The sequence below is a fragment of the Pseudomonas sp. SDO55104_S430 genome, assembly GCF_054070595.1.
In genome coordinates this window covers 1-49,681 of record NZ_JBSVXG010000020.1, presented here as the reverse complement: position 1 = coordinate 49,681, position 49,681 = coordinate 1, and the positions used below count along the sequence as shown (strand labels likewise).

Sequence of the window (49,681 nt, the reverse complement as noted above, 5' to 3'; positions counted from 1 at the left end):
GCGGCGGGCCAGTTGGCATGGATGGCGCCTGACACAACGCATTCGCGAGCAAGCCCGCTCCCACAGGGGGAGCGGCACTGATCCAAAAGAATGCGGTTATCTCGTCATGATCTTCCAAGAACAAGAGTCCATCATGAACATAGACGCCAAGCCTGTTGCAAACGTATCCCTGCTCGACGACAAGTCCATGGTCGAGAGTCATTCCATCGACTTCATCCCCGAGAGCGAGCGCACCGACAAACTGTCGAGCCAGGGCCCGTTCTGGTTTCTCGGCAACTTCACCTTCTTCACCATGACCATCGGCTTCGTCGGTCCGAGCGTCGGCCTGACCGCGCTCTGGACCACCCTGGCCGGCACGCTGGGCATCATGTTCGGTACGCTGTTCATGGCCTTTCACGGTTCGCAAGGCCCGCACCTGGGCCTGCCGCAGATGATCCAGTCCCGCGCGCAGTTCGGTTATCGCGGGGTGATCCTCGTGCTCTTGGCGACGCTGTTCGTGTTCGCCGGTTTCAACATCGTCAACCTGGTGCTGATGATGCAGGGGTTGCACACGCTGTTCGGCTTCAACCCCTTGGTGATTGCGGTGGCGGTGACCATTCCGGCAGCGGTGCTGGCGATCCTCGGTCACGACTGGATGCACCGCGCCTTCAAATGGGCGCTGTACCTGTCGCTGCCTTTGTACGGCCTGGTGACCCTGGCGGTGCTGATGGGCTGGGTGCCGGATGCGGTGCTGCCGCCGCTGGCCGAAGGCGAAGTGGCCCCGGCGCCGCTGGGCTTCAACTGGACCGGTTTCATCGCCCAGTTCGCGGCCGCCGCCAGCTACAACATCGCCTACGCCCCGTACGTGTCCGATTACTCGCGCTATCTGCCGAAGAACACCTCCAGCGGCAAGCTGATTGCGGTGGTATTCCTCGGCGCATCGCTGTCGGGTGCGTGGATGATTTCCGTGGGTGGCTGGCTGGCCGATCACCTGCATTCCACCGATGTGCTGGTGGCGCTGGGGCAAGTCGGCAATACCGTGTCGCCGCTGATGGGCACGGCGGTGGTAGTGGTCACCATCCTGGCGTTCCTGCCGGTGATCGCGATGAACATCTACAGCGCCAAGCTGACCACCCTGACCTGCGTCGACTCGATCAAGCACATCGAACCGACCCGCAAGGCGCGCATTCTCGCCATCCTGTTCGTGATCCTGCTGCAACTGGGCGTGGCCATGAGCATCCAGAGTTCCGGCAAGGGCCTGTCGGTGCTGGGGATCTACCTGGTGGTGATGCTGTACTTCCTGGTGCCCTGGACCTCGGTCAACCTCACCGACTACTTCTTCGTGCGCAAGGGTCGCTACGCCATCCCGCACTTCTTCATGCCCCACGGCAACATCTACGGCAACTGGGGCCTGCGCGGCATCCTCGCCTACGCCATCGGCTTCATCTCGATGATCCCGTTCTTCTACATCTTCGACGGCGTCGAGCAGCGCGAGGTGTACGTCGGCCCGCTGGCCAAGGCCCTGGGCAGCATCGACATCGCCTGGCTGGTCGGGCTGATCGTCTCGGGTTTGGCGTACTACTGGCTGAGCCGCTCGATCGACCTAAAGCGTGAAGAAACCGTCATTCAGCAGATCGAAAAAACCTGTCCGCAATACACAACCGGCGATTCGCTGGGCAAAGCAAAGATGCCCGTCTTCAACGAATCGGCGGTCCGGAGATAATCATGGCTACGCAAAAATACGACTACATCATCATCGGCGCAGGTTCGGCAGGTTGTGTGTTGGCCAACCGCCTGAGCGAAGACCCGGCGACCAGGGTCCTCGTCCTGGAATTCGGCGGCAGTGACCGCAGCGTGGTGATCCAGATGCCCAGCGCCTTCTCGATTCCGATGAACACCAAGAAGTACAACTGGCGCTACGAAACCGAGCCGGAAACCTACCTCGACGGCCGGCGCATTCACTGCCCCAGGGGCAAAGTGCTGGGTGGTTCGTCGTCGATCAACGGCCTGGTCTACATCCGTGGCCACGCCTGTGACTTCGACGAGTGGGAATCACTCGGTGCAGAGGGCTGGGGCTACAAGAATTGCCTGCCGTACTTCAAGCGCGCCGAGAGTTTCGAGTCGGGTGGCGACAGTTATCGCGGCCAGACCGGACCGTTGAGCACCACCAATGGCAACCACATGAAAAACCCGCTGTACGGGGCCTGGGTCGAAGCCGGCGCGGAAGCGGGCTACATCAAGACCGATGACTGCAACGGCTTCATGCAGGAAGGCTTTGGCGCGATGCACATGACCGTAAAAAACGGCGTGCGCTGCTCGACTGCCAACGCCTATCTACGCCCGGTGATGGACCGTCCGAACCTGACGGTGATCACCCATGCGATGACCCGGCAGATCATTCTCGACGGCAAGCGTGCGGTCGGGGTCATGTACGACCATGATGGCCAGACCCACCAGGTGTACTGCAACCGTGAAGTGCTGATTTCCTCCGGCCCGATCGGCTCGCCACATCTGCTGCAACGCTCCGGCATCGGCCCGGCCGAGGTCCTGCGCAAAGCCGGGGTCGAGGTGCGTCACGACCTGCCGGGCGTGGGGGAGAACCTGCAGGATCACGCCGAGGTGTATATCCAGTTCGGCTGCAAGGAGCCGGTGACGCTCAACAGCAAGATGGACCCGCTGAGCAAGCTGATGATCGGTTTGCGCTGGCTGCTGTTCAAGGACGGCCTGGGAGCCACCAACCACTTCGAGGCCGGCGGTTTCATTCGCTCCGACAAGGGCCTGCGCTGGCCGGACATTCAGTTCCACTTCCTGCCCGCCGCCATGCGCTACGACGGGAACAAGCCGATCAAGGGCCACGGGTTCATGGTGCTCACCGGTCCCAACAAACCGAAGAGCCGCGGTTATGTGCGGGTGCGTTCGGCCGATCCGTACGAGCACCCGGAAATCCGCTTCAACTACCTGGAGCGGGAAGAGGACCGCGAGGGCTTTCGCCGCTGCATTCGCCTGACCCGGGAAATCATCGGCCAGAAAGCGATGGACCGTTTCCGCGACGGTGAAATCGCCCCCGGAGCGCAAGTAACCACCGATGAGGAAATCGACGCTTTCGTCCGCGCCAATCTCGAAAGCACCTACCACCCTTGCGGCTCGTGCCGGATGGGCGAGGATGACATGGCAGTGGTGGATTCGGAGCTGCGTGTGCGTGGTATCGCCGGGCTGCGAGTGATCGATTCCTCGGTATTCCCGACCGAACCGAATGGCAACCTCAACGCGCCGACCATCATGCTTGCCGAGCGGGCCTCGGACCTGGTACGCGGCAAGCCAATGCTGCCGGCGGCGGAGGTGCCGGTGGGGTTGGTGGAGAATTGGGAGAACAGCCAGCGCTCGGCGTTGCCAGGGCGTAATGTGCGGGTTTGATCAAAGCAAAAGATCGTCCGTTGTCGATCGTTCCCACGCACCGCGTGGGAACGATCAAGGCCGTCGTTTTTTGCTACGCTCCAGGATCCCTGAGACCGCAATGGAGCACCCTCATGGCTATCCTGGCCCTGCGCGCCGACGCCTCGCATATCGACATCATCGCCCCCTTGTTCGACGCCTATCGCGGCTTCTACGGCCAGCCGTCGAACCTGGCGCAATCGCGCGCCTTCATCGCCGAACGCATCGCCCGCGACGAGTCGGTGATTTTCCATGCGGTGGACGAGGGCGGCGAGGCGCTGGGTTTCGTGCAGATGTTCCCGACCTTTTCCTCCATCGACGCCCATCGCACCTGGCTGCTGGGCGACCTGTTCACCACCCCGGCCGCACGCGGCAAAGGAGTGGGGACGCTGCTGATGAACACCGCCCGCGACTTTGCCCTGCTGATGGGGGCCAAGGGCATGACCCTGGAAACCGCGACCGACAACCACAGCGCACAGCGGTTATACGAATCGCTGGGGTATGTGCGCGACACCGGCTATTACACCTACTGCCTGGACCTGCGCCAAACCCCATTCCTGTAGGAGCGAGCACGCTCGCGATGGTCGTCAACGATGACGCTGGAAACCTGATGCCCCGCAGTGTTTGTACCTCCATCGCGAGCATGCTCGCTCCTACAGTGTGTCTCACTTGTCGCCGAATACCGGGCGCAGGAAGCTGCGCTCGTAGCTGAGGATGAACTTCTTGTCCTCGGCAAATTTGAAGGCGGCGATGCACTCTGGGTCTTTCATCGACTGTTGGCGGTAGGTTTCGTAGGCGGCCAGGCTCGGAAAGGTGAACATCGCCATGGCGATGTTGTTGGCGCCTTCGGACGGCAGGAAGTAGCCGTGATGCTGGCCACCGAATTTCTCCACCAGTGGAATCCACAGCTTGCCGTAGTGCTCGAAGGCATCGAGCTGGTAGGGGTCGAGCACGTATTTGAGATAGCAGGTGATCATCTTTTCTCTCCTTCAGTTCAAGGCTGGGTTGATTCGTCTGGCAGGTCGCGCATCACCCGCGCGCTCACCGGCGGCGCCTCTGCACCGCTGGCGTCACGCTTGAGCCATTCGGCTGGGGGCAGGCCCACCACATTTAAAAAGGTTCGGGAAAACGAGGCTTGCGAGCTGTAGCCGACGGTCGTGGCGATCACCTTGATCTGCACGCCTTCGCGCAACAGATCCTGTGCCAGTTTCATGCGCCAGGCGGTGACGTAGCCCATCGGCGAGATCTCCATGATCCGGGTGAAGCACGCCGAGAATTTCGAGCGGGACATGTTCGCCAGGCTCGCCAGTTTCTCCACGGTCCAGAGGACTTCGGGCTCCTGGTGAATGCGGTTGAACATCGTGGCCAGGCGCCCGTCCTGCAGGGCGTAGAGCAGGCCGCTGTCGATCCTGCCTTCGGTGACCGAGCGGCGCACCAGCATCACGAAGATGTATTCGAGCAACAGGTTCAGCGCCTTGGTTCGGCCCGGGGCCTGGTCCTGGAATTCACCGATCAGGCTGGCGATCAAGGGCGCGAGGTTTTCCAGTGTGCGGATCGGAAACACCAGGGTTTCCTTGAGTCCCAGGGGGAAGGGTTGCAGCGAGTTGCGCCCGAACCGGAACGATGCGCAGATCAGTTCCGCGCCCTCGGCGGAGCTGGAGCGCAGTTGGTAGCGGCAGCTGCTGGGACAGAACAGCACGCTGGGCTCGTTGATCGAAATCTTCGGCAGGCCCGGCTGCACCATGTCGATATCGCCGCGGCTGACGACATGGATGAACGCCATACCCGGCGGTTTGTCGAGCACCAGCGTGCCGTCCATGGGCCCGGCGAAAAACAGCCGACCTTGCAGGTGCGTGCGTTCGAAGAATTCGGAAAGAATGTCCATGTTGGAGACGCCCGGGTAAAGACTCTGTACGTCCTGGCAAAAGGGCAGCAGGGCAGGGCCGTAGGATGCAGTTCTCGCCGATGGTAATCAACGCCCCTTGTGGGTGCCACGGCCCAGAGCGATTTTTGTGTCCTTCACCGGAGTCCACCGCAATGAGCAACGATTCGATCCGCACCGCCACCCAGTACGCCGACCCGACCGAGCCCGCATTGCCGGACCCGGGCATGAAACTCGACCTGTCCCGCGCCGCGCTGGTGGTCATCGACCCACAGATCGACTTTCTCAGCCCTGAGGGTGTGAGCTGGGGCATCTTCGGCAAGAGCGTCGTCGAGCACGACGTGGTCAATCACCTGGGCCAGTTGTTTGCAGCGGCCAAAGGGGCGGGCATCACCGTTGCCGTGTCGCCGCATTATTACTATCCGTGCGATCACGAGTGGCATTTCGGCGGGCCGCTGGAGAAAGCCATGCACAGCATCTGCATGTTCGACCGCAAGGGGCCGTTGAGCCTTGAGGGCTTCGAGAATTCCGGTGCGGATTTCATGCCCGAGTTCAAACCCTACATCCTCGACGGCAAAACCATCATCGCGTCGCCGCACAAGGTCTACGGCCCGGAAACCAACGACCTGGCGCTGCAACTGCGCAAACACGGCGTGTCGCAGATCATTCTGGCGGGCATGGCGGCGAACCTGTGCGTCGAATCGCACCTGCGTGAACTGCTGGAGCAGGGCTTCGAAGTGGCCGTGGTCCGCGACGCCACCGCAGGTCCTTCGACTCCGGAAGGCGACGGCTACCTGGCGGCGCTGATCAACTACCGCTACATCGCCAATGCGCTGTGGACCACGGAGCAGACTGTCGCTTACCTCAAAGGCTGATGCACCCCCACACTGTAGGAGCCGAGCTTGCTCGCGATGCAAGCCCAGGCACCGCGGGGTATCAGGTGTCCAGCGTCATCGTTGGCGACCATTCGCGGGCAAGCCTCGCTCCCACAGGTTTTTGTGTTCACAGCCGATCAACTGTAGGAGCGAGCACGCTCGCGATGGAGGCCCGGACACCGCGGGGCATCAGGTTTCCAGCGTCATCGTTGACGACCATCGCGAGCAAGCTCGCTCCTACACCCTGTCTCGAACCCTGCAGCGCCCTGCCGCGCGGCTTCAGGTGAGCGGCCACACTGAGGAAGGTCGAGAGATCAGCCGCTGAAGCAGTTTCTCATTGGTGAATTCTTCTCACAAAGCCATGCAAAATTATTGGGATTATCACATCAGTAATGGAGTTTTAAAGTTGCGTCAACTCATCAAGAAGGCCCGGCAATAACGCTCGGGTCGCTGACAGGAGGAGTTGATATGCGTACTTGGCTCATTACTGGCGCTTCCCGTGGTTTTGGCACTCTGATCGCAGAACACGCTCTGCGTGCCGGCGACGCGGTGATTGCAACGGCTCGCAAACCTGAAGAGGTCATCGCCAAACTCGGCGATAATCCAAACCTGCTGGCGGTGCGTCTGGACGTGACCCGCGAGGAGGAAGCCCATAAGGCGGTGGCGGAAGGCATCAAGCGTTTCGGTCGCATCGATGTGCTGATCAACAATGCCGGCTTCGGCGTGCTGGGAGCGGTGGAAGAGACCAGCGCCAGCGAGACCGAGCGACTGTTCGCCACCAACGTCTTCGGCGTGCTCAACGTGACCCGCGCGGTGCTGCCGCACATGCGTCGCCAGCGGTCCGGGCATGTGATCAACATCTCGTCCATCGGCGGCTACCAGGCCTACATGGGGTGGGGTGTGTACGGTTCGACCAAGTTTGCGGTGGAAGGCATCACCGAGGCGCTGCATCAGGAACTGGCGCCACTGGGCATCCACGCCACGGTGGTGGAACCGGGCTTCTTCCGCACCGACTTCCTCGACGAGCAATCGCTGGTGAAGACCGCGCTGGAACTGGCGGACTATGACGAGACGGTGGGCGCGATGCGCAAGCATGCCGAAGCCGCCAACCACGCTCAGCCGGGTGACCCGGTGAAGTTCGCCGAAGCCATGCTGGCGCTGGTCAATGCCCCGAAACCGCCGCAGCGTCTGGCGCTGGGTAGTGACACCATCGCGAGGATTGAGGCGAAAAACCGCTTCGTCGCCGAGGAGTTGGCGCAGTGGAATGAGTTGGCGCTGTCGACTGATTTCAAAGGCTGATCATAGACCCCACAAAAATCCGGAGCCCCGCAAAGGGCTCCGGATTTTTTTCGTTTACTGCGCCCGATCCACTGTAGGAGCGAGCTTGCTCGCGATGGCCGCAAGACCGCCGCGGGGTGTCAGGCTTCCCGCGTCATCGTTGACCACCATCGCTAGCATGCTAGCTCCTACAGTGGATTGTTGTCGTACACAGGTTTTGTGTTCACAACAGACCCACTGTAGGAGCGAGCATGCTCGCGATGCACTCAAGACCACCGCGGGGTATCAGGCTTCCCGTGTCATCGTTGACCACCATTCGCGGGCAAGCCTCGCTCCCACAGGTTTTGCGTCGTAAAGGGTTTTTGTGTTCGCAACAGATCCACTGTAGGAGCCGAGCTTGCTCGCGATGCACTCAAGACCACCGCGGGTCATCAGGCATCCAGCGTCATCGTTGACGACCATCGCGAGCAGGCTCGCTCCCACAAAATCGGCTGATATCAGCGGCATTCCAGGCAGAAGTAGGGCATGACTTCGGAGCTGGCGTCGTAGCCGTTGCTGCCGTCGGCATAATGATATTGCTGCAGACGGTCGGAACCGCCTTCCGCCACGCGGGTGCCGCGCATGGAGTTGTAGCCGGCGGCGACGTTGTTTTGCTTGAGACGGTCGGAACCGTCCGATGCCAGTTGACGTTCGCGCAGACGATCCGCACCGCCTTCGGCCAGTTGACGTTCTTTCAGGCGATCAGCTCCACCTTCAGCCAATTGACGTTCACGCAGACGATCAGCACCGCCTTCAGCCAGCTGACGTTCTTTCAGACGATCAGCCCCACCCTCAGCCAACTGCCTGCCTACAGTGGTATCCGCACCACTTTCAGCCGCGTTGTGCACCGCCGTATCGGCACCGGCGGTTCCGGCGCCCGCTTCAGCGGCATGAGCATTGGCTACAAAAAATCCAAGGGTTGAAACGAGGGCGATTCCTAATGCAAGACGTGGGGTGTTCATCATGTTCACCTAGTGAGTCACGGGAGTGTTCAAGCAACAGTCGGGCAGGCGTGAATGCCGGCTGTCGCCGCCCTGACATTCGAAGCCTGCATCTTGATTGCCTGCACAAAACCCGTCACTCATGCATAGGTTGTCCCGCGCAGCACCCAGGTATTAACCGTCCATACAAAGGTATGGCGCCGGTCAGTTGGCCGGCAGCACGGGTGGTTTGTTCTGGTCCTTGAGCAGAAAGACCACGAACTTGGCCGGCTTGTCCTTGCTGGCGTTGCGGCCGACGGTGTGGATGTCCTCGGGACCTTCGTGGAAGCTTTGTCCCGGCGTCAGGGTGTATTCCTTGCCGCCCTTGACCCCCATGACGATGGTCCCTTCCAGCACATACACGAAGCCGTGGGCATCGTGCCGGTGAACCGGATCGGCGCCGCCCGGTGGGTACTCGACGGTGAGGATCATCACTTCCTTGCCGGGATAGTCGGGCAGCGCCGTGACCGACACCTCCTTGACATCCGGGTGCGGTGCTTCGGCAGCCAGGGCTGGCGTGGTGGTGAATGACAGCGCAAACAGGGCGAGAAAAACGCGAGTTTTCATGGGACGCTCCTGATCAGAGAGGAGGGGGCCGTGAAGGGCGAGGCCCTAGGCGCCGGTACTCTTGAGCCATTGTTCGAAATGAGTCTTGCCGAGGATCGGGTCATCCCCCGGCGTCAGCGACTGGTCGTTGATGATCGCGCCGTAGTAACCGGCGCTGTCGTCGGTGACCACCTGGCGTTGATCCCCGGTGTGTTGCAGATACGTCCGGGCAAATGCCACCAGTGGCTTTTTGTCGGGGCCGGCCAGTTCGACGATGTTGTCGGTGGGGGGCGACACGGCAATTTTCGCCAGCGCCGCAGCAACATCCGCCGAGGCAATCGGTTGCAGCGCTGCCGAGGTCAGGCGCGCGGTGTCGCCTTGCATGCTGTATTGGACAATCGCGCCGATGAACTCGAAAAACTGCGTGGCGCGCACAATGGTGAAGGGCACCGTGGAGCTTTCGATCAACTCTTCCTGAATCATCTTCGCGCGGAAATATCCGCTTTCCAGCATGCGGTCGGTGCCCACCACCGACAGCGCGACGTGATGGCTGACGCCGGCAGCCTTCTCGGCGGCGGCGAGATTGCGTCCGGATTTCTGGAAAAACTCAAGCACCGCGGCGTCTTCGAAGGAAGGGGAGTTGGCGACGTCCACCACCACCTCGGCTCCTTCCAAGGCGGCCTGCAAACCTTCGCCGGTGACGGCGTTTACTCCGGATCTGGGCGAGGCCGACACGACGTCGTGACCGCCTTCACGCAACAGCTTGCACAACTGGGTTCCGATCAGGCCTGTGCCGCCGATGACGACAATTTTCATGAGTGTCCCTCTTTACGCAGGTGTGCGGTGGCTGGCTTTTGCCACGCACTGGATGAGTCGGCGCGCCTTGCGCAAACGGCGCTCTGATAGGCCAGTCTAGGCCGGTGCCGGTTGGGCGTGCGCTGGCGGGATGGACGGTCGGATATTGCATGACGCGTCGGAAAAGCTTCGGCAGGGCGGTCAGGTCATGATCAAATGGCGGCCATTTTTTTGCCGCAGGCCCTGCCTGATCTGGAGTAGTCGATGAACAAAGCGGCCATGATGACCTTCGTCCTGTGTTTGGGCGCGGGCCTGTTCGCGGCGAACGCGAATGCCGAGGGCGATGTCGAGGCGGGCGGGAAACTGTTCAAGCGGTTCTGCAGCGGCTGCCATCAGATCGGCGATTCGGCGCGGGCCTTTTTCGGTCCGCAGCTCAACGGCATCGTCGGGCGTCCTGCGGCGAACACCACGGACTATCAGTATTCCGATGCGATGAAGTCATCGGGCATCGTCTGGACCCGGGAGAAATTGGCGGCGTACATCGAAGCGCCGAAGACGCTGGTGCCGGGGACGCGGATGATTTTCTGGGGGATGAGCGATCCGGAAAAGATCGAGGATCTGCTGGCGTATTTGCAGACCTTCCCGGCGCCGTAAACCTGTGGGAGCGAGGCTTGCCCGCGAAAGCGGTGGGTCAGACAAGAAGATGTTGGCGGGCCTGACGCCTTCGCGGGCAAGCCTCGCTCCTACAGTTCGGCAGATGATTTTGGGTGTCGGTGAGGCCGTCTTCGCGAGCAAGCCCGCTCCCACAGTTGATCGGTGTCGGGCGCATCATTTGAGTACACCTGGGACCCAATGTGGGAGCGGGCTTGCCCGCGATGGCGATAGCAGCCTCACCACCTTTGCGACCTTAGCGCCGCAACCCCGCACAATGATCCTTCTCCGGCTGCGCCGCCGTAAACCACACATAATCCGCACTTTGCGCCGTCACCGTCCTGCCCACCTCGGCCAGGATCAGCACCGCATTCCCCTGACCAGCCCCAAGATCCTCAAGGTGCAGCGGCACCCCCAGATCCTTGCGCACATGGAACGCCCCGGCCAGCAACACCGCCGGCGTCGGCGCCGCCAACAGGCGCTCGGCCATGCGTCGGTCGCGCTGCTGTTGCACGGCAAGCATCGCCGGCATCTGCTTCTCCGGAAGCAAGCCGCAATGAGACTCGCGAATGTCATCGAGCAGGGTCGCCTGAACCTTCTCGGTGGTGGAGGCCTTGCCCGTCAGCGTAGGACGCTGCTTGTAGATCTGCATGATCTGCGCACGATCCAGGTTGGCCGACAGCAGCGGGTAAGGCTGACGCAGGGCATAGGTGACCAACGCGCCATAGACGCCCCAGTCCCAATTGGCTTGCCAGGACAGCGCCTGATACGGATCGGCCGGCGGATCACCGGCGCGGGTCGCCGTCTGCACCGCATCCACTTTGGCCTGTTGATCGGGGTTGAGCATTTCCATCAGCAGGCTGCCTTGCGGGCGTTGGTTCGCCAGCTCGCGCAGCAGCCACAGTTGCAGGGCATGGTGATCAGGATTGTCGTGTTGCTCGCCCACCAGCACCCGTGGTGCAGCGGCCAGGCGTTCGACCAGTTCCTGTGGCGTCAGGGTACGCCCGGTGGCCAGTTCGCGGATCACGCCAAGGTCACTGTGGGCGCGGCCCTCCGGTGCGATGGCCGCAGGTGGTGGTGCGACGAAATGGGATTGGCAGGCAGCCAAAAGGCTCAACAGACATAACAGCAGAATGCGCATCGGTTTTCCTTGTCAGAGGGTGGCCCCCTGCCGCGTCACGGCGGGAGAGGGCGAGTTTCAGCGCGCGATAATCAGCGGGTGGCCGCGTTCCGGATGGCGATGGATCAGCACTTGCAGTCCGTACACCGCTTCCAGCGCCTGGGCGGTCAGTACCTCGTCCGGCGGGCCGTAAGCGTGGGGGCGACCGTCCTGCAACAGTAGCAACTGATCGCAGTAGCGCGCGGCCAGATTGAGATCGTGCAGGATCACCAGGACCGCCGCGCCGCGTCCGGCGAAATCGCGCACCGCTTGCAAAATGGTGTGCTGATGCAACGGGTCGAGCATCGAGGTCGGCTCATCGAGCAGCAGGGTCTGCCCCTCGGCGCCCGGCCACAGCTGCGCCAGTACCCGCGCCAGGTGTACGCGCTGACGTTCGCCTCCGGACAGCGCCAGATAACTGCGCCCGGCCAGGTGCAGGGCATCGGCGGCACGCAGCGCCTCGGCGACGATTTCGGCATCGCGCACACGACCGCTGGCATGGGGCAAGCGTCCCATGCCGACCACTTCATTGACCGAGAACGCGAAGTTCAGACTCGAACTCTGGGGCAGCACCGCCAGACGTTTGGCTCGCTCCTGACCGGGCCAGTCGGCGAGGTTGCGCTGGTCGAGGCTGACGCTGCCGGCGCTGGCGGGCAACTCGTCGCTCAAGGCGGCGAGCAGGGTACTTTTCCCGGCGCCGTTGGGACCCAGGACCCCGAGCACTTGCCCCGCATGCAACTGGATATCGATGTCCGCCAGTACCGTGCGGTTACCGCGCCGGACCAGCAAGTTGTTGGCTTGCAGCATCAGGTGCGCCCCCGTACCAGCAAATAGAGGAAGAAGGGTGCGCCAATCAGCGCGGTGACGATGCCGATCGGCAATTCGGCGGGCGCCAGCAGCAGGCGGGCGATCAGGTCGGCCAGCAGCAACAGACTGGCACCGGCAAGCAGGGACGCCGGCAGCAGCACTCGGTGATCAGGCCCCACCAGCAGTCGCATCAGATGCGGCACGATCAGACCGATGAAACCGATCAGCCCCGCCGCGGCCACCGCCGCACCGACGCCAAGCGCCGTGCACAGCACCAACTCCAACTTGATCCGCTCGACATTGAAGCCCAAGTGCCGGGCTTCGGATTCACCCAGCAGCATCGCATTGAGCGCCGCCGCGCGACGCGGCAACCACAACGCCACACCGATCGCCACGATCAGCAACGGCCACAACCGCGGGTAACTGGCGCCATTGAGGCTGCCCAGGTTCCAGAAGGTCAGGGTACGCAGGGTGGCGTCGTCTGCCAGGTAAGTGAACAGACCAACCCCGGCGCCGGCCATGGCGGTCATCGCTACACCTGCAAGGAGCATGGTGGCGACGTTGGTCTGGCCGTTGCTGCGGCCGAAGCGATACACCACCGCGGTGACGATCAGGCCGCCGGCGAAGGCGCACAAAGACAGCAGATAAGGTTCGAAGACCGGCGACAAACCGCCGAGCAGACTGCCGCCGACAATGGCGATGGCCGCGCCCAGCGCCGCGCCACCGGCAACCCCGACCAGCCCGGGATCGGCCAGCGGATTGCGAAACAACCCCTGCATGGCCACGCCGGACAACGCCAGCACCGAACCGACCGCGATGCCGAGCAGGCTACGCGGCAGGCGGATCTGACCAAGGATCAGTTCCGCCTGTTGCGTGTCGCCGCCGTTGACCGGCAATCCGAGCAGACGCAGGCCGGCGAGCAAGGTGTCACTCAGTGGCAGACTGACAGGGCCCAGAGCCAGGGACAGCCAGAACACCAGCAGCAGTAACAGCCCGAGAGTAATCAGCATCGGCCGCGGCCGGACGATGGCCGTCATGAGACAAGCGCCGAACCGGCGAGGGCCGGCAGAGAGTTCATTCGCATCAGGGGATTTTCCGTGGTCGGTCAGACGGCTACCAAACCGTCACAGCCGCAGATAATGCCACCTGGCCACGGTGGGGGCGAGTCTTGTTGAGAGATGTTCGCGTCTGCAAGGCCGCCATCGCGGGCAAGCCCGCTCCCACAAGGACTTGCGCCCTATACAAAATCAGCGAACACCGCAAAGCAACTGTGGGAGCGGGCTTGCTCGCGAAAGCGGTGGATCAGACACATACATAGTGACTGACACACTGCCTTCGCGAGCAAGCCCGCTCCCACATTGGATCTGTGTTTGCTCAGGGATTTGTGTTTATTGGCCGATCAGCGCCAACGCCCGGGAAACGCCCGCGCCGTAGAACGGATCGGCCAGGGTGCAATGGTTGATGTGCCGCTGCTGCACTTCCTGAGACACCCCACTCAACGAGCGCGCAGTGTTATCGAACAGGGCCTGTTTCTCCGCGTCCGTCATCAGGCGGAACAGGTTACCCGGTTGTTCGAAGTGATCTTCGTCCACACGATGGTCCCAATGGCCGGCGGCGCCAGCGATATTCAGTGGCGGCTCGCGGAAGTCCGGCTGATCTGCCCAGTCACCCTGGCTGTTGGGCACGTAGGCCAGTTGACCGCCGTGGTTGCCGTCTACGCGCATGGCGCCGTCGCGGTGGAAGCTGTGCACCGGGCAACGCGGGGCGTTGACCGGGATCTGGTGATGGTTGACCCCCAGGCGATAACGCGCCGCGTCACCGTAGGAAAACAGCCGCGCCTGCAGCATCCGGTCCGGCGAGAAACCGATGCCGGGCACCACGTGGGACGGCGAAAATGCCGCCTGCTCGACTTCGGCGAACACGTTCTGCGGATTGCGGTTGAGTTCGAAGTAACCCACTTCGATCAACGGGTAATCGTGGTGCGACCAGACCTTGGTCAGGTCGAACGGATTGACCTCGTGCTCGTGGGCCTGCTCTTCGGTCATGACTTGAATGAAGAAGGTCCAACGCGGGAAGTTGCCGTTTTCGATGCTGTCGAACAGATCCCGCTGATGACTTTCCCGGTCCTGGCCGATCAGCTGCGCCGACTGCGCGTCGCTCAGGTTCTCGATGCCCTGTTGCGACTTGAAAGTGAACTTGACCCAGTGCCGCTCGTTGTTGGCGTTGATCAGGCTGAAGGTGTGGCTGCCGAAACCGTGCATGTGCCGATAGGTGCGCGGAATGCCGCGTTCGCTCATGACGATGGTCACCTGGTGCAGGGCTTCGGGCAGCGAGGTCCAGAAATCCCAGTTGCTCTGCGCGCTGCGCATGCCGGTGCGCGGGTCGCGCTTGACCGCATGGTTGAGGTCCGGGAAACGCAGCGGATCGCGGAAGAAGAATACCGGGGTGTTGTTGCCCACCAGGTCCCAGTTGCCTTGCTCGGTATAGAACTTCAGGGCAAAACCACGGATATCGCGCTCGGCATCTGCGGCACCGCGCTCGCCGGCCACGGTAGAGAAACGGGTGAAGATCGGCGTCTGCTTGCCCACTTCCGAGAACAGGCGGGCCTTGGTGTAGCGCGTCACGTCATGGGTCACGGTGAAGGTGCCATAGGCTCCGGATCCCTTGGCGTGCATGCGGCGCTCTGGAATCACTTCGCGATCGAAGTGCGCAAGTTTTTCCAGCAGCCAGACATCTTGCAGCAGGGCAGGGCCGCGAGGGCCGGCGGTCTGGATATTGAAGTTATCGGCGACCGGTGCGCCGTTGATTGAAGTCAGTTTGTCTTTTGCCATGGCACGGTTGTTCCAGGTTGAGGTTTTAGTTGTATTAAAAGAGGGAATTGATGCAACTAACAAAGCGCGATTTGTTTGTTAAACAGCGATCAAGTCCTGCGCTCGAGAATCGTTTCGATGCAGTCCAGCAGCGCCCGTGCATCGAAGGGTTTGGCGAAGTAGCCTTCGGGTGTTCGTACACTGGCGCTGAACTTCGGCGGCAAGCCTGACTTTCCGGTTATGAACAGTGTTGGAATATGGGTGTTCCTCGCGGCCAGCGCCTCGTACATCTCCACACCGCCCATTCCGGGCATCTGGATATCCGAAATCAGACAGTCGGTCTGTGCAGGATCACTGGATTGAAGGAAGGCATAGGCACTGTTGTAGGTATTTACTGTGTAACCGTAAGAGCGCAATAAACTGTCCAGTGAGACAAGAATTAGTTCGTCATCATCAACAACAGAAATAACAGGTGCGTTGAACATGTAAAGACCTTGCGTCATTGCGTGTGGCACTAAGTGGCGCCCGCCATACTTGCAAGATACGCGCTCAAAAAAAGCGGAAAAGTATACGTGCGTATGTTTGGTTGTTTTTTTAGCGGGCGCTGCGATGGGATATCGATATCAACAAGCGAAATGAAATGCTTCAGGAGTGCTCGTGGGTCAGGTGGTCTTCGATCAGGGTGAGAAAGTGGCCGTTGTGCCGGATGCAGTCTTCGAACAGGCGCCGACTGGCCGGGTCCTTGCGATCGATGGCGCATTCGCAGTAATCACGCAGCAGGGCGTCGACCGCCCGCAGCCGCCGGGCACTGCGGGCGATGCCTGTCAGGCAGTCGGCAAAGCACGCCGGCTCAAGAATGTCATTGATCTGGTAGAGCGCCTCGGTCTCGGCGTGACCACCAAGGTCGCCGATTGCCGAGGCGAGAAAGTCGACGTAAAGGGTATTGGCGCGCACCAGGCGATTGAACAATTGCTGCACCGGCAGGAAGCTCAGGTTTTTCAGCTTCTGCTGGCTGCGTTTGAGTTGCGCCAGCAGCGTCAGTGCGGTGCCCAGGGTGTCGGTCAGCGCCTCGATGATTTCCACGCGTTCGGCGGTCGACAAGGAGGTGTGCGCACCATAACGGCTGATGCGTAACGGATGACTGACGATGTACAGCCCTTTCAATGCGTTCATGAAAACCGTCCCCAGACCGGCGCCGCGGCGCGATGAGTTGATTCATTCCAGGCCTCCAGCGTAAGTCTGTACGCGCGCGAGAACACTCCTACTTCGGGACGGCAGGCTAGTACATGGGTTAAGGCTCCTCATACCGGGGTATGAGTGGCTAGCACTGAGGTAGAAGTGCCCCGCGCAAAATGGCGTCATACAGTGCAGGGACAATCGGCGCTTGCGGAGAAATCACTCATGTTCACCTTCCTGCAGGCTCATCCGTTGATCTGCGGGGTCATCCTGATCCTGATCGATCTCGCACTCTGGCAAATGGTCGGCCCCTCGCGGCACAACCTGCGCCTGTGCGTGCGCATCGTGGTTTTCGTGGCCTTCAGCGCGGTCATGAGCGCCGCCGGCATCAGTCCCCTGCAACCGCCGTTGTGGCCGGACGACCCCGTGCTCAACCTGATGGGCACCGTGCTGGGGATCGGCTGGTGGATCTTCGCCGCCCGGACCCTGACCATCATCCTCGGCTATGGGCTGATGTCCCGCGCCGGGCACAGCGCGCGTTTGCTCCATGACCTGATGGGCGCGGTGATCTTCCTGATCGCCATCGTGGCCGCCGCGGCGTATGTGCTGCAGTTGCCGGTCAAGGGCTTGCTGGCGACCTCCGGGGCGATGGCGATCATTGTCGGTCTGGCGCTGCAGAGCACCTTGAGTGATGTCTTTTCCGGGATCGTGCTCAACACCACCAAGCCCTACCAGCTCAATGACCGGATCTCCATCGACGGCACCCAGGGCAAGGTCGTGGAGATCGACTGGCGTACCACGCACCTGATGACGGACATGGGCGGCATCGCGGTGGTGCCCAATTCGGTGGCGGCGAAAGCGCGGATCATCAATTTCAGCCGGCCGGGGGATGTCAACGGCATCAGCGTGATCATCGCCGTACCCGCCAGCGTGCGCCCGCGTCGGGCGATCGATGCCCTGGAGAAAACCCTGCGCGGCACCCGGGCCTTGTTGCAAACGCATTCGGCCAAAGTCTCGGTGAAAAGCTCGCATCTGGAGTACACCGAATACGAGCTCAAGGGGTTTATCGCCTCGGCCAAGCACAAGAATGAGGTGTGCAATCTGATGTTCGACCTCGCCCACAGGCACCTCGAAGCTGCCGGTGTCAGCTGGGGTTTCGGCCAGGAAGAACAGCTGTGGAACCGTCAGCGCCGGTTGCTGGAGGACGTGCGGATCTTCCGCTCGCTGAGCAACGACGAACGCGATCACCTGGCCAGGGAAATGACGCCGGTGGACTACCAGGCCGACGAGGTCATCCTGGCCTTCGGCGAGGTTGCCGAGTGCCTGATGATCATCAGTACCGGGGTGGTGTCGGTGGCGATCCACGACGATGAAAAACTGGTGGAAGCCGGGCGCATGGGGCCGGGCGAGGTGCTGGGCGAGGAGGGGATTCTTGCCGACAAACCGTCGCGAGGCGAGTTTCGCAGCATCACCAGCGGCCGCTTGTTCCGCATCGAAAAGCACGTGTTCGGCAACCAGCTCGAACACCTGGGCGACCTGAAAAGCGCCCTGAGCCACCTGCAGGATCAACGCCAGGAAATCCGAGAAAACCTGGTGATGCAAAAGCCGGCAGAGATCAAGCGCAGCAGCTTGTTTCAGTGGCTCCTGCAACGCCGGTAAACACAATTCCTGTAGGAGCGAGCACGCTCGCGATGGTCGTTAACGATGACGCGGGCTGTCTGGTTTCCCGTGGTGTCTGGTCGTCCATCGCGAGCAAGCTCGGCTCCTACAGGTCAGGTGTACTGCGATTGCAGCAACGTCCCCCACTTGTCCTGGTTATCCGGCCGGCGGTAGTACACCACCATGCGCCGGGCCACTTGCATCGATATATCTCGCCCCGCATCGGCCTCGACCAGCGCCAAGGCCAGGTCGATACCGGCACTCACGCCGGCCGAAGTCCAGATCGATCCCTGTCGGACGAATATGGCTTCGCGATCAAGTTCCACCTGGGGATACTGCCGCTCGAACAGATCCGCCACCAGCCAGTGGGTCGCCACGCGCAGGCCGTCGAGCAGGCCGGCGGCCGCCAGCAGGAAGGTGCCGCTGCACACCGACACCGTGCGGCGGGATCTGGAAGAAGCGCAGCGCAATGCCTGCACCAGCGCGTTGTGATTGCCCAGGGTCTGGCGAATGGTCGGCGTGCCGGGCACCAGCAGGGTATCGATCGCAACACCGGCCAACTGATCCAGGCGTTCGGTATCCACCACCAGACCCTCGGCGGTCTGTACCGGCCCGCCATCCAGGCTCGCGGTGCGCAAGGTATAACCCGGCAAACCGCTTTCGGTCAGGATATGGTTGGCCGCATAGAACACCGTCTGCGCCCCGGTCAGATCCAGCAGACCCATTTTCGGGTAGGCAAAAAACACGACGCTGCGCGATAGCTGCGGATCGCTGCCGGTGCTTGCAGGGTTTTCGGTCCTTTCATGGATAGACACTCTTTGCTTTCCTCGTGTGATTTCACATAGCGAAACAGCATTGGAGAAGGATCATTTGTGATCGCCGGGGACCGTCAGCGGAATTGCAAACATGAATTGCGTACCGCCGCCCACGGTGCTGGCGACCCAGATTCGGCCGCCATGGAATTCGATGATCGAACGGCAGATCGCCAATCCCATGCCCAGACCGTTCTGTTTGGTGGTGAAGAACGGATCGAACAGGGTGGCGAGGATGTCCTGCGCGATGCCGGTGCCGCAGTCGGCGACTTCCAGCACCGCTTCGTTGTCCTGCACCGAGGTGCTGATGCGCAGGGAGCGCGGTCGGTCGTGGATCTCGGCCATGGCCTGGCAGGCGTTGACGATCAGATTGATGATCACCTGCTGCAACTGAACCCGGTCGGCGTTCACACAGGCGCTCTGCGCCCGGGCCTCTACGGACAGGCGCACCTGATGGCTGGAAATCTCATGCTGCATCAGGTTCAGCGAGTCGCTGACGATGTCATCGAACACTTCAATGTTGCGCTGCACATCGCTCTGTCTCGAGAGCGCGCGGATGCAGGCGATGACTTCCGAAGCCCGGCAGGAGTTCTGAATGATCCGGTCCAGCGAGCGGCGTGCTTCATCCAGGTTCGGCTCGGGGCGGTTGATCCAGCGTTTGCAGGACTCGCCGCTGGTGATCACCGCCGCCAGCGGCTGATTGATTTCGTGGGCAATGGAGGCGGCCAGTTCGCCCATGGAAGTGACGCGGGTGACGTGGGCCAGTTTCGCCTGGGAATGAAACAGCGCTTCCTCGGCCTGGCGGGACGCGGTGACGTCCCTCACGGCACCGACGTACTCGACACGCCCGTCATGGTTGAACAGCGGATTGGCGATCATGTGCACGTACTTGATGCGGCCGTCGGGCATCCGCAGGCGATGCTCCGCTTCCAGGTGTTTTTCCTGACGCGCCGCGCGCTGCAACACGCCGTCGACCACGGCCAGATCGTCGGGGTGGGTGCGGTCCTTGATCAGGGCAACGGTCGGCGTGACCTCTGGTGGATACTCGAAAATGCGCGCCGACTCGGCTGACCAGGAGATGGTTTCATCCTTGTCGATCATGAAACCGATGCTGCCGGTGTGACTGAGTTTCTGGGCGCCCATGAAGAACGCTTCCTTGCGCCGCAGGTTTTCCGAGGAGCGTTTGCTGCGCAGCGCCAGCAGGGTGATGGTGGTCAGCGCGACGAGACAGCGCACATACGCGGAGATCTGCTTTTCGTCGCGATAACCGCCATCGGCGATAAAACTGAAGGTCAGGAACGCGATGGAGGTGATGGCGACGGTGACGAAGACGGGGATGGAAAAAATATTGGCCGACATGAACACCAGGGTGATGTAGAGCAGCGTCGGCACGACGTCGGCGTCCAGGGTGGTGTTGATAATGAAGATCATGCTGCCGACCGCGATGGCGGCTAACCAGGCCATGGCATCCGATAAAAAAAGTCGCTTGCAGCGTTTGATGATAGACATTTGTTCTTCCGGGTTTTTGCTATCTAACGGCAACTCGCGCGGCACTCGTGATGCCGGGCAAACTCTTCATGAGGTTTTTTCTGCTGGTGTTCAGTGGTTCCAGGGGTGGGGTTGGTTGACGCTAAAGAAAAAACGCCCGCCAGAAAAACGAGTGGCGGGCGCTTGGGAAATGTCCCGACCAGCAAGGAGTAGGCTGAGCGGGATTGGGTGTTCAAACCCGATGCATCAATCGGGTGAAACAACAATCGGGTGAAGCTTCAATCATCGGGCGAAGCCGTGCAGATGAGCGGCTGCCTCTCTTCGCAGACGATTGAATGACTGCAAACGCATGACATAGCCGATCTTGATGGCGGTCGGACCAAGGATTGTCATGGCATGGGCGGCGATCAGGCCGGGCAACGACAGATACCGGTCCAGGCCGTACGCCAGGATGGCCCCGACGATCAGCGCAACCAGCCCGCCGATCAACAGGACGTTGGACAACTTCAAGACCCGAAAGGGACGTTCAAAAAATTCATACATGTCGATCTCCTTTCCAGCGTCGTGCGTTGAATCGCGGTGGACGGGGTTGCCCGTAAATCATCCGGACAACCCCGGGCCCATCAGGCCACCGGAATCAGCGGATCGGCCGCGGCCAGTGCAGCGGCGCGATCGGCTGCCGGCGGGTAGATCCACACGGAGTTGATCTGCTGCTTGAGTTCCTTGGCTTCCTGTTTGACCAGCTTGACCTGGCGATCCCAGCCTTCGGTGAACACCGCGCCCCAGGCGCCGAGGTCCAGGCAGGTCACGTACTTGGGTTGGCTGTAGGCCATCGGGTCTACGCCCAGGAGATCGGCGGCGACGTTGTTGCCGGCGTAGCGGCCCAGGGCGATGGCGTGCTGGCACGACATGGCGGCGAAGTTGCCCAGATCGTCGGTGGCGGCGTAGGCGGTGTCACCGGTGGCGTAGATATCGGCGTGGCCACGTACTTTCAGGTTCGGATCGACATGCAGGCGGCCCTGATGGTCACGGGTGCCTTGCACTTGCTCGGTCAGCGGGCTGGCGCGGAAACCCACGGTCCAGATCACGGTGGCGGCTTCGATGCGCTGGCCGTCGGCGAGGGTGACGCCACCGGCATCCACCGAGGCGACAGTGGCGCCGACGATCCATTCGATGCCCAGGTGCTCCGAGGCTTCGACGATGGAAGGACGAATGCCATCGCCCAGGGAGCCGGCGATTTGTGTGCCACGGTCGACGATGATTACCCGCACATCGGCGTTCTCACCCAGCACGGCACGCAGGCGCGCCGGCATTTCGGTCGCGGTTTCGATACCGGTGAAGCCGCCGCCGGCGACTACCACGGTGTTGCGCGCGGCACTGGCTGGCTGGTCTTTCAGGGCGTTGATGTGGGTTTCCAGTTCGGCGGCCGATTCGATGGTGTCGACGTCGAACGCGTACTCGAGCATGCCTTCGACCGGAGGGCGCATCAGGTGGCTACCGGCGGCCAGGACCAGGCGGTCATAGCTCAGCTGACCCTGCTCGCCGGAGGCTTTGACATAGCCGACCTGCTTGTTTTTCTCGTCGATCCGCTCGGCCGAGCCCTGGACGAATTTGATGCCCACGGCGTCGAACAGATCGTTGAGCGGCGCCATCATGGTGTGCACGTTCGGCTCGTAGAAGCGCGGACGAATGCGCAATTCTGCCTGAGGAGCCAGAACGGTGATTTCGACGTCGTTGCGATCGTGCTGGTCCAGCAGACGGGCAGCGCTCAATGCGCTCCAGACACCACCGAAACCTGCACCAATAATCAAAATCTGCTGTTTCATTGTTTTAGCTCCTGAAGAACGATCGAGGGCGAAAAAGGGTGTTGCGATAAAAGCTCGACACGGTTGGCTTGTCGTCGCGTGGTACTTGAAACAGGCGAGACAGACAGTGTCGGGCTTCGATGTGGAGTAGATGTTATTCCACGGATTGGCCTATGACACTTCTACGTAGGGACATCCGGGGTATGAGTAGGTATTAGCGGGTTATACCAAGGTGTTAGTTGCCGGCAGTGGCTGGGGTTAGTTGCCTCAATCAAGTGCAGTCTCGATGCACGCGAGCAACTTTTCGGTGGAAAAGGGTTTGGGGAAAAACGCCAGCGGCGCCCTGGCGTTCGCGCCAGGCGCGCGCTGTGCATCGGGGTTCCCGGTGATGAAAATGACGGGAATATGAATGCCCTTGGCTGCCAGATCCTCGTACATCTGAATGCCGTCCATGTCCGGCATTTGTATGTCCGAGATCAAACAGGCGCTATGGGTCGGGCCGTCGGAGAAGATGAACTCGTGAGCACCGCAATAGGTGCGCACTTTATATCCGCTGGAGCGCAAAAGACTGTCCAGAGCCATTCTTACGGATTCATCGTTATCGACGACGGAAATGATCGCTTCATTGCGCATAGTTGTGTCCTGCCTTGTAGCGGAGAGCACTTAAAGGCTGTCCGCCATCGCTGCAAGATACGCTGTCCTGAAAAGGCGCAAAGTATACGTGGGTATAGTCACCGGACAGTTGGCGGGGCCCCGATCACCTCGGCCATGCGCACCAGGTCGGCAAACGAGCGTGCGCCCATTTTGCGCATGGCCTGGCCGCGATGGATTTTCACGGTGATTTCGCTGAGGCCGATTTCGCCGGCGATCTGCTTGTTCATCAGCCCCGAAGCCGCCAGGGCCATGACGGTCTGTTCCCGTGCGGTGAGGGACTGGTGGCGACCACGCAAGTCTTCGGCATGGCGCTCGGATTCGCGGCGCTGCTTGTCGCGATTATGCGCGGCGCACACGGCATCGATCAGGTCCTGCTCGCGAAAGGGCTTGGTGAGGAAATCCACCGCCCCGGCTTTCATCGCCCGCACGGTCATGGCGATGTCGCCATAGCCGGTTATGAACACGATGGGCACGTTGATCCCGGCGGCGGCCAGTTCGTTCTGAAAGTCCAGGCCGCTGCTGCCTTGCAGTCTCACGTCCAGCACCAGGCAACTGACCGTGTCGGTGCGTGTGTACTTCATGAACTCGGCGACCGAGCCGAACAACTCCACCCGCAAACCGATGGAGCGCAACAGACTGCCGAGGGATTCACGCAGGGGCGCATCGTCATCCACGACGAAAACCATGGATTCACCCGGCGTGATTTTGTTGAAAGGGTGTTGTTCGTTCATTACTGGTTCCCAAGGGGTTGGACGTGCAACCGCCCTGCGCTGTGGTCCTTGTGCAGGGCGCTACATTAAGTGCATGCGGGGGCTCGAGGCATTCATACCTGCGGATGGCGGTACAACGCGTTGGTATGGCTGCGTCATACCAAGGTATTAGATGGCTGCGGCAAAGCCCGAATCGTTGACGACGCGGATCGGCAGGGCGAACAGAAATGCGCTGCCTTGACCTGGGGCGCTGGTGGCCCAGATCCGCCCTTCGTGGAAGTCGATGATCGAGCGACAGATCGACAATCCCATGCCCAGGCCGTTTTCCTTGGTGGTGAAAAACGGCATGAACAGATGCGGTAAAACATCGGCGGGGATGCCCGGGCCGCGATCGGCGACTTCCAGCACGATCTCGTTGTCCTTGACCCAACTGCGGATTTTCAGGGCGCGCGCGTCAGGCTCTACCGCGTCCATGGCCTGGCAGGCATTGATGATCAGGTTGATGATCACCTGCTGCAGTTGCACGCGATCGGCATTGACCTGATTACCGAACGCGCTCAACTCGATGAGCGGATTGATCTTGTGGTGGGCCAGTTCGTAGCGCACCAGGCTGACGGTTTCGTGGACGATCTCGTTGAGCGATTCGTTCTGGCGCAGCGGGTCGGATTTGCGCGACAGCGCCCTGACGCGCCGGGTGATCTCGCTGGCGCGGTTGGAGCTGCTGATGATCCGCTCCAGCGACTGGCGAGCTTCCACCAGATCCGGCTGCGCACGGCTGAGCCAGTTGCGGCAGGCTTCGCCACTGCTGGTGATGGCCGCCAGCGGCTGATTGACTTCATGGGCGATGGACGCCGCCAGTTCTCCCAGGGAGGTGACGCGGGACACGTGGGCCAGTTGGGTCTGGGCGCGGCACAGCGCTTCTTCGGCCTGCTTGCTGGCGGTGACGTCGCGCAGCGCGCCGAGGTAGTCGATGTAGCCCAGGTGGGTATGGAGCGGGGTGGCGGTCATGTGCACATGCTTGATGCGGCCATCGGGCATCAACAGACGATGCTTGACCTCGATCAGGGGCTCGCGGCGCGCGGCCTTCTCGAACGCCATTTGCACCAACGCCACATCCGCAGGATGGGTTCGCGCCAGGATCATCGACAGCGTCGGCATGACGCCCACCGGGTATTCATAGATCCGCGCCGACTGATCCGACCAGGACAGCTGCTCGCGACCGCTGCGAAAGCCCATGCAGCCGGTCTGGCTCAGTTGCTGTGAACCGGAATAGTAGGTCACTCGATGCTGCAGGCCATCGCTGGTTTTCTTGCAGCGCAGCGCCAGCAGGGTGACCACCGCCAGCAGGCTCAGGTCGCGGAAAAAGTCCGCGGTGGAATCCCAGCTTTGGAAACCGTCGTGGTAGATGAACAGCGACGTCAGCATCGACATGCCGAACAACGCGGCCACGATCACCACGCCGAGGGAGAACAGGTTGATCGCCATCAACAGCACCGCGATGCACAGGATTGCAGTGGGGAAATCGGCGCGGGTTTCGGTATTGATGAAGATCGCGCAGACCACGATCAGTCCCATCAGCCAGGTCAGTAGGTTCTCGACGGGTTTGAGGCCTGTCGCAATCTGGGTGCGGGTCGTCCTTGGGCCTGGGTTGGACAGCATCTTGCTGAAGATCTCTTTCAAGGAGGAAGGCGTGCGGCGCTCTCGCGCGGGTTTTTTCGCTTTCGAATCGATCATGCGCGCCTCGTCTTTTGTTCGGGCTGGGCGGAAATCGCATCGCCATGCTAGGAGCAACGGTTCTCATTTGGTTAGGACAAAAAACCCGAAATTCCTGCCACCCGGTGTACGTAACCCCTTGATTTCACAACACGGTCCTTTAGCAGCTGCCGAGCCCGCGAGGCTGCGTCCGAGGACGCAGTCGTCGCATTACTTGCGCACGCGGTCTTCCTGAAATGACAGCAGCGCGCGGTTTTGCGACTGCTGCGCAGTCGGACGCAGCCTCGCAGGCTCGGCAGCTGCTACAAGGGTTGATGTATACGCGGGTATTAGCGTGCACACCCATCGCATGATCCCGTTGTCCCCATGTACGACAGACGTTTGGTGCCCGTGGCCATAACCTGTACAGGACCCTTCCCGAACTCCATGGCCGCGTGCCGGGTAGCGAATCTCATGAACAGAAATGACCTGCGTCGTGCCGACATCAACCTGCTGGTGGTTTTCGAAACGATGATGCATGAGCGAAACGTCAGCCGCGTCGGCGAAAAACTATTCCTCGGGCAACCCACAATCAGTGGTGCCCTGGGCCGTCTGCGGGTGCTGTTCGATGACCCGTTGTTCATCCGTTGCGGGCGGGCCATGGAGCCGACCCTTCGGGCCGAGGAAATCTTCGCCAACCTTTCGCCGGCGCTGGACGGCATCGCTGCCGCGTTGAGCCGCTGCCAGTCGTTCGATCCGCTGACCAGCGAGGCGACCTTTCATGTCGGGCTTTCCGATGACGTCGAATACGCGCTGTTGCCGCGGCTGTTGCGGCAATTGCGCCTCGAAGCGCCGAACATCAGCCTGATCGTGCGGCGTGTCGACCAGCAGCAAATGACCCAGAGGCTGGTCAATGGCGACATCTCCATGGGCATCAGCCACACCCTCGACCTGCCGGCCAATGCACGGCGCAAGACCCTGCGGGCGATCAGGCCGATGCTGCTGCGGGCCGACAGTCGACCAGGAACACTGGGGCTGGAGGAGTTTTGCCGACGCCCCCATGCGGTGGTGTCGTCCATGGGCAGCGCCACCGACGATACCGATCAGGCCCTGAGCCTGTTGGGCCGGCAGCGCAAGGTGGTGTTGACGGTGCCGCAGTTCAGCGCCTTGCCGATGTTGCTGGCGCAAAGCGATCTGCTGGTGATCGTGCCGGATTACGTGGCCAAGGCGATGGCGGCGGTGGGAGGCGTGCGGGCTGAAGCGGCACCGCTGTCATTGCCGGTGCAGGAGCTGTCGATGGTCTGGCGCGCGGCGGCGCACAACGATCCGGGCGAACGCTGGTTGCGGTCACGGTGCAGTGCCTTTCTCAGTGAGCCGGTCGAGTTGCAGGTGGTGCCGAAAACCCGACCGGTTCTGCACAACGATCAGGCCTTGCTGGCGGCCAGGTAAGCACCGAGGCGCTTGCCCATTTCCTCGCCGAGGGCCTGCAAACCGCTCATGGGGCGGACCATCACTTCGAAATCGACGATCTTGCCCTGTTCATTGAAACGGATCATGTCGATGCCTTTGAGCTGCTTTCCGCTGACTGTGGCGCTGAATTCGAGGATCACATTCAGGCCATCGGCGGTCGCCAGTTCTCTGTGGTAGGTGAAGTCTTCGAACACCTTGCACACAGTGTTGAGAATCATCGAAACCACCGGAGCGCCCGGATAGGGGGTGTGTGCCATCGGTGAGCGGAACACCGCTTTTTCATCCAGCAGACCGGGCAGGTCCTTGAGATCGCCGCTGCGGATCATCGCGTGCCAGAGGCTCAAGGTCTCGGCGGCCTTGGGATGCAGTTGCAGTTCAGACATGGTCAACTCCTGTTTTTTGTTGTTGTTCAAAGCTTGCCTGATGCGGTCTCGGCCAGGTGCTGCGAGATCACCTGTGCGGCGTCCTCGGCCCAGACACTGTAGATCGCCGGTCCCGGATGAAAACCGTCCGACGCCATCGACCCCGCCACGGGAGCCAGATGGGTGTCCAGCATCCTACAGCGATGAACGTGACTGGTCAGTTCTGCCAGGCGCGCATTGAACCGGGCGGCGCGATGGCCCAGATACCAGCGCAGCGGCTGCGGCAAGGCCGGGAACAGGTGCATGGGCGGAAGAGGGGAGAAGACGATCAACTGCACGGCGAATTTGTCGGTCAGCACCTCGATCAGTTGTTGTTGGCGGGCGATCCACTGATCCACCGTGAGCATGCCGGTGACATCGTTGACGCCAATCGACAGCAGCGCCACATCGAAAGGCTGAGCCGCGTGCTGCTCCAGCCGCTCCAGCAAACCCTGGGAATCCAGCCCCGTCTGGGCCCACAGCGACCAACAAACCCGATGACTCCTGGCCAGCCGACCGACCAACTGCCCGCACAACGCCTCCCCCTGATGCACCGCCCCGACCCCCGCTGCAGCGCTGTCGCCAAGAATCAACAACCGCAAAACCTCACCATCACCCGCCACCCCATCCCGCTCACCCTCGGCCTCCGGCAATTTCGGAGTGACCCGACGGGTATAGGCCCCCTGCATCAACAGCACGGGGCCGAGCATGATTTTGGCCAGGGTTTCGGTTTTGCTCATGTGGAGGTCCTGAAAGGGGTGTCGTAGATTCACCCAAAACCGGGCGGTGAGTCCATTGTGGGAGCGAGCCTGCTCGCGATGCGGTGTGCCAGTCGGTATCGATGTCGGATGCTGGCTCGTCATCGCGAGCAGGCTCGCTCCCACAGGGTTGTCGATTTACTTCAAGAACGTACAAACAACAAAAAGCCCGGCTGATCAGGCCGGGCTTTTTGGGTGTTGCGGTGACGCGAAGATTTTAGGCGACGGTGTTGCCGTGCAGACGGTCAGAGCCATCTGCTGCGACGGTGTTGCCGTGCAAGCGGTCCGAGCCATCGGCTGCGACGGTGTTGCCGTGCAGGCGGTCGGAGCCATCAGCGGCGACGGTGTTGCCTTTCAGACGATCAGAGCCATCGGCTGCGACGGTGTTGCCGTGCAGGCGGTCGGAGCCATCTGCTGCGACGGTGTTGCCTTTCAGACGATCGGAGCCATCAGCAGCGACGGTGTTGCCGTGCAGACGGTCAGAGCCATCAGCGGCAACTTCGTTGCCTTTCAAACGATCCGAGCCATCAGCAGCTACTGCATTACGTTTTTCCAACAGACGATCAGCGCCACCTTCGGCAACACGATTCTGTTGCAGGCGGTCAGAACCACCTTCAGCCACACGGCTTTCGATCAGACGATCCGAGCCGCCTTCAGCGACTACAGATTGAACGGAGGTAGCGGCGAAAGCGTTAACTGCGAAAACCGAGAAAGCGATGCTGAGAAGGGTCTGGCGTTTCATGATCTTGTGCTCCGGGGGTGTTCTTGGTTGGTATGGAGCAGATGTTACGCCGCGCAGTTTTTAAGAGAACTTCATTGAGTTAATGGTGACTATTGACGCAGTCAATGGTCGATGCACGCCCCCCACTGTAGGAGCGAGCTTGCTCGCGATGGACGCCCGGACACCGCGGGGCATCAGGCCTCCAGCTTCATCATTGACGACCATCGCGAGCAGGCTCGCTCCCACAGGTACCGAGGTGTTTATTGGTCGGTGACGCACAACTCGCCGGTAGCGCGGATCAGCGCCTGGCCATGCAGGGCGTCCTTGATCAGGCCGGAGCGTTGTTCGGCCAGCCAGACCGGGCATTCGGGGTCGACGCGGTAGGGGACGAAGGCGGCGTATTGACGCAACATCAACACTTGCAGCTTGTCCAGCTTCGGCCGCAGCTTGTTGAGGTCCGGGCGTGGCATATCGGGTGCGCGGTGCGCAGCTTGCCACTGCGCGATCAGGCCGTATTGCACCAGCTTGTTCGCCTCGATCTGGGCGGCGACCAGATCGGCGGCTTCATCCGGATTGAGCTTGTGCTCGATGGCCTGCTGCCTGGCGTTGGAAATCACCAGCGCCTCGCGTGCGGTGTCCTGGATCGGTTTGCCACTGTCCCACTTGGTCAGCGCCACCAGATCGGCGATGTTCAGGCGCTCATTGATCGTGGCCAGCAACGGTTTCAAGGTTTCAGGTGCCGGAGAGGGCGCGGCGGCGTGGACGGTACCGGCGAGCAGGCAGGTCAGGGCGCAGGTCAGGAATTGCGGCAGACGTAGGGCGTGAAACATAAGCAAACCTCTTGGACACGTGAGCACTCAGGCCGTTATGTAACACAGCCGAGCCAGATGAACGATAGTTCAAGAGTGTCGTTGTCGATACACAAATGAACCGGCGGGTCAGCCGGCGGCGAGCAGACGCTCGATCTGCGCCAGCTCCCAGGTGCTGAGCAGACTCACCGGATCGGTGCCGAAACGCCGCCCGCCATCGAACACCCGCCCCTCCGGGCTCTGACAATGCAGGCAGTGCCGCAAGTGCCTGCCGTCCACATCCAGAGTCAATTGCCAGCCTTCGATATCGACCCGTACCGGGCCGGATCCGCAGCCTTCATCCAGTCTTTTCAGAAGGCGGACTTCCAGGGCTACGTCGCGCAATTGCTGATAAATCTCGCGGGCAGTAAGGGGCGGCACGGGTTGCTCCAGCTGGAAACAGTCGGCACAGGATAAACGATCAAGGACGTCGCAGGCGCTGCGTCACGGATCTCAGGGGCTCATCCGATCGTCCACAAATCCGCAACCATGCGTACAAACGCAGCGTCTTCTCCGTCCGGTGGAAGGCTCATATGCTCTGGTCACACCCAAGGCAGTCAGCAAGAGCAACAAAACTCAGACGCCATAAACGGGAAACGCTGAGACTCCATTCTAATAATAAGGAGACAGAAAATGCCGAGTGGCCTGTTCATTGATGATCTGATTCGCGAACGCAGTGCGAAACGTGGTTTTCTGGATCGATCAGTACCGATGGAGATGGTGAGGGACATTTTGTCGGCGGCAAAACACGCGCCGAGCTCCAGCAACAGCCAGCCGTGGCGTTGCTACGTCATCACCGGGCAGTCGCGTGAACGCATTACCAAGGCTGCAGTGGAGGCCTATCGCGCTTCACCGGAAGGCCAGACGCCGGAATATCCGTTCTTCCCCACGCAACTGCACGACCCCTACAAGACCCGCTTTCACACCTTCCGCGGCCAACTGGGTGATGCCCAGGGATGCTGTCGCAGCGACAAGGAAGGACGGCGCAGGGACGTCGAGCGTCAGTTCCGGTTTTTCGATGCCCCGGTGGGCATCATCTTCACCATGGATCGCCGCCTGGAGTGGGCCAGCTTTCTTTGTTACGGCTGCTTCCTGCAGAACGTGATGCTGGCCGCCAAGGGGCGCGGACTGGATACCTGTCCGCAGCAAATCTGGTCGCTGCAGCATCCGCTGTTGCGCGCCGAACTCAATCTCCCCGATGACCAGATGGTCGTCGCCGGCATGTCACTTGGATGGGCCGACAACAGCCTGGCGGAAAACCGAATGACCATCGCCAAGCTTGAAGTGGACGATTTCACGACATTCATCGACGACTGACGTCGGCGACAAAACCGCTAACCGGCACACGGCGCCCGATGGCGTTGCGGCCCCTGCTTGTCCAAAAGAAAACTGGAGAACCACATGACAGCGATCAAAGGCTTCCACCACCTGACTGCCGGCGTTGCCGGTGCGCAAGAGGACGTTGATTTCTACGTGAAGCTGCTGGGTCAGAGCCTGATCAAGAAGACGGTCCTGCTTGATGGTGACGAACCCATATACCACCTGTATTACGGCAACCCGCAAGGGGATGCCGGCACGTTGGTGACGTCGTTCCCGTTCCGTCAGCGCGGCGTGAAAGCCCGCCCGGGATCGGGGCAGATCCGGGTCATCAACTACTCGGTTCCCAAAGACTCCCTTGATTTCTGGCGTGCGCGTTTCGCCGAGTTTGGCGTGCCATATGACCAGGAAACGGTCACGCGCTTCGGCGAAATCCGCCAGCGTTTTTACCATCCGTGCGGCATCGAATTCGATCTGGTCGCCTCCGACCAGGACAGCCGTCCACCCTGCATTGCCAGCGATATTCCCGAAGCGTTCGCCATCCGCGGCGTGCACAGCATCACCCTGTCACTGCGCGAAGTCGCCGAGTCGATCATCTTCATGAAAGACGCCTTGGAGTTCCGCTACGCCGGCGAGCATGGCCAGTATCACCGCTTTGAAACCGCCAGCGGCGCGCCGGGCACCGTGGTCGAATTCCAGCATGAGCCTGATCGTCTGCAAGGCTCGTCGATCTACGGCGAAGGCACGATCCACCACGTTGCGTTTGCGGTGGACAGTGTCGATCAGCAGATGGCGCTCAAGGACAAGTTGATGTCCATGGGGCATATCGATACCTCCGAATCGGTCAATCGCAATTACTTCCGCTCGATGTATTTCAAGATGCCCGGCGGCGTTATGTTCGAAGCAGCGACTACCGACATCGGTTTCACCATCGATGAGGCGGCGGACGAATTGGGCGCTGAATTCCAGACGCCTTCGTGGTTGAGCGAACGCAAGGAAGAACTGCTCAGCCGGCTGGAACCGATCTCCGTCTGACCAGTTGGTATTCACCTTTTATCCAGCGGCGCCGTCGAGGCGTCGCTGTTCAATATCACTCCCGTACAGGTTCCATCATGTCAAAACCAAAAGTGCTGATCGTGTTCTATTCGCGCACCCGTTCCACTGAAATCCTTGCCGATGCCATTGCCTCGGGCGCCGTCGCGGAGGGGGCCGAAGTGCGCCTGCGTCGGGCCCGCGAAGTTGTGGGGTCTGAAGTGATGCAGCAGGTTCCAGGCTGGTTCGAGAGTGCCGAAGCGATGAACGCCAAGTACGAGAAGCCGACTGAAGCCGACGCCGAATGGGCCGATGCAATCATCTTCGGCACGCCGACGCGGTTCGGTTCGATTTCTTCGGAACTCAAGGCCTACATCGATGGCCTTGGAGGCCTGTGGTTTGCCGGCAAGCTCAACGGCAAGGCGGGCTCGGTGTTTGGGTCTACGTCCTCCAAACACGGCGGCAACGAGTCGACCCTGCTGTCGATCTATGCGCCGATGGCTCACCTGGGGTTGATTATCGTGCCGTTGGGGTATGCCGATCCGTCGATGTTCAAGGCTGGTACGCCCTATGGCGCAACCCATGTGTCGGTGCTTGATACGCTGACGCCGGATGAGGATCATCTGGCCGTCGCCCGATATCAGGGGCGCCGTGTGGCCTCTGTTGCCCGGTCGCTGCGTTGCGCGGCACCGGTTGCCGAGGCGGCCCTGGCCTGAGGTGCAAGGTGCGGTGGAGTAAACGGCTTGCCGCTTACTCCACCGGCAGCAAGTCGATCCATCCCGGTTGGTTTTTTACCCGCGCGATCCATTGTTCAATGGCCGTGAACGGGCGCATGTCGAAACCACCTGCGGTGGCCAGGGAGACATAAGCGAATACACCGAGGTCCGCCACGGTGTAGTCGTCGCCAACCAGCCAGTCATGCCCGCTCAGCCATTGATCGAGTTTCGCCAGCGCGGGATAGCCCTCGTTGTGCATTTGCTCGATCTGCGGGGCCATCTGTTCTGCGAGACCTTTCAAATGGTAGACGCGACACAGCGCCAACGGCTTTTGCAGATCACCCTGTTCGAACGACAACCACCCGGTTACCTGCGCGCGCAACCAGGGATCGTCCGGGAGGTAACGGCTGCCCTGGGCAAGATACAGAAGGATGGCGCCGGATTCGACAATGGTCCGGCCATCGTCCAGTTGCAGCACCGGCACTCTGGAAAAACGGTTGAGTCGCTGGAACTCGGGGGTATGCGTTTCTCCCTTGGCCAGATCCAGAGTGATGCGATCGTACGGTTGCCCCAGCTGATTGAGCAGAATGCGTACCTTCCAGGAGTTGCCCGACATTCGGCTGTCATAGAGTCGCAAGATGGTCGCTCCAACAAGAAAAAAGATCGCCCTGTGACCCTGCTCAAACCGCGGTCCAGAGGCTGAAACATTTCCTATCGTACCGGATTTGTCTGTGGCTGGAAGCTGCCTGTAAAGGCGGCTGCCGGTGAGGCAAATGACACCCGCTTTCAACTCACTCGATCCTCTACTGAACCCAAAACCTCAAGCGCAGGAGTGACTGTTGTGAATCTCGAAAAAGCAGATATGGCTACAACGATCGACCAACTCAGGCACATGGCCGCCAGCGTCCGTGCGGGCATGCTCGACCCCGGTCGCAGTACCCTCGTGGGTGATGAGCGCAATCCGCGGTTCGAACTGTTCCATGCCGCCAGTTCATTGTGTTCGCAGAAGGTTCGTACGGTGTTGCACGAGAAGCGTCTGTCCTGGCGTTCCAATGACATGGTCATCCTGTGTGCGATGGGGGCCGACGGCGTGATTGCGGCGGAGCACTACAATCCCGCCTACGTGCGTTTGCGCCTGATCGCCGGCAGAGAAATGGGGCAGGCGCTGGTCAGCGGCTACAGCGGGCGCACTTCCGTGGAGACCGAAGGTTTCGATCCCTGTGCAGTGCCGCTGCTGATCGATTATGAGGCCGGACGGGTCATCGCGGACTCCAAGCGCATCTGCTGTTATCTCGATGAAATATCCCGCGAGCCGGTGCAACTCTTGCCGGTGGTTGCCCAAGCCCGCGCCGAGGTGATGCGCCAGGTCAGCATCGTCGATCAATTGCCGAACGCCGCATTGCTCTATGGTTTTCATCCGGATGCCGATCGGCGGCCGGAAAGTCTCAAGTCGGTGATGGAAACGGTGTACGACTACAAGGTCACGGCCCTGCAGGCACTGGCTGCCAACAATGCCGGGGACGCCGAGTTGGTGGCCGCGTATCAGGCGAAGATCGCCAAGGAAAATGGAGGCAAAAGGGTATGCCATAACGCCGAATTCCAACGCGCTGCACGGCAGACGGCGAGCGATCTATTGAGGGAACTGGATCGGTCTCTGAGTGGGCAATCGTTCCCATACCTGAATGGTCATGAGTTCTCGCTCGCTGACGTCGCCTGGGGCGTCAATCTGATCCGAATGGCTTATCTGGGGCTGGCTTCACTCTGGAACGACTTGCCGAACGTCGAGCGGTATTTCGAGGCACTGACCGAGCGCCCTTCGTTGTGCCGTGAAGCCATCGGTGCGTCTATCGAATCACTGCCACCGTCCGACTATTTCGTCGGTCTGAAGGACTGTTCAATGAACTAGTCCCGTAGGAGCAAGGCTTGCCCGCGAAGGCGGTGTGTCAGTATGGGGCCGCATGTGCCGCCCCCTTCGCGGGCAAGCCTCGCTCCTACGTCAGGGTGGTGCGCGGATCACCCTGTAGAAGCGCGCTCTCAGTTCTTGTGCCTGGCCATGTGTGGGCACCCTGTCGGTGGGTTGCCGATGAAAGTCCTGGCCGACCAGAGTTCCGGGAACGGAATTTCGTCCAGGGTCGGCGCCAGCCAGGCGAGTCCCTCGGTGCCGAAGTACGCGGGGCGGGCACCGAAAGTCCGGCGCGTGGCCATCAAATGGCGGTATTTCCACTGACTGAACCCCTCGGCAATATCGGCAAGGGTTTCGCCGATCTGCTGGAGCTGGATGTTGATGTCAGGGCCGGCATAAATGTCCCGCCAGATTTTTTCGATCGCTTCGCTTGGCACATAGAGCGCGGTGAAATCGCGCTCGAGAGTCGCCTTGGGCACTTCCATGCCGATGCGGCTGAAATAGGCGAGCAGATCGTCGTAGAGGCTTGGCTCGGCCAGCGCCTGCTGGAGTTGTGCCAGGCGCTGCGGTTGCGGGGTGAAGTGCTGAAGGTGTTCGGCCTGCTTGATCCCCAGCAGATAAACCATGTGTCGATAGGTCCAGCCTTGCAGTGCAGTGTCCTGGCCATAGGTCGCCGCGGCCTTCGAGAGAATCGCCATCAGGTCGTTCGGCGTCATCCAGTCGATCGAGCGCCAATTGGCATCGAGCACCTCCTGGTGGGCCACCACCCGCAACAGCGTGCGGTAAGTCAGCGTCAGGTCATTTGCGCGCAATTGGCGTTGCGCCGTCTGCAACTCCTTGACGATGAGCATCCAGTAAAGTTCGGACACTTGCACGTGGGCGATCCAGGCGTGTTCACCCGGATGCTCGCTGACCGGCGTCTGCAACGAATGCAGCACATCGGTCTGCATCCAGGCGCTGTAGGGCGTCTGGCCGGCGGGAGTGACGGTGGATTCGAGGCTCGCGGTATCGAGGATCTTGTTCATTATTATTTTCCTGGTCGTGTTCGCAAATGCCAGTCAACTGGCGAGGATCAGGAAAATTCTAGGGTTGCGCACAGGGGCTGAGAAGTTGGTCAGGCTGCACGTTAAGTCCCGGAATGGCGAACGATACTGGCAAAAAGTACCCCTGAAAAACTGCCAGAATAACTGTCATTGTCGTCAGGTGGTCACAAACCTATGATCGGGCAGTGACGATTGCCGGGGCGCTATTTTTACGACAGACAGCGGCAAATATCGGGGATCGAATCTTCAGGCGACCGTCCTCGGTTTTTCTTCATCTTGATGCGGTGCAGGTAAGTCCGGATGCTGGATTTGAAAGATGTCTTTTACTTCGTTCAGGTGGTCGATCGCGGTGGATTCACCGCAGCCGGCAATAGCCTGCGACTGCCCAAGTCGACGCTGAGCCATCGGGTTCACGAACTGGAAGCGTACCTTGGCGTGCGCCTGATCAACCGCACTTCGCGCCAGTTCGGCATGACCGATATCGGCTCCGAGTTCTATCAGTACGCTATCGCCATGCTCAACAGCGCGGACGTCGCCGAAGAGGCGGTGCGCCAGCGGCTGGCCGAACCCAGCGGAGTAGTGCGTATCACCACTGCGGTGGAAATCGCCCAGTTCGCCCTGCGCGACTTGCTGCCGACCTTTCTTACCCGTTACCCCAAAGTGCAGATCGTGGAAATTTCCACCGACCGCCTGGTGGATATCGTCGGCGAAGGGTTTGACCTGGCGATTCGCGGGCATATTTCGCCATTGCAGGATTCTTCCCTGGTACAACGCGCAATTGCCAGCGTGCCATGGTTCCTGTTTGCCGGGCCTGAGTACCTGGAGAAAGCGGGCGTACCGGCCGATCCGGAAGATCTGGCGCAGCACGCGACGATTTCGATCGTGCGGGGAGGGCCGTCGCAATGGCAGTTGCGGGGGCCCTCGGGTCAGGACACCAGCGTGCCGATCGCACCGCGCTTCCAGAGCAATGACATGATTTCCACCAAGGAAGCTGCCTGCGCGAACCTGGGGATCGCGGCGTTGCCGGGCTATATCTGCAAGGAAGAACTGAAGAACGGTACCCTGCGTCGGGTGCTACCGGGATGGATGGTCGCCGACGCACGCATGACGGCGCTGATGCCCTATCGGACCGGGCTGCTTCCGGCGGTGCGGGCACTGATCGATTTTCTCGCCGTGGAGATCCCGAAAGTCACTACATTCGAGGACGAGTAAGTCTTCTGACGATGCACACCCCGCGGGAGCGAGCTTGTTTGCGATGGCGAAGAGTCAGGCGACTTGGGCATTGAATGTGCCGGCCTCTTCCCGGGCAAGTCCGCTCCCGCATGGATTTTCAGCCGAAGCCAGCCAGCAAACGCTCCAACTTCATCGCCACCTGCAGCAGCCCACCATCATTTCCGGGCCGCGCGACGATCTGTAATGCGGCAGGCAGGCGCTGGTCCGCGGAACGCAAGGGCAACGGAATCGAGATCGCCGGGAAACCGGCGAGGTTGAAGGGCGCGGTGTAGGTCATCAGCGCTTCACGAACGGTCCCTTGCCAATGACCGATGGTCAGGGTGGACTGTCCCACCAATGGCGCAGTACAGGGACAGGTTGCCAGCAGCAGATAGTCGACATCGGCCATGGCATGGGCGAGTTTTGCGGTGAACAGTCGGCGCACCTGCTGCGCGTTCAGGTAGTCGCTCAATACCACATGCCTTGCCCGTTCCAGCCGCTCCACGGTCTCTGCGCCATAGTGTTGGCTGATGAAGCCCCAGTCATGGCGTGAAAAGTGCGTCACACCACCCTCGGTCAGAACGATCGTGGCGAATGCCTGAAACGTGCCTTGGAACAGCCCGGCGCTATCGACGTCGTCGCAGCTGTAGACCTCGCTCACTTGGCTCACGGCCTGCTCGAACGCCTGAGCCACTGCCGTGCTCAAGGGCACCGGATCGACCTGACGAATCAGGCCGAAACGCGGCGACACGCTTGCGCCGGCATCCGGCAACGCGATGCCCAGCGCTTGCGCCAGCAACACGACGTCGGACACCCCGGCGCCGAGCAGACCCGGATGATCCAGACTCGGCGCCAGGGCAAAAATGCCCTGGGTGGGGAACGCGCCCCAGGTCGGTTTGAAGCCGGTCACACCGCACATCGCCGCGGGAATTCGTACGGAGCCACCGGTGTCGGTGCCAAGGCCCGCGGCGATGGCACCGCAGGCAATCGCCGCAGCGGCACCGCCGCTCGAACCCCCGGGAATGCAGCGTGGATCGAGAGGGTTGAGCGTGTCGCCAAACGCGCGACTGGCGGTTGTGACTCCCCAGGCGAATTCATGGGTAGTGGTCTTGCCGATGATGATCGCGCCTTGCTCGACCAGTCTCTGCACGATCTGAGCGTTCTCTGAAGGCACATGGCCGAGGTAGGCGGCTGACCCGTAACGGGTTTCCAGGTCCCGGGTATCGATCAGGTCCTTGACCCCGATCGGCAGGCCTTCCAGTGGCCTTTGGGTGCCGAGTGCAAAACACTGATCACTTCGCGCCGCGGCTTCCAGCGCCGAGTTTCGGGCGATGCTGGCGAACGCATTCACTGTCGGCTGGGTGGCCTGCGCGATGGCGATTGACTGCTCGATCAACGAGCTCGCCGTAATGTGCCGATCCTCCAGTGCGTCCGCGGCCTCGCGCAACCCGACAATACGAGCACTCACCACAGGCGCTCCAGTAGCAGTTCAAGTTTCATCGACGCATTCGCGCCCAGATCATCGACTTCGTTCGGATAATTGGCTTTGAGCAACTGAGCGATCTTGCCCAGTTGTGATTTATCGATGTCGAAACTGCCGATGCGATTTGGCAGGCCAAGGCTGACCACCAGATTGTCGATTCGCTCGGCCAGTTGCTCGGCGGCTGAGCCGTTGGTTGCCGGTGAAAGAATGTCGAGCTTGTTGCCGTAGAACTCGGCACACGCACGAATGACCGGCGCCAGGGTGATGCAGGAAGTCATGCTGTGGGGCAGACCAAAGGTGCCGCCCAAAATATGTCCGATTCGATGGCTGAGCCCGTAAATCACTGACGCTGGTGAGAAGTAGCACTGCCACGCGGCCAGTTGCAGTTGCAGCAAGTCGTGGGAAGTGACCAGGCCATGGTCGATGGCGCGGCGGGTTTCGAGCGCTTGCGGCCAGCGCTCCAGAACAGTGAAGAAACGCTGCAAGCCACTGGCCGACATGATCGCGTGTGGATGGTCAACGCGGACCTTGCGCATGCCTTCCACCGCGTGGTCCATGCCTTTGATCGCGGATGAAAGCAATAATGAACGGGGTGTATCCAGCAACAGGATCGGATCGATCACTACCACTTTCGGCGTTGTTTCGCGAATGGCATAGCTGCGTTTGAATTTCACCTTGCCGCCGGTTTCGGTGATGCCGAAGTAATGCGAAAACTCCGAACCGGACAGGGTGGTCGGTAATGCCGCAATTGGCAGAAAACGGCCGGTTTGCTGAAAGTGCAGATAAGACACGGCCTTGGCTGCGTCGAGTACCGAGCCGCCACCCAAGGCAATGATCGACTTGGCGCCCAGACGCAGGCACGCCTCAAGGCCCAGTTGCACCGCCACATCCGGAACATGCGCCGGCAACTCGGTGAAAACGCCCACACCTTGGCGAATGTGAGGTTGCAGGCTGGTCTCGTTCAAATGATTGAGCGGCGCGACGGTGAAAGTGATCGGACGCTCGATGCCATAGTCGCCAAAGCGGGAAACGGCGTCCGCCAGGATGTTCGAGCCCCAAAGCACCGCATCCTGAGGCAGGCAAGTCAGTTGATTCATTGTTATTGACCTTGGTGGTTGCTGAATACGCATCGAGGCTGACGTGTTGAGTCATCGGTCACAAGATTGAGGTACGGAACATAGCGTTCAGAGTTTTGGACGATCAGGTGTTTGATTGGTTTAATTCTGGCGGCCTGCCTTATGGGTTTTGCAAGTTTTAAAGAAATGCCTGTTTGGAAGTGAATGAATGCACGGTTATTTCGCTAGTGAAGGTTTTACTTGTACGCAAAGTTCAGGGATTACGAACGCCTGGTTTTTTGTGTGTCGGATGTTCAAGGTTTTGCGTCAGGCTTGAATGGCTATCATGGTTCAAAAGCTATTGATTTTTCTGGTTTTATTTGAGTGTTTTCAGGCGTGGCATGTCTTTCTCTCAGCGTTTTCATGTCGATCTGCACGGTGTTGCACTTCGCTGGAAGAGATCTTTTTGGGTAGTGACATTCTTGTAGTTCAGTCTTATAAAAACTCTGGAAGTTTTCCTGGGGCTTTGTGCAAGTCTCTGTTCGTAAACGTTATCCAAATCGCCTTGATGTTGTCGCGGTACTTTGCCGTGCGCCCGAACAAAAATAATAAGAAGGCTTAAACATGAATCGAAACTCGTTGTTCAAACTCACCGGTTTTACCTGCGTGGCCATGAGTTGCGCTCTGGCGAATGCCAGCGAAGGTGGCGGTTCTTCATACCCTCTGGGCGCAGAAACCTACATGGCGGGTGCGATGCCACCGCCGGGTTTGTACGGTCAGGTATTTCTCAGCCATTACGAGGCCGATACCTTTCGCGGCAACGACGGTCGAGCGTTACCGATGGACTTCAACCTGCGGGCAGACTGTATCGCCGGTCGTCTGATCTGGGTGTCCGAGCAGAAGATTCTCGGCGGCCAATTGGGTTTTCACGTCATTGCGCCGCTGGTGGATGTCAAAGTCAGCATCGATGATCAGTCGCAAAGCAAACGCGGATTGGGCGACATGATTTTCGCGCCGGCACTGGGTTACCACTACAGCGAGAAAATGCACGCGATCTTTGCTGTCGATACCATCGCGCCCACCGGCAGATACGATCGCAATGATCTGGCCAACACCGGTCGCAACTACTGGGTGCTGCAACCTGTGGCGGCGCTGGCGTACATAGACCCCGATGGCCTGAACGTCGACGTCAAGACCATGTACGACTTCAACTTTGAAAACCCCGCCACGAACTATCGCTCTGGCCAGGCCCTGCACATGGATTACTCCGTGGGTTGGGGGATGGGCAACGGCTGGGTGCTCGGTGTGGGTGGTTATACCCTGTGGCAAACCACCGACGATCGCCAGGACGGCGAGCGGATAGAGGACAACAAGAGTCGCAGCCTTGCCATTGGTCCTTCGATTAAATACACCAGCAACCAGGGCTGGTTCCTTACAGCCAAATGGCAAAACGAAACCCAGGTACGCAACCGTCCAGACGGAAACGCCTACTGGATCAAGCTGAGTATTCCTCTTTAAGGATGGTTGATCAGGTGCTGCGGGGTGTCAGGCTGCCAACGTTATCCCGACGACCGTAGGAGCAAGGCTTGCCCGCGAAGGCGTTATGTCGGCCGACGTTGATGTTGGGTGTGCCGGCCTCTTCGCGGGCAAGCCTCGCTCCTACAGGGATCGGGGTCACTCCGGCAGCCCCGCCAGGCGCAGGCCTTCGGTGAACCGTTCGAGGTCTTCCGGGCGCTTGATTGGCAGCCAATCCTTGAGCCTGGAGAGCCTCAATCCGGGATCCAGTTCATGCAGGCGCTCCATTGCCTGTGCCGCCTGGTCCATGTGTCCGCTCAGGGCATGGCAGGCGGTCACCAGGGCTGCGGCGGGCAACAGGGTCGGGAGGTTTCTCAGGGCTTTTTCCGCCCATTCCGTGGCGCATTCATAACGCCCGGCGAAGAAGTGCGAGAGGGCCATGCCCACCTGCATTCTGAACATCTCCGGGTCCACGGGGCTCAGGCGTGCGGCGTGGGTCAGGTCCTTGATGGCCGATTCGCTGTCGCCGCGCAGCGTGCGCAGAATGCCGCCGAGAAACCATGCCGACGCCAGATTGGGCGTGAGCAGCCGGGCGCGGTCGAGCAGGGCGATGCCGCCATCCAGATCGCCGGTCAGATGGGCCAGCGCATGCCCGGCACGGGTCAGCGCAACCGGATCGTCGCGACCCATTTCCACCGCCAGCCGTGCCAGTCGCACGCCCTCGGTGACCTCGCGGTCGCGGTCAGTCATCCAGCCATTCAACTTGCGCCAGAAATGGCACCAGGCGGCCATGCCGTAAGCCGAGGCGAACTCCGGATCCAGCTCGATGGCCTTGTAGAACATCGGCAGCGCCTGCTCCAGCGCCTCCCGGCTGCCGACATGCAATCTGGCCATACCGCGCAGGTAGTAATCGTAAGCGTCCAGGCTCTCGGTCGGCTTATGCTTGGCGCGCTCCATTTCCGCCCGTTCGAGCTGGGGCGCGATGGCGCCGACCACGCTTTCGGCGATCTGGTCCTGCAACTCGAAAATGTCATCGAGCAGTCCCTCGAAGCGTTCGGCCCAAATGTGCGTGCCGCTCCTGGCATCGATCAGTTGCCCGGTGATGCGCACCTTGTTGCCGCTCTTGCGCACGCTGCCTTCCAGCACATAGCGCACGCCGAGTTCCTGGCCGACGCCTTTGACATCAATCGAACGATCCTTGTAGGTGAAGCTGGAATTGCGCGCGATGACGAACAGCCAGCGGATGCGCGAGAGGGCGGCGATGATGTCTTCCACCATGCCGTCGGCGAAATACTCCTGCTCCGGATCGCCACTCAAATTGTGGAACGGCAGGACGGTGATTGAGGGTTTGTCTGGAAGGACCAGCGCAGGTGCCGCTGGGTCGAACGGCGCGGGCTCTTCAACGTCCGGCACCTCGCTCAAGGGCTCCGATTCATCCGCCTTGAGCTGGCCAACGAAGCGATAGCCCTTGCGCGCCACCGTGCGCACCAGGCGCTGTTCCTCACCCGTATCGCCGATGGCCTTGCGCACCGCGTTGATGTGGCTGGTGATGGTCGATTCCGAAACGATGCGCCCGGCCCACACCGCCTTGAGCAGGTCGTCCTTGCTGACCACACGCTCGTGGTTGCTGACCAGCAGCGACAACAGATCGAAGACCTGGGGCCCGACGGTCACGACCTGGCCGCGCTGGGTCAGCTCCCGGCGCTCCTGATCGAGTACGAAATCTTCAAACACGAATGGCAAAGTCAGAATCCCCTGTGCGGATGCCCTCGACTCCGTGTCCGAGCTGGCGTAAGTGCATGCTGTCGATCATACGGCAGGCAGGCGTTGGACGAAAATCCAAGACTCTTCAAAGGGAAACTCAAGGCCCCCGCAAGGACTTGCCCAAGGCGCTGGAGCAATCTGCACCTGTCCCGACGGCAAATGATGACCGTCGCCCCCCTGGAGAGCAGCCATGAAGATCGTCGTCATCGGAGGCACCGGCCTCATCGGATCCAAACTCGTGAAAAACCTGCGTGAGCGCGGTCACGAAGCGCTCGCCGCGTCGCCCAGAACCGGTGTCAACAGCGTTACCGGCGAAGGTCTGGCCGAGGCACTGGTGGGCGCGGAGGTCGTGGTCGACGTATCCAATGCCCCAGTCTGGGAAGATCAGGCGGTGCTCGAATTCTTCCAGGACTCGACACGCAATCTGCTGGCTGCGGAAGCGGTCGCAGGCGTTCGCCATCACGTCGCGCTGTCGGTGGTCGGCACCGAGCGCCTGCCCGAGAGCGGCTACTTCCGGGCCAAGGTCGCCCAGGAACAGATGATCGAAGCCTCGGCCGTGCCCTACACGGTGCTTCGGGCCACGCAGTTCTTCGAATTTGTCGGCGGCATCGCGCAGTCGTCCACGGTCGGCGAGCAGATCTTCCTGTCGCCGGCACTGATCCAGCCGATGGCCTCGGACGATGTGGCGCAGGCGCTGACGGATATCACCTTGAAACCGCCGGTCAACGGCACCGTGGAAATCGCCGGCCCCGAGGCGATGCCGCTCGATGAGCTGATCCGCCGCTTCCTGCGCATCACCCGGGACGAACGCAAAGTGGTGCCGGACGTTCATGCGCGCTACTTCGGTGCGTTGCTTGACGATCAATCGCTGACACCGGGCCGGGACCCGCTTTTGGGATCCATTCATTTCGAGGATTGGCTCGGTCGGTCGATGGCTCAGGCCGGGAATTGAGAGGGCGACTAAACATGAACAGCCTCCAGGATAAGACCGCCATGGCCCCCGGTGCCGGCAGCGAGACCGCCACGGTCAGCGCGCGGCCCGGCAAAAGCAAAAAAATCGGCGTGTTGCTGTGCATCGGTGCCGTGGTGGCCGCGGCGGCGTGGGGCAGCATGGCGTTCTACAGCGGCGTGACATCCACCGACAACGCCTACGTCCGGGGTGACGTCACCTCGCTCGCCGCCAAGGTTGCGGGCTATGTCACGGCGCTTGAGGTCGAGGACAACCAGACCGTGCGCGCCGGCGACGTCCTGTTCCGCATCGACGACCGCGACTATCGCGCGCGGCTCGCCCAGGCCGCCGCCAATGTCAGTGCCGCCCAGGCGCGGCTGACCCACGTCGATGCGCAGATCCAGTTGCAGCGTGCGCTGATCCGTCAGGCCGAAGCCCAGCGCCGCTCGGCCAACGCCGACATGAACATGGCGAACAAGACCCACGAGCGCAGCCGTAAGCTGATCGTCAGCAACGCGGTCAGCCAGGCCCTGGTGGATGAAACCGGCACCGCGCGTTCCCGGGCCGAAGCCTCGGTGTCGGCGGCCTCGGCTACGGTCGAGGCGCAGCAACAACAGATCGGCGTGCTGGTGGCCGAGCGCGAGGCCGCGGTGGCGGCGGTGACCCAGGCCGAAGCCGCCCGTGATCTGGCCCGGATCGATCTTGATCACACCGTAGTGCGCGCGCCGGTGGATGGCGTGATCGGCAACCGGCAGATCCGGCTTGGGCGGTACGTGACGCCCGGGGGTTCCCTGCTCGATATCGTGCCGGTCGACAACGTGTGGATCGTCGCCAACTTCAAGGAAACCCAGCTCGAAGGTATCCGCCCCGGCCTGCGAGTGAAGGTCAGGGTCGACGGTTATCCCGACACGGCCCTTGAGGGTGTGGTCGACAGCTTCGCGCCGGGCAGCGGCTCTGCTTTCAGCCTGTTGCCGGCCGATAACGCCACCGGCAACTTCGTGCGGGTGGTGCAGCGCGTGCCGGTGAAGATTCGCCTGGCCAACAACCCGCTGCCCGGGCGCATCGTGCCGGGGCTGTCGGCTCGGGTCGATGTGGCGCATGGGGACGAGTCATGAACACCGCAGCCGCCAGTCTGCAAAGCCGTACGACGGGCTTGTTGCTCATGACCGGAATTATCCTGGCTGCGCTGACGGAAGCCATCGCCAGCACGGTGCTGACCATCGGCCGCAGCGACATCCTCGGCGACACCTACGCCACACCGGATGAGTTCGCCTGGCTGGATGTCGGCTACACCGCGTGCAAGTTGATCGGCTTCATGACTGCCGCGTGGCTGCTGCAGCGTTTCGATCCGCGCCGGGTGGTGATCGGCGCGGTGCTGGTGATGGGACTGGCCTGCGGGATCGCCGCGGTCAGCGCGCGGCTGGACCTGTTGATTCTGCTGCGCAGTCTCCAGGGCCTGGCCGGCGGCACCGTGCTGGTGGCGGGCCAGACGCTGGTCTTTTTCGCCTTTTCCAGCGCCCGCCAGCCGATCCTCCAGGCGCTGTTCGCCATGGGCGCGGTGGTCGCCCCCGCGACCTTTGCCCCGGCGCTGCAAGGCTGGCTGATCGACAGCCAGGACTGGACGTGGATCTTCTTCAGTGTGGTGCCGCTGAGTCTGGCGGCGAGCGGGCTGTTGCTGATGGTGGACAGCCCGGCGCCTGCCGGCACCGGACAGCGGCGGTTCGACGGGATCGGCTTGTTGTTGATGTCGACCAGTCTGTTCTGCTTCACCTACGTGCTCAGCCAGGGCGAACGCTGGGACTGGTTCGAGGAGCCGCGCATTGTCTGGCTGAGCCTGATCGGCGGCGTCACGCTGTTGGCTTTCCTCGTCCAGCAGAGACGGGGCCGGGGCTGGCTCGACTATGGTCTGTTCCAGTCCAGCGATTTCTTCTTCGCTTTCATCGTCAGTTTTGTCGCCGGTGCCGCGTTGTTCGGCAGTGCATTCCTGATTCCGGCATTCGCCCTGTCGGTGCTGGGGTTCACGCCCACCGAAGCCGGTTTGTTGCTGCTGCCCAGTGGCGGGTTGTTCGTCGTGGCGCTGCTGATCGCGGCGTTTCTGTTCCAGGGGCGCGGTGTTGCGCCTTTCGCCACCGTGCCCTTTGGCATCCTGATGATCATGGTTGCGATGTGGATGCTGTCGGGCTCGACCAGCGAAAGCGGTGCGGACGACATGATGGCTGCGGTGCTCCTGCGTGGGCTGGGGCTGGGTTTCCTGTTTCTGTCGATCACCCTGATTGCCTTTGGCGGACTCGGGATCCGTGAGCTGGCGGGCGGGATCGGCCTGTTCAGCACCGGGCGTCAGGTGGGGGGATTGCTCGGGGTGGCGGGTTTGCAGACGCTGATCGAGCACAAGGTGGCTGACAGTGTTTCAGTCCTCGGCGCCAGTGTTACACCCGGCGCTGCGGCGGTGATCGAGCGGTTGACCTCCACGGCGGGCATGTTGATGAGCAAAGGGATGGACGCGGTGGCTGCAGGGCGGGCAGCAACGAATCTGCTTGGGCGGGCGGTGTCGGGGCAGGCGACGGTGATCGCCTTTGACAGCGCCTTCCTCGCCGTGACCCTGTTGTTCGCGGTGGCCGCGCCGATGTTGGTGGCCATCAAGATCGGCTTTGCGCGACGCGCGAAAGTGTAGGCGCCGTCCCCAGGAAAAACTGTGGTTCCGGTGTTCATCGCGAGCAAGCCGGGGCATGTATTACTTCTGCGCAAACCGCGCCGCACTGCCGCTGGCGCGGAATTCCTCGACGATGTAATCCACGAACACCCGCACCTTGGCCGGCAGCAGTTTGCGGCTGGTGTAGTAGATCGACAGTGGCGAGGCCTCGGCGTACCACTGGGGCAGCACGCGTACCAGTTCGCCGCGTTCCAGGAACGGCAAGGCGTGGGGCATCGGCAGCAGGGCGATGCCCATGCCGGTGGACGCCGCGCGGGCTATGGCTTCCGGGTCGTTCAAGACCATCACCGGACGCACGCTGGCCACCACTTCTTCACCGGCGTCGTTCTTCAACTTCCAGGGCGCCAGCCGACCGTTGCTCAGCATTCGGCGCAGCAATCCGCGATGTCGGGTCAGATCCAATGGATGCGTGGGCGCTGGATGCTCTTTCAGATAGGCAGCAGAGGCCACCAGCACGATTCTCAGGTGCGCCAGTTCGCGAGCTATCAGTGCATCCGTCAGTTCCAGGCCGCCGCCGATGGCAACGTCGAAACCATCGTTGATCAGGTCTACCTGACGGTTATCGAAATGCAGGTCCGGCACCACGTCCGGATAGCGCCGCACGAACTCGTCCATTAACGGCACGAAGTATTCGCGGCCCACGGTGTAGGCCATCGAGACCTTCAGGGTGCCCGCAGGCTTGCCCGCACCTTGGCGCAGATCGGTCAGGGCATCGCCGATCTCGGTCCAGGGCAGCCGCACCTGGCCATACAAGCGCTCGCCTTCGGACGTCAGCGCCAGGCTGCGGGTACTGCGCTGAAACAACCGCACCCCCAACCGCGCCTCCAGCTGCCCCACGCTCTTGCTGACCGCTGCCGGCGTGAGCCCCATGCGACGGGCCGCCGCGGAGAAGCTACCCTCATCGGCGGCGCAGATGAAGGCATCGAGATAGCTGCTCAGTTCGGTTGTCATGGTTGCGTCTTATACCGTTGGTTGAAACTGATTGTGCATTTTAACGACTACCGAGAACAAGTCACCAAGGCCATGATGTGTTCACCAACCCGCTACAACCCAACCCAAACAGACCCAGAGGACAACATCATGACTGCTCAACTCAACGGTAAAGTCGCTTTCATCAATGGTGGTTCCCGCGGTATCGGCGCCGCCACCGCACGCCGCCTGGCTCGTGACGGCGCAACGGTCGCCATCGGTTACCTGTCCTCGGCCATCGCCGCCGAAGCTCTGGTCGAAGAAATCAAGGCCAGCGGTGGCGAGGCCTTCGCCATCAAAGCCGACGCCTCCGACCCCGCCGGCCTGACCAAAGCCATCGACAGCGTCGCCGAACGTTTCGGCCGCCTGGACATCCTGGTCAATAACGCAGGCGTGCTGCTGACCGGCCTGCTGGAAGACTTCTCCCTGGAAGACTTCGACCGCACCATCGCCGTGAACGTCCGCGCCGTGTTCGTCGCCTCCAAGGCTGCGGCCAAACACATGAAAGAGGGCGGCCGGATCATCAACATCGGCAGCACCAACGGTCAACGCATGCCGTTCGCCGGCGGCGCGGTCTACGCAATGAGCAAATCGGCGCTGATCGGCCTGGTCAAAGGCCTGGCCCGCGACCTGGGACCACGGGGCATCACGATCAACAACGTGGCACCCGGCCCGGTCGACACCGACATGAACCCGGAAAACAGTGAATTCGGCGCCGGCATGCATGACCTGATGGCGATCCGTCGCCACGGCAAGGCTGATGAAATCGCCGGGATGGTGTCTTACCTGGCGAGTCCTGAGGCGGCGTTCGTCACCGGTGCGGATCTGCTGATCGATGGTGGCTTCGCAGCCTGATGTGAAAAACCTCCAACTGTAGGAGCGAGCATGCTCGCGATGGTGGCTCAGACACCGCTGGCTTCCAGACAGCCCGCGTTATCGTTGACCTCCATCGCGAGCATGCTCGCTCCTACAGTTTCTGTGTTTATTCTTCTTCGTAAATCACATTCACCTTTCCCGCACGCGCCGCCTTCAGCAACGTTGCATGATCACGCTCCGTCTGGTCGGCATAGAGCAGCGAAAAATCCCCAATCGCTTCATCGAACACTTCGTTTTTCCCCAGATACCCCGAGATGGTCGCCGAGTCGCCGGATTTGGCGTGGGCGCGGGCCAGAGTCAGGCTGCAGAACTCCGCGTAGCGCTCCAGTTGGGTCGCGTTGATGTTCTCCAGCGGCACCGACATCTTCATGTCCCGCAGCTGGCGCACGAAGAAGTCATAACCTTCGGGGCCACGTACCCAGCCGAGGAAAATGTCGCTGGAGGACTGCATCAGCCGTTGCCCGATCACCACCCGCTGACCTTGATTGTCGTACTGGCTCTTGCCCGCGTAGGGCTCCAGCACCGAGCGGCACGACTCCTTGAACTGCAGGATCAGCGGATGGTTTTCCTCCGAGAACAGCAGGGCGATGTAGCAGCGCGTACCGACGCTGCCGATGCCGACCACCTTGAGCGCGGCGTCCACCAGGCGATAGCGGTCGAGCAACACCCGGCGCTCGTCGGACAGGCTCTCGCGGTAGGCCGCAAGACCGCTGTGAACGCGCTCGATGAATTGTGGATCCGCGACATGCTGAATCACCGGCGGCTGATCGACGATGCGTGGATGCCCCGCGACCTGTCCGGCAATCTTCGGAAAGACGCTTTCCATCACCCGCTCACGGGCGCGGGCGAACAGTTGCTGGCGAAACTTGAGGGCCTTGGCGTCAGGTGCCAGTTCCAGCAGTTCATCGGCGTCCAGGCGCGAGTACCAGACTTCCAGCGGTTTCATCTTGGAAAAGCGCCGCAGATGCTCACGGTAGGACCGGGCACAGGCCACCGCGATTTTGCGCGCCCGGGCGTCATTCGCACCGCCGTCGCGCGCCGCCACGGCAAAGCTCGCGACCAGTCGCTTGATGTCCCATTCCCAGGGCGCCGGCAGGGTTTCGTCGAAGTCGTTGAGATCGAACACCAGGTTGCGTTCGGGGGTGGCGAACAGGCCGAAGTTGAGCAGGTGACAGTCACCGCAGGCCTGTACGTTCACACCGATGTTCGCCCCCATTGCCAGGTCGTGGGCCATCAAGGCGGCGGATCCGCGCAAAAAGGTGAAGGGCGTTCGCAACATGCGCCCGTAGCGGATCGGCACCAACTCTTTAAGGCGGTCGCGGTTGGATTTTTCCAGAATCGCGATCACATCCCGCTGTCGCCCCGGCGACTTCCACTTTGCGTGCTCCTCGCGTGGGAACTGCTCACGCAATCGCTTGCCGTCGGCCATGCGTTCCTCGCGGGAACGGAAGATCGGGTTCGATTTGTTCTTGCTCGCGGACTCGCGGGAAGTTTTCCTTTTTGATGCCATGGTGCACTCGTCTCCGATGCGCGGCTTGAGGACAGGGGCATGCGACCCCGTCCATTCACGCTAGCTCAAGTCCATCTTTTCACCATGGCTACCGTTTTCGTGGGCATATCCGGCATCTTTGTTGACTGACGCATCGCCTTCGCGAGCAAGCCCGCTCCCACAGTTTTGATCTGTGGTGAACACAAATTCGGTATTTAGCA

At 61.2% G+C, this 49,681-nt stretch carries 49 protein-coding genes; 19 read left to right on the top strand and 30 right to left on the bottom strand.

All coding sequences use genetic code 11. From position 1 onward, the window contains the following. The first annotated feature begins 133 nt into the window (after positions 1–133). The 3 genes from ACW9JE_RS06595 (at position 134) to ACW9JE_RS06585 (ending at position 3,974) form a co-directional block, all read left to right on the top strand. The gene (locus ACW9JE_RS06595) at positions 134–1,702 is read left to right on the top strand and encodes a purine-cytosine permease family protein (RefSeq protein WP_457432281.1); all 1,569 of its coding nucleotides are present in this window, start codon (positions 134–136) and stop codon (positions 1,700–1,702) included. Between the two features lie 2 nt (positions 1,703–1,704). Beyond that, the gene (betA, locus tag ACW9JE_RS06590) at positions 1,705–3,393 is read left to right on the top strand and encodes a choline dehydrogenase (protein ID WP_457432280.1); all 1,689 of its coding nucleotides are present in this window, start codon (positions 1,705–1,707) and stop codon (positions 3,391–3,393) included. 113 nt (positions 3,394–3,506) lie between these two features. Continuing rightward, positions 3,507–3,974, top strand: coding sequence for a GNAT family N-acetyltransferase (locus ACW9JE_RS06585; protein WP_457432279.1), 468 nt, complete (start codon positions 3,507–3,509; stop codon positions 3,972–3,974). A gap of 102 nt (positions 3,975–4,076) precedes the next feature. Here the strand turns inward: ACW9JE_RS06585 and ACW9JE_RS06580 are convergent, their stop codons facing one another. Next, complete coding sequence (locus ACW9JE_RS06580; RefSeq protein ID WP_457432278.1) at positions 4,077–4,388, bottom strand: NIPSNAP family protein; 312 nt, start codon at positions 4,386–4,388, stop codon at positions 4,077–4,079. Between the two features lie 17 nt (positions 4,389–4,405). Next, the gene (locus ACW9JE_RS06575; protein WP_457432277.1) at positions 4,406–5,296 is read right to left on the bottom strand and encodes an AraC family transcriptional regulator; all 891 of its coding nucleotides are present in this window, start codon (positions 5,294–5,296) and stop codon (positions 4,406–4,408) included. Positions 5,297–5,448: 152 nt separating this feature from the next. On the opposite strand from ACW9JE_RS06575, the gene ACW9JE_RS06570 reads away from it, so the two are divergent. Continuing rightward, positions 5,449–6,168, top strand: coding sequence for a cysteine hydrolase family protein (locus ACW9JE_RS06570; RefSeq protein ID WP_457432276.1), 720 nt, complete (start codon positions 5,449–5,451; stop codon positions 6,166–6,168). Between the two features lie 468 nt (positions 6,169–6,636). Then, a complete protein-coding gene (locus ACW9JE_RS06565) occupies positions 6,637–7,467 on the top strand; it encodes an oxidoreductase (RefSeq protein WP_457432275.1) in 831 nt (276 codons plus the stop codon). Positions 7,468–7,943: 476 nt separating this feature from the next. Here the strand turns inward: ACW9JE_RS06565 and ACW9JE_RS06560 are convergent, their stop codons facing one another. From ACW9JE_RS06560 to ACW9JE_RS06550, 3 genes are all read right to left on the bottom strand, one after another. Then, positions 7,944–8,447 (bottom strand): phage infection protein, encoded by a 504-nt coding sequence (locus ACW9JE_RS06560; RefSeq protein WP_457432274.1) that lies wholly within the window; start codon positions 8,445–8,447, stop codon positions 7,944–7,946. A 183-nt stretch (positions 8,448–8,630) separates the two neighbouring features. After that, positions 8,631–9,032, bottom strand: coding sequence for a cupin domain-containing protein (locus ACW9JE_RS06555; RefSeq protein ID WP_175380152.1), 402 nt, complete (start codon positions 9,030–9,032; stop codon positions 8,631–8,633). A gap of 45 nt (positions 9,033–9,077) precedes the next feature. Next, positions 9,078–9,827: an SDR family oxidoreductase gene (locus tag ACW9JE_RS06550; protein WP_457432273.1), complete on the bottom strand. Its 750-nt coding sequence runs from the start codon at positions 9,825–9,827 to the stop codon at positions 9,078–9,080. Between the two features lie 243 nt (positions 9,828–10,070). Between ACW9JE_RS06550 and ACW9JE_RS06545 the strand changes: the two genes are divergently transcribed. Beyond that, positions 10,071–10,460 (top strand): c-type cytochrome, encoded by a 390-nt coding sequence (locus tag ACW9JE_RS06545; protein ID WP_224533219.1) that lies wholly within the window; start codon positions 10,071–10,073, stop codon positions 10,458–10,460. Between the two features lie 253 nt (positions 10,461–10,713). Here the strand turns inward: ACW9JE_RS06545 and ACW9JE_RS06540 are convergent, their stop codons facing one another. The 6 genes from ACW9JE_RS06540 to ACW9JE_RS06515 form a co-directional block, all read right to left on the bottom strand. After that, on the bottom strand, positions 10,714–11,598 hold the full coding sequence (locus ACW9JE_RS06540) for a ChaN family lipoprotein (protein WP_457432272.1): 885 nt from the start codon (positions 11,596–11,598) through the stop codon (positions 10,714–10,716). A 57-nt stretch (positions 11,599–11,655) separates the two neighbouring features. Further along, positions 11,656–12,423: a heme ABC transporter ATP-binding protein gene (locus ACW9JE_RS06535; protein ID WP_224533221.1), complete on the bottom strand. Its 768-nt coding sequence runs from the start codon at positions 12,421–12,423 to the stop codon at positions 11,656–11,658. Continuing rightward, positions 12,423–13,406, bottom strand: a complete 984-nt coding sequence (locus ACW9JE_RS06530) for a FecCD family ABC transporter permease (RefSeq protein WP_457432283.1) — start codon at positions 13,404–13,406, stop codon at positions 12,423–12,425. Before ACW9JE_RS06530 ends, ACW9JE_RS06535 begins: the two co-directional genes overlap by 1 nt. 405 nt (positions 13,407–13,811) lie before the next feature. After that, positions 13,812–15,254, bottom strand: coding sequence for a catalase (locus ACW9JE_RS06525; RefSeq protein WP_457432271.1), 1,443 nt, complete (start codon positions 15,252–15,254; stop codon positions 13,812–13,814). An 89-nt stretch (positions 15,255–15,343) separates the two neighbouring features. Next, entirely contained in the window at positions 15,344–15,718 is a 375-nt protein-coding gene (locus ACW9JE_RS06520; RefSeq protein ID WP_457432270.1) for a response regulator transcription factor, read from the bottom strand. 160 nt (positions 15,719–15,878) lie between these two features. Next, a complete protein-coding gene (locus ACW9JE_RS06515) occupies positions 15,879–16,406 on the bottom strand; it encodes a ferritin-like domain-containing protein (RefSeq protein WP_224533224.1) in 528 nt (175 codons plus the stop codon). A gap of 228 nt (positions 16,407–16,634) precedes the next feature. Here ACW9JE_RS06515 and ACW9JE_RS06510 point away from each other — a divergent pair, with 228 nt between their 5' ends. Then, entirely contained in the window at positions 16,635–18,068 is a 1,434-nt protein-coding gene (locus ACW9JE_RS06510; RefSeq protein ID WP_224533225.1) for a mechanosensitive ion channel family protein, read from the top strand. Between the two features lie 113 nt (positions 18,069–18,181). On the opposite strand, the gene ACW9JE_RS06505 is transcribed toward ACW9JE_RS06510, so the two are convergent. Both ACW9JE_RS06505 and ACW9JE_RS06500 read right to left on the bottom strand, forming a co-directional pair. Next, positions 18,182–18,883 (bottom strand): AraC family transcriptional regulator, encoded by a 702-nt coding sequence (locus ACW9JE_RS06505; protein WP_457432269.1) that lies wholly within the window; start codon positions 18,881–18,883, stop codon positions 18,182–18,184. A gap of 51 nt (positions 18,884–18,934) precedes the next feature. Next, the gene (locus ACW9JE_RS06500; RefSeq protein ID WP_457432268.1) at positions 18,935–20,311 is read right to left on the bottom strand and encodes a sensor histidine kinase; all 1,377 of its coding nucleotides are present in this window, start codon (positions 20,309–20,311) and stop codon (positions 18,935–18,937) included. Here ACW9JE_RS06500 and ACW9JE_RS06495 point away from each other — a divergent pair. Beyond that, entirely contained in the window at positions 20,301–20,642 is a 342-nt protein-coding gene (locus ACW9JE_RS06495; RefSeq protein WP_224533228.1) for a hypothetical protein, read from the top strand. The genes ACW9JE_RS06500 and ACW9JE_RS06495 overlap by 11 nt on opposite strands. An 8-nt stretch (positions 20,643–20,650) precedes the next feature. On the opposite strand, the gene ACW9JE_RS06490 is transcribed toward ACW9JE_RS06495, so the two are convergent. From ACW9JE_RS06490 to ACW9JE_RS06470, 5 genes are all read right to left on the bottom strand, one after another. Continuing rightward, positions 20,651–20,911, bottom strand: coding sequence for a transmembrane sensor/regulator PpyR (locus ACW9JE_RS06490; RefSeq protein ID WP_224533229.1), 261 nt, complete (start codon positions 20,909–20,911; stop codon positions 20,651–20,653). Between the two features lie 80 nt (positions 20,912–20,991). Next, positions 20,992–22,194, bottom strand: coding sequence for an NAD(P)/FAD-dependent oxidoreductase (locus ACW9JE_RS06485; protein WP_457432267.1), 1,203 nt, complete (start codon positions 22,192–22,194; stop codon positions 20,992–20,994). A 246-nt stretch (positions 22,195–22,440) separates the two neighbouring features. Further along, positions 22,441–22,806 carry a response regulator transcription factor gene (locus tag ACW9JE_RS06480; RefSeq protein WP_224533231.1) on the bottom strand — a complete coding sequence of 122 codons (366 nt, stop codon included), beginning with the start codon at positions 22,804–22,806 and terminating at the stop codon, positions 22,441–22,443. 98 nt (positions 22,807–22,904) lie between these two features. Beyond that, complete coding sequence (locus tag ACW9JE_RS06475) at positions 22,905–23,558, bottom strand: response regulator transcription factor (protein WP_457432266.1); 654 nt, start codon at positions 23,556–23,558, stop codon at positions 22,905–22,907. Between the two features lie 147 nt (positions 23,559–23,705). After that, positions 23,706–25,271, bottom strand: a complete 1,566-nt coding sequence (locus ACW9JE_RS06470; RefSeq protein ID WP_224533233.1) for a sensor histidine kinase — start codon at positions 25,269–25,271, stop codon at positions 23,706–23,708. A 432-nt stretch (positions 25,272–25,703) separates the two neighbouring features. Here ACW9JE_RS06470 and ACW9JE_RS06465 point away from each other — a divergent pair, with 432 nt between their 5' ends. Next, on the top strand, positions 25,704–26,678 hold the full coding sequence (locus tag ACW9JE_RS06465; protein ID WP_224533234.1) for a LysR family transcriptional regulator: 975 nt from the start codon (positions 25,704–25,706) through the stop codon (positions 26,676–26,678). Here ACW9JE_RS06465 and ACW9JE_RS06460 read toward each other — a convergent pair. The 5 genes from ACW9JE_RS06460 to ACW9JE_RS06440 all read right to left on the bottom strand — a co-directional run bounded on the left by ACW9JE_RS06460 (position 26,654) and on the right by ACW9JE_RS06440 (position 29,808). After that, entirely contained in the window at positions 26,654–27,082 is a 429-nt protein-coding gene (locus ACW9JE_RS06460) for a nuclear transport factor 2 family protein (RefSeq protein WP_224533235.1), read from the bottom strand. The genes ACW9JE_RS06465 and ACW9JE_RS06460 overlap by 25 nt on opposite strands. Before the next feature lie 26 nt (positions 27,083–27,108). Further along, positions 27,109–27,840: an SGNH/GDSL hydrolase family protein gene (locus ACW9JE_RS06455; RefSeq protein WP_457432265.1), complete on the bottom strand. Its 732-nt coding sequence runs from the start codon at positions 27,838–27,840 to the stop codon at positions 27,109–27,111. Positions 27,841–28,075: 235 nt separating this feature from the next. After that, positions 28,076–28,600, bottom strand: coding sequence for a hypothetical protein (locus tag ACW9JE_RS06450; RefSeq protein WP_457432264.1), 525 nt, complete (start codon positions 28,598–28,600; stop codon positions 28,076–28,078). Between the two features lie 239 nt (positions 28,601–28,839). After that, on the bottom strand, positions 28,840–29,409 hold the full coding sequence (locus ACW9JE_RS06445; protein WP_457432263.1) for a chorismate mutase: 570 nt from the start codon (positions 29,407–29,409) through the stop codon (positions 28,840–28,842). Positions 29,410–29,517: 108 nt separating this feature from the next. Then, positions 29,518–29,808, bottom strand: a complete 291-nt coding sequence (locus ACW9JE_RS06440; RefSeq protein WP_457432262.1) for a DUF7693 family protein — start codon at positions 29,806–29,808, stop codon at positions 29,518–29,520. 252 nt (positions 29,809–30,060) lie between these two features. Between ACW9JE_RS06440 and ACW9JE_RS06435 the strand changes: the two genes are divergently transcribed. From ACW9JE_RS06435 to wrbA, 3 genes are all read left to right on the top strand, one after another. Continuing rightward, positions 30,061–30,744, top strand: coding sequence for a nitroreductase (locus tag ACW9JE_RS06435; RefSeq protein ID WP_224533240.1), 684 nt, complete (start codon positions 30,061–30,063; stop codon positions 30,742–30,744). Between the two features lie 156 nt (positions 30,745–30,900). After that, the gene (locus tag ACW9JE_RS06430; RefSeq protein ID WP_457432282.1) at positions 30,901–31,779 is read left to right on the top strand and encodes a ring-cleaving dioxygenase; all 879 of its coding nucleotides are present in this window, start codon (positions 30,901–30,903) and stop codon (positions 31,777–31,779) included. A 77-nt stretch (positions 31,780–31,856) separates the two neighbouring features. Next, on the top strand, positions 31,857–32,492 hold the full coding sequence (gene wrbA / locus ACW9JE_RS06425; protein WP_224533242.1) for an NAD(P)H:quinone oxidoreductase: 636 nt from the start codon (positions 31,857–31,859) through the stop codon (positions 32,490–32,492). A gap of 34 nt (positions 32,493–32,526) precedes the next feature. On the opposite strand, the gene ACW9JE_RS06420 is transcribed toward wrbA, so the two are convergent. Then, positions 32,527–33,129, bottom strand: a complete 603-nt coding sequence (locus ACW9JE_RS06420) for a glutathione S-transferase family protein (RefSeq protein WP_224533243.1) — start codon at positions 33,127–33,129, stop codon at positions 32,527–32,529. Positions 33,130–33,354: 225 nt separating this feature from the next. Here ACW9JE_RS06420 and ACW9JE_RS06415 point away from each other — a divergent pair, with 225 nt between their 5' ends. Next, positions 33,355–34,398 (top strand): glutathione S-transferase family protein, encoded by a 1,044-nt coding sequence (locus ACW9JE_RS06415; RefSeq protein WP_224533244.1) that lies wholly within the window; start codon positions 33,355–33,357, stop codon positions 34,396–34,398. Positions 34,399–34,526: 128 nt separating this feature from the next. Here ACW9JE_RS06415 and ACW9JE_RS06410 read toward each other — a convergent pair whose 3' ends face one another. Next, positions 34,527–35,420, bottom strand: a complete 894-nt coding sequence (locus ACW9JE_RS06410) for a tryptophan 2,3-dioxygenase (protein WP_224533245.1) — start codon at positions 35,418–35,420, stop codon at positions 34,527–34,529. A 318-nt stretch (positions 35,421–35,738) separates the two neighbouring features. Here ACW9JE_RS06410 and ACW9JE_RS06405 point away from each other — a divergent pair, with 318 nt between their 5' ends. Then, positions 35,739–36,650, top strand: a complete 912-nt coding sequence (locus ACW9JE_RS06405) for a LysR substrate-binding domain-containing protein (protein ID WP_224533246.1) — start codon at positions 35,739–35,741, stop codon at positions 36,648–36,650. Between the two features lie 118 nt (positions 36,651–36,768). Here ACW9JE_RS06405 and ACW9JE_RS06400 read toward each other — a convergent pair whose 3' ends face one another. Then, complete coding sequence (locus ACW9JE_RS06400) at positions 36,769–38,118, bottom strand: amidase (protein WP_224533247.1); 1,350 nt, start codon at positions 38,116–38,118, stop codon at positions 36,769–36,771. Next, a complete protein-coding gene (locus tag ACW9JE_RS06395; protein ID WP_224533248.1) occupies positions 38,115–39,230 on the bottom strand; it encodes an iron-containing alcohol dehydrogenase in 1,116 nt (371 codons plus the stop codon). The genes ACW9JE_RS06400 and ACW9JE_RS06395 overlap by 4 nt, the downstream gene beginning before the upstream one ends. A gap of 582 nt (positions 39,231–39,812) precedes the next feature. Here ACW9JE_RS06395 and ACW9JE_RS06390 point away from each other — a divergent pair. Then, positions 39,813–40,706, top strand: a complete 894-nt coding sequence (locus ACW9JE_RS06390) for a SphA family protein (RefSeq protein ID WP_224533249.1) — start codon at positions 39,813–39,815, stop codon at positions 40,704–40,706. Positions 40,707–40,862: 156 nt separating this feature from the next. Here the strand turns inward: ACW9JE_RS06390 and ACW9JE_RS06385 are convergent, their stop codons facing one another. Continuing rightward, positions 40,863–42,446 carry a winged helix-turn-helix domain-containing protein gene (locus tag ACW9JE_RS06385; RefSeq protein WP_224533250.1) on the bottom strand — a complete coding sequence of 528 codons (1,584 nt, stop codon included), beginning with the start codon at positions 42,444–42,446 and terminating at the stop codon, positions 40,863–40,865. 211 nt (positions 42,447–42,657) lie between these two features. Here ACW9JE_RS06385 and ACW9JE_RS06380 point away from each other — a divergent pair, with 211 nt between their 5' ends. Genes ACW9JE_RS06380 through ACW9JE_RS06370 form a run of 3 tightly spaced genes read left to right on the top strand, consistent with a single transcriptional unit; the run spans position 42,658 to position 46,087 of the window. Beyond that, positions 42,658–43,419 (top strand): SDR family oxidoreductase, encoded by a 762-nt coding sequence (locus tag ACW9JE_RS06380; protein WP_457432261.1) that lies wholly within the window; start codon positions 42,658–42,660, stop codon positions 43,417–43,419. A gap of 14 nt (positions 43,420–43,433) precedes the next feature. Further along, positions 43,434–44,531 (top strand): HlyD family secretion protein, encoded by a 1,098-nt coding sequence (locus tag ACW9JE_RS06375; protein ID WP_457432260.1) that lies wholly within the window; start codon positions 43,434–43,436, stop codon positions 44,529–44,531. Next, on the top strand, positions 44,528–46,087 hold the full coding sequence (locus ACW9JE_RS06370; protein ID WP_457432259.1) for a DHA2 family efflux MFS transporter permease subunit: 1,560 nt from the start codon (positions 44,528–44,530) through the stop codon (positions 46,085–46,087). Before ACW9JE_RS06375 ends, ACW9JE_RS06370 begins: the two co-directional genes overlap by 4 nt. A 60-nt stretch (positions 46,088–46,147) precedes the next feature. Here ACW9JE_RS06370 and ACW9JE_RS06365 read toward each other — a convergent pair whose 3' ends face one another. Beyond that, on the bottom strand, positions 46,148–47,077 hold the full coding sequence (locus ACW9JE_RS06365) for a LysR family transcriptional regulator (RefSeq protein WP_224533254.1): 930 nt from the start codon (positions 47,075–47,077) through the stop codon (positions 46,148–46,150). A gap of 129 nt (positions 47,078–47,206) precedes the next feature. On the opposite strand from ACW9JE_RS06365, the gene ACW9JE_RS06360 reads away from it, so the two are divergent. After that, a complete protein-coding gene (locus ACW9JE_RS06360; protein WP_457432258.1) occupies positions 47,207–47,950 on the top strand; it encodes an SDR family oxidoreductase in 744 nt (247 codons plus the stop codon). A 127-nt stretch (positions 47,951–48,077) separates the two neighbouring features. Here the strand turns inward: ACW9JE_RS06360 and ACW9JE_RS06355 are convergent, their stop codons facing one another. Continuing rightward, positions 48,078–49,481, bottom strand: a complete 1,404-nt coding sequence (locus ACW9JE_RS06355; RefSeq protein WP_457432257.1) for a DUF2252 domain-containing protein — start codon at positions 49,479–49,481, stop codon at positions 48,078–48,080. Positions 49,482–49,681 lie beyond the last annotated feature (200 nt).

Coding starts and splice junctions, on each gene's coding strand:
- ACW9JE_RS06595 (WP_457432281.1), top strand. CDS start 134: ATGAACATAGACGCCAAGCCTGTTGCAAACGTATCCCTGCTCGACGAC.
- betA (WP_457432280.1), top strand. CDS start 1,705: ATGGCTACGCAAAAATACGACTACATCATCATCGGCGCAGGTTCGGCA.
- ACW9JE_RS06585 (WP_457432279.1), top strand. CDS start 3,507: ATGGCTATCCTGGCCCTGCGCGCCGACGCCTCGCATATCGACATCATC.
- ACW9JE_RS06580 (WP_457432278.1), bottom strand. CDS start 4,388: ATGATCACCTGCTATCTCAAATACGTGCTCGACCCCTACCAGCTCGAT.
- ACW9JE_RS06575 (WP_457432277.1), bottom strand. CDS start 5,296: ATGGACATTCTTTCCGAATTCTTCGAACGCACGCACCTGCAAGGTCGG.
- ACW9JE_RS06570 (WP_457432276.1), top strand. CDS start 5,449: ATGAGCAACGATTCGATCCGCACCGCCACCCAGTACGCCGACCCGACC.
- ACW9JE_RS06565 (WP_457432275.1), top strand. CDS start 6,637: ATGCGTACTTGGCTCATTACTGGCGCTTCCCGTGGTTTTGGCACTCTG.
- ACW9JE_RS06560 (WP_457432274.1), bottom strand. CDS start 8,447: ATGAACACCCCACGTCTTGCATTAGGAATCGCCCTCGTTTCAACCCTT.
- ACW9JE_RS06555 (WP_175380152.1), bottom strand. CDS start 9,032: ATGAAAACTCGCGTTTTTCTCGCCCTGTTTGCGCTGTCATTCACCACC.
- ACW9JE_RS06550 (WP_457432273.1), bottom strand. CDS start 9,827: ATGAAAATTGTCGTCATCGGCGGCACAGGCCTGATCGGAACCCAGTTG.
- ACW9JE_RS06545 (WP_224533219.1), top strand. CDS start 10,071: ATGAACAAAGCGGCCATGATGACCTTCGTCCTGTGTTTGGGCGCGGGC.
- ACW9JE_RS06540 (WP_457432272.1), bottom strand. CDS start 11,598: ATGCGCATTCTGCTGTTATGTCTGTTGAGCCTTTTGGCTGCCTGCCAA.
- ACW9JE_RS06535 (WP_224533221.1), bottom strand. CDS start 12,423: ATGCTGCAAGCCAACAACTTGCTGGTCCGGCGCGGTAACCGCACGGTA.
- ACW9JE_RS06525 (WP_457432271.1), bottom strand. CDS start 15,254: ATGGCAAAAGACAAACTGACTTCAATCAACGGCGCACCGGTCGCCGAT.
- ACW9JE_RS06520 (WP_457432270.1), bottom strand. CDS start 15,718: ATGTTCAACGCACCTGTTATTTCTGTTGTTGATGATGACGAACTAATT.
- ACW9JE_RS06515 (WP_224533224.1), bottom strand. CDS start 16,406: ATGAACGCATTGAAAGGGCTGTACATCGTCAGTCATCCGTTACGCATC.
- ACW9JE_RS06510 (WP_224533225.1), top strand. CDS start 16,635: ATGTTCACCTTCCTGCAGGCTCATCCGTTGATCTGCGGGGTCATCCTG.
- ACW9JE_RS06495 (WP_224533228.1), top strand. CDS start 20,301: ATGAAGATCATGCTGCCGACCGCGATGGCGGCTAACCAGGCCATGGCA.
- ACW9JE_RS06500 (WP_457432268.1), bottom strand. CDS start 20,311: ATGATCTTCATTATCAACACCACCCTGGACGCCGACGTCGTGCCGACG.
- ACW9JE_RS06490 (WP_224533229.1), bottom strand. CDS start 20,911: ATGTATGAATTTTTTGAACGTCCCTTTCGGGTCTTGAAGTTGTCCAAC.
- ACW9JE_RS06485 (WP_457432267.1), bottom strand. CDS start 22,194: ATGAAACAGCAGATTTTGATTATTGGTGCAGGTTTCGGTGGTGTCTGG.
- ACW9JE_RS06480 (WP_224533231.1), bottom strand. CDS start 22,806: ATGCGCAATGAAGCGATCATTTCCGTCGTCGATAACGATGAATCCGTA.
- ACW9JE_RS06475 (WP_457432266.1), bottom strand. CDS start 23,558: ATGAACGAACAACACCCTTTCAACAAAATCACGCCGGGTGAATCCATG.
- ACW9JE_RS06470 (WP_224533233.1), bottom strand. CDS start 25,271: ATGATCGATTCGAAAGCGAAAAAACCCGCGCGAGAGCGCCGCACGCCT.
- ACW9JE_RS06465 (WP_224533234.1), top strand. CDS start 25,704: ATGAACAGAAATGACCTGCGTCGTGCCGACATCAACCTGCTGGTGGTT.
- ACW9JE_RS06460 (WP_224533235.1), bottom strand. CDS start 27,082: ATGTCTGAACTGCAACTGCATCCCAAGGCCGCCGAGACCTTGAGCCTC.
- ACW9JE_RS06455 (WP_457432265.1), bottom strand. CDS start 27,840: ATGAGCAAAACCGAAACCCTGGCCAAAATCATGCTCGGCCCCGTGCTG.
- ACW9JE_RS06450 (WP_457432264.1), bottom strand. CDS start 28,600: ATGAAACGCCAGACCCTTCTCAGCATCGCTTTCTCGGTTTTCGCAGTT.
- ACW9JE_RS06445 (WP_457432263.1), bottom strand. CDS start 29,409: ATGTTTCACGCCCTACGTCTGCCGCAATTCCTGACCTGCGCCCTGACC.
- ACW9JE_RS06435 (WP_224533240.1), top strand. CDS start 30,061: ATGCCGAGTGGCCTGTTCATTGATGATCTGATTCGCGAACGCAGTGCG.
- wrbA (WP_224533242.1), top strand. CDS start 31,857: ATGTCAAAACCAAAAGTGCTGATCGTGTTCTATTCGCGCACCCGTTCC.
- ACW9JE_RS06415 (WP_224533244.1), top strand. CDS start 33,355: ATGGCTACAACGATCGACCAACTCAGGCACATGGCCGCCAGCGTCCGT.
- ACW9JE_RS06410 (WP_224533245.1), bottom strand. CDS start 35,420: ATGAACAAGATCCTCGATACCGCGAGCCTCGAATCCACCGTCACTCCC.
- ACW9JE_RS06405 (WP_224533246.1), top strand. CDS start 35,739: ATGCTGGATTTGAAAGATGTCTTTTACTTCGTTCAGGTGGTCGATCGC.
- ACW9JE_RS06395 (WP_224533248.1), bottom strand. CDS start 39,230: ATGAATCAACTGACTTGCCTGCCTCAGGATGCGGTGCTTTGGGGCTCG.
- ACW9JE_RS06390 (WP_224533249.1), top strand. CDS start 39,813: ATGAATCGAAACTCGTTGTTCAAACTCACCGGTTTTACCTGCGTGGCC.
- ACW9JE_RS06380 (WP_457432261.1), top strand. CDS start 42,658: ATGAAGATCGTCGTCATCGGAGGCACCGGCCTCATCGGATCCAAACTC.
- ACW9JE_RS06375 (WP_457432260.1), top strand. CDS start 43,434: ATGAACAGCCTCCAGGATAAGACCGCCATGGCCCCCGGTGCCGGCAGC.
- ACW9JE_RS06370 (WP_457432259.1), top strand. CDS start 44,528: ATGAACACCGCAGCCGCCAGTCTGCAAAGCCGTACGACGGGCTTGTTG.
- ACW9JE_RS06365 (WP_224533254.1), bottom strand. CDS start 47,077: ATGACAACCGAACTGAGCAGCTATCTCGATGCCTTCATCTGCGCCGCC.
- ACW9JE_RS06360 (WP_457432258.1), top strand. CDS start 47,207: ATGACTGCTCAACTCAACGGTAAAGTCGCTTTCATCAATGGTGGTTCC.
- ACW9JE_RS06355 (WP_457432257.1), bottom strand. CDS start 49,481: ATGGCATCAAAAAGGAAAACTTCCCGCGAGTCCGCGAGCAAGAACAAA.